The 54484-nt window shown below is 69.8% G+C and carries 60 protein-coding genes and 1 riboswitch (2 of these 61 running past the window's edge); of the genes, 30 read left to right on the forward strand and 30 right to left on the reverse strand.

What is annotated here, in order from left to right:
• From CCK91_RS15735 to CCK91_RS15755, 5 genes are all read right to left on the reverse strand, one after another.
• Positions 1 to 381, reverse strand: partial view of a GntR family transcriptional regulator gene (locus CCK91_RS15735; RefSeq protein WP_242664576.1) — the 5' portion only. It extends 333 nt beyond the left edge of the window; 381 of the gene's 714 nt are visible here — the first part of the coding sequence; it begins with the start codon at positions 379 to 381; its stop codon lies off the left edge, out of view.
• Between the two features lie 102 nt (positions 382 to 483).
• Positions 484 to 1287, reverse strand: coding sequence for a triose-phosphate isomerase family protein (locus CCK91_RS15740; RefSeq protein WP_086474827.1), 804 nt, complete (start codon positions 1285 to 1287; stop codon positions 484 to 486).
• The gene (locus tag CCK91_RS15745; protein ID WP_071258616.1) at positions 1287 to 1748 is read right to left on the reverse strand and encodes a ribose-5-phosphate isomerase; all 462 of its coding nucleotides are present in this window, start codon (positions 1746 to 1748) and stop codon (positions 1287 to 1289) included. The genes CCK91_RS15740 and CCK91_RS15745 overlap by 1 nt, the downstream gene beginning before the upstream one ends.
• Before the next feature lie 147 nt (positions 1749 to 1895).
• Positions 1896 to 3626 (reverse strand): dihydroxyacetone kinase family protein, encoded by a 1731-nt coding sequence (locus CCK91_RS15750; RefSeq protein ID WP_086475104.1) that lies wholly within the window; start codon positions 3624 to 3626, stop codon positions 1896 to 1898.
• 320 nt (positions 3627 to 3946) lie between these two features.
• Positions 3947 to 4696, reverse strand: a complete 750-nt coding sequence (locus tag CCK91_RS15755) for a GNAT family N-acetyltransferase (RefSeq protein WP_086474828.1) — start codon at positions 4694 to 4696, stop codon at positions 3947 to 3949.
• A 110-nt stretch (positions 4697 to 4806) separates the two neighbouring features.
• On the opposite strand from CCK91_RS15755, the gene CCK91_RS15760 reads away from it, so the two are divergent.
• Together CCK91_RS15760 and CCK91_RS15765 are read left to right on the forward strand one after the other, a co-directional pair.
• Complete coding sequence (locus tag CCK91_RS15760; RefSeq protein WP_064295688.1) at positions 4807 to 5598, forward strand: response regulator transcription factor; 792 nt, start codon at positions 4807 to 4809, stop codon at positions 5596 to 5598.
• Between the two features lie 80 nt (positions 5599 to 5678).
• On the forward strand, positions 5679 to 7229 hold the full coding sequence (locus tag CCK91_RS15765; protein ID WP_207568248.1) for a sensor histidine kinase: 1551 nt from the start codon (positions 5679 to 5681) through the stop codon (positions 7227 to 7229).
• Positions 7230 to 7472: 243 nt separating this feature from the next.
• On the opposite strand, the gene CCK91_RS15775 is transcribed toward CCK91_RS15765, so the two are convergent.
• From CCK91_RS15775 to CCK91_RS15785, 3 genes are all read right to left on the reverse strand, one after another.
• Positions 7473 to 8111, reverse strand: coding sequence for a GntR family transcriptional regulator (locus tag CCK91_RS15775; protein WP_086474831.1), 639 nt, complete (start codon positions 8109 to 8111; stop codon positions 7473 to 7475).
• Positions 8108 to 9079: a DMT family transporter gene (locus CCK91_RS15780; protein ID WP_086474832.1), complete on the reverse strand. Its 972-nt coding sequence runs from the start codon at positions 9077 to 9079 to the stop codon at positions 8108 to 8110. Before CCK91_RS15780 ends, CCK91_RS15775 begins: the two co-directional genes overlap by 4 nt.
• 115 nt (positions 9080 to 9194) lie before the next feature.
• Complete coding sequence (locus tag CCK91_RS15785) at positions 9195 to 9644, reverse strand: hypothetical protein (RefSeq protein WP_086474833.1); 450 nt, start codon at positions 9642 to 9644, stop codon at positions 9195 to 9197.
• Positions 9645 to 9884: 240 nt separating this feature from the next.
• Between CCK91_RS15785 and CCK91_RS15790 the strand changes: the two genes are divergently transcribed.
• The 3 genes from CCK91_RS15790 to CCK91_RS15800 all read left to right on the forward strand — a co-directional run bounded on the left by CCK91_RS15790 (position 9885) and on the right by CCK91_RS15800 (position 13995).
• Positions 9885 to 11861, forward strand: coding sequence for a carboxypeptidase regulatory-like domain-containing protein (locus CCK91_RS15790; RefSeq protein ID WP_086474834.1), 1977 nt, complete (start codon positions 9885 to 9887; stop codon positions 11859 to 11861).
• A 104-nt stretch (positions 11862 to 11965) separates the two neighbouring features.
• A complete protein-coding gene (locus CCK91_RS15795; protein ID WP_086474835.1) occupies positions 11966 to 13243 on the forward strand; it encodes a CDP-alcohol phosphatidyltransferase family protein in 1278 nt (425 codons plus the stop codon).
• A gap of 68 nt (positions 13244 to 13311) precedes the next feature.
• The gene (locus tag CCK91_RS15800; RefSeq protein ID WP_086474836.1) at positions 13312 to 13995 is read left to right on the forward strand and encodes an HAD family hydrolase; all 684 of its coding nucleotides are present in this window, start codon (positions 13312 to 13314) and stop codon (positions 13993 to 13995) included.
• A 24-nt stretch (positions 13996 to 14019) separates the two neighbouring features.
• Here the strand turns inward: CCK91_RS15800 and CCK91_RS15805 are convergent, their stop codons facing one another.
• Positions 14020 to 14529: a DUF1622 domain-containing protein gene (locus tag CCK91_RS15805; RefSeq protein WP_086474837.1), complete on the reverse strand. Its 510-nt coding sequence runs from the start codon at positions 14527 to 14529 to the stop codon at positions 14020 to 14022.
• A 60-nt stretch (positions 14530 to 14589) separates the two neighbouring features.
• Positions 14590 to 14690: riboswitch (TPP riboswitch) on the forward strand.
• On the opposite strand from CCK91_RS15805, the gene thiM reads away from it, so the two are divergent.
• From thiM to CCK91_RS15820, 4 genes are all read left to right on the forward strand, one after another.
• Positions 14682 to 15533, forward strand: a complete 852-nt coding sequence (thiM, locus tag CCK91_RS15810; protein ID WP_086474838.1) for a hydroxyethylthiazole kinase — start codon at positions 14682 to 14684, stop codon at positions 15531 to 15533. It overlaps the preceding riboswitch by 9 nt.
• On the forward strand, positions 15530 to 16240 hold the full coding sequence (thiE, locus tag CCK91_RS20145; RefSeq protein ID WP_369821909.1) for a thiamine phosphate synthase: 711 nt from the start codon (positions 15530 to 15532) through the stop codon (positions 16238 to 16240). Before thiM ends, thiE begins: the two co-directional genes overlap by 4 nt.
• Positions 16237 to 17805, forward strand: coding sequence for a bifunctional hydroxymethylpyrimidine kinase/phosphomethylpyrimidine kinase (locus CCK91_RS15815; RefSeq protein WP_369821910.1), 1569 nt, complete (start codon positions 16237 to 16239; stop codon positions 17803 to 17805). Before thiE ends, CCK91_RS15815 begins: the two co-directional genes overlap by 4 nt.
• A 47-nt stretch (positions 17806 to 17852) precedes the next feature.
• Entirely contained in the window at positions 17853 to 18149 is a 297-nt protein-coding gene (locus CCK91_RS15820) for a pyrimidine/purine nucleoside phosphorylase (RefSeq protein ID WP_086475105.1), read from the forward strand.
• Between the two features lie 124 nt (positions 18150 to 18273).
• On the opposite strand, the gene CCK91_RS15825 is transcribed toward CCK91_RS15820, so the two are convergent.
• The 4 genes from CCK91_RS15825 to CCK91_RS15845 all read right to left on the reverse strand — a co-directional run bounded on the left by CCK91_RS15825 (position 18274) and on the right by CCK91_RS15845 (position 21890).
• Entirely contained in the window at positions 18274 to 18894 is a 621-nt protein-coding gene (locus CCK91_RS15825) for a hypothetical protein (protein WP_133060019.1), read from the reverse strand.
• Positions 18895 to 19585: 691 nt separating this feature from the next.
• Positions 19586 to 19987, reverse strand: coding sequence for a hypothetical protein (locus tag CCK91_RS15835; protein WP_086474841.1), 402 nt, complete (start codon positions 19985 to 19987; stop codon positions 19586 to 19588).
• Positions 19988 to 20038: 51 nt separating this feature from the next.
• Positions 20039 to 20743 carry an ABC transporter ATP-binding protein gene (locus tag CCK91_RS15840; protein WP_086474842.1) on the reverse strand — a complete coding sequence of 235 codons (705 nt, stop codon included), beginning with the start codon at positions 20741 to 20743 and terminating at the stop codon, positions 20039 to 20041.
• A 61-nt stretch (positions 20744 to 20804) separates the two neighbouring features.
• A complete protein-coding gene (locus CCK91_RS15845) occupies positions 20805 to 21890 on the reverse strand; it encodes an ABC transporter permease (protein ID WP_086474843.1) in 1086 nt (361 codons plus the stop codon).
• A gap of 176 nt (positions 21891 to 22066) precedes the next feature.
• Between CCK91_RS15845 and CCK91_RS15850 the strand changes: the two genes are divergently transcribed.
• Together CCK91_RS15850 and CCK91_RS15855 are read left to right on the forward strand one after the other, a co-directional pair.
• On the forward strand, positions 22067 to 23332 hold the full coding sequence (locus CCK91_RS15850) for a sensor histidine kinase (protein WP_086474844.1): 1266 nt from the start codon (positions 22067 to 22069) through the stop codon (positions 23330 to 23332).
• Positions 23325 to 23981: a response regulator gene (locus CCK91_RS15855; protein WP_086474845.1), complete on the forward strand. Its 657-nt coding sequence runs from the start codon at positions 23325 to 23327 to the stop codon at positions 23979 to 23981. Before CCK91_RS15850 ends, CCK91_RS15855 begins: the two co-directional genes overlap by 8 nt.
• Before the next feature lie 184 nt (positions 23982 to 24165).
• On the opposite strand, the gene CCK91_RS15860 is transcribed toward CCK91_RS15855, so the two are convergent.
• The 4 genes from CCK91_RS15860 to CCK91_RS15875 all read right to left on the reverse strand — a co-directional run bounded on the left by CCK91_RS15860 (position 24166) and on the right by CCK91_RS15875 (position 28950).
• Positions 24166 to 25536, reverse strand: a complete 1371-nt coding sequence (locus tag CCK91_RS15860; protein ID WP_086474846.1) for a cryptochrome/photolyase family protein — start codon at positions 25534 to 25536, stop codon at positions 24166 to 24168.
• Between the two features lie 834 nt (positions 25537 to 26370).
• Positions 26371 to 26931 (reverse strand): methylated-DNA--[protein]-cysteine S-methyltransferase, encoded by a 561-nt coding sequence (locus CCK91_RS15865; RefSeq protein ID WP_086474847.1) that lies wholly within the window; start codon positions 26929 to 26931, stop codon positions 26371 to 26373.
• On the reverse strand, positions 26928 to 28430 hold the full coding sequence (locus CCK91_RS15870) for a DNA-3-methyladenine glycosylase 2 (protein ID WP_242664577.1): 1503 nt from the start codon (positions 28428 to 28430) through the stop codon (positions 26928 to 26930). The genes CCK91_RS15865 and CCK91_RS15870 overlap by 4 nt, the downstream gene beginning before the upstream one ends.
• An 88-nt stretch (positions 28431 to 28518) precedes the next feature.
• On the reverse strand, positions 28519 to 28950 hold the full coding sequence (locus tag CCK91_RS15875; RefSeq protein ID WP_064294625.1) for a MarR family winged helix-turn-helix transcriptional regulator: 432 nt from the start codon (positions 28948 to 28950) through the stop codon (positions 28519 to 28521).
• A 399-nt stretch (positions 28951 to 29349) separates the two neighbouring features.
• Between CCK91_RS15875 and CCK91_RS15880 the strand changes: the two genes are divergently transcribed.
• On the forward strand, positions 29350 to 33000 hold the full coding sequence (locus CCK91_RS15880) for an SdrD B-like domain-containing protein (RefSeq protein ID WP_086474849.1): 3651 nt from the start codon (positions 29350 to 29352) through the stop codon (positions 32998 to 33000).
• A 61-nt stretch (positions 33001 to 33061) separates the two neighbouring features.
• Here CCK91_RS15880 and CCK91_RS15885 read toward each other — a convergent pair whose 3' ends face one another.
• From CCK91_RS15885 to CCK91_RS15895, 3 genes are read right to left on the reverse strand one after another with little or no spacing between them, the layout of a single operon-like run.
• Positions 33062 to 33430 (reverse strand): hypothetical protein, encoded by a 369-nt coding sequence (locus CCK91_RS15885; protein ID WP_086474850.1) that lies wholly within the window; start codon positions 33428 to 33430, stop codon positions 33062 to 33064.
• Positions 33423 to 34040 (reverse strand): Asp23/Gls24 family envelope stress response protein, encoded by a 618-nt coding sequence (locus CCK91_RS15890; RefSeq protein WP_133060020.1) that lies wholly within the window; start codon positions 34038 to 34040, stop codon positions 33423 to 33425. The genes CCK91_RS15885 and CCK91_RS15890 overlap by 8 nt, the downstream gene beginning before the upstream one ends.
• Complete coding sequence (locus CCK91_RS15895) at positions 34037 to 34612, reverse strand: RNA polymerase sigma factor (RefSeq protein WP_242664578.1); 576 nt, start codon at positions 34610 to 34612, stop codon at positions 34037 to 34039. Before CCK91_RS15895 ends, CCK91_RS15890 begins: the two co-directional genes overlap by 4 nt.
• A gap of 179 nt (positions 34613 to 34791) precedes the next feature.
• Between CCK91_RS15895 and CCK91_RS15900 the strand changes: the two genes are divergently transcribed.
• The 4 genes from CCK91_RS15900 to CCK91_RS15915 all read left to right on the forward strand — a co-directional run bounded on the left by CCK91_RS15900 (position 34792) and on the right by CCK91_RS15915 (position 38546).
• A complete protein-coding gene (locus tag CCK91_RS15900; protein WP_086474853.1) occupies positions 34792 to 36066 on the forward strand; it encodes an AI-2E family transporter in 1275 nt (424 codons plus the stop codon).
• Positions 36066 to 37073, forward strand: coding sequence for a DMT family transporter (locus tag CCK91_RS15905; protein WP_086474854.1), 1008 nt, complete (start codon positions 36066 to 36068; stop codon positions 37071 to 37073). Before CCK91_RS15900 ends, CCK91_RS15905 begins: the two co-directional genes overlap by 1 nt.
• Positions 37074 to 37479: 406 nt before the next feature.
• Positions 37480 to 37800: a hypothetical protein gene (locus tag CCK91_RS15910; protein ID WP_133060021.1), complete on the forward strand. Its 321-nt coding sequence runs from the start codon at positions 37480 to 37482 to the stop codon at positions 37798 to 37800.
• Complete coding sequence (locus tag CCK91_RS15915; protein WP_086474856.1) at positions 37797 to 38546, forward strand: hypothetical protein; 750 nt, start codon at positions 37797 to 37799, stop codon at positions 38544 to 38546. The genes CCK91_RS15910 and CCK91_RS15915 overlap by 4 nt, the downstream gene beginning before the upstream one ends.
• A gap of 22 nt (positions 38547 to 38568) precedes the next feature.
• On the opposite strand, the gene CCK91_RS15920 is transcribed toward CCK91_RS15915, so the two are convergent.
• Both CCK91_RS15920 and upp read right to left on the reverse strand, forming a co-directional pair.
• Positions 38569 to 39276: a winged helix-turn-helix domain-containing protein gene (locus CCK91_RS15920; protein ID WP_079706629.1), complete on the reverse strand. Its 708-nt coding sequence runs from the start codon at positions 39274 to 39276 to the stop codon at positions 38569 to 38571.
• Between the two features lie 502 nt (positions 39277 to 39778).
• Positions 39779 to 40411, reverse strand: a complete 633-nt coding sequence (upp, locus tag CCK91_RS15925) for a uracil phosphoribosyltransferase (RefSeq protein WP_086474857.1) — start codon at positions 40409 to 40411, stop codon at positions 39779 to 39781.
• Positions 40412 to 40462: 51 nt separating this feature from the next.
• Here upp and tadA point away from each other — a divergent pair, with 51 nt between their 5' ends.
• The 3 genes from tadA to proC all read left to right on the forward strand — a co-directional run bounded on the left by tadA (position 40463) and on the right by proC (position 43128).
• A complete protein-coding gene (gene tadA, locus CCK91_RS15930; RefSeq protein ID WP_229940004.1) occupies positions 40463 to 40939 on the forward strand; it encodes a tRNA adenosine(34) deaminase TadA in 477 nt (158 codons plus the stop codon).
• Positions 40940 to 41049: 110 nt separating this feature from the next.
• Positions 41050 to 42237 (forward strand): MarP family serine protease, encoded by a 1188-nt coding sequence (locus CCK91_RS15935; RefSeq protein ID WP_085513994.1) that lies wholly within the window; start codon positions 41050 to 41052, stop codon positions 42235 to 42237.
• 48 nt (positions 42238 to 42285) lie between these two features.
• Positions 42286 to 43128: a pyrroline-5-carboxylate reductase gene (proC, locus tag CCK91_RS15940; protein WP_086474858.1), complete on the forward strand. Its 843-nt coding sequence runs from the start codon at positions 42286 to 42288 to the stop codon at positions 43126 to 43128.
• A gap of 16 nt (positions 43129 to 43144) precedes the next feature.
• Here the strand turns inward: proC and CCK91_RS15945 are convergent, their stop codons facing one another.
• Positions 43145 to 43648, reverse strand: coding sequence for a GNAT family N-acetyltransferase (locus CCK91_RS15945; protein WP_086474859.1), 504 nt, complete (start codon positions 43646 to 43648; stop codon positions 43145 to 43147).
• The gene (locus tag CCK91_RS15950) at positions 43645 to 44244 is read right to left on the reverse strand and encodes a TetR/AcrR family transcriptional regulator (protein ID WP_086474860.1); all 600 of its coding nucleotides are present in this window, start codon (positions 44242 to 44244) and stop codon (positions 43645 to 43647) included. The genes CCK91_RS15945 and CCK91_RS15950 overlap by 4 nt, the downstream gene beginning before the upstream one ends.
• Positions 44245 to 44307: 63 nt before the next feature.
• On the opposite strand from CCK91_RS15950, the gene CCK91_RS15955 reads away from it, so the two are divergent.
• Complete coding sequence (locus tag CCK91_RS15955; RefSeq protein WP_086474861.1) at positions 44308 to 44766, forward strand: GNAT family N-acetyltransferase; 459 nt, start codon at positions 44308 to 44310, stop codon at positions 44764 to 44766.
• Between the two features lie 7 nt (positions 44767 to 44773).
• Here the strand turns inward: CCK91_RS15955 and CCK91_RS15960 are convergent, their stop codons facing one another.
• Together CCK91_RS15960 and CCK91_RS15965 are read right to left on the reverse strand one after the other, a co-directional pair.
• On the reverse strand, positions 44774 to 45445 hold the full coding sequence (locus tag CCK91_RS15960; RefSeq protein WP_056013885.1) for a potassium channel family protein: 672 nt from the start codon (positions 45443 to 45445) through the stop codon (positions 44774 to 44776).
• Positions 45438 to 46880: a TrkH family potassium uptake protein gene (locus CCK91_RS15965; protein WP_079003294.1), complete on the reverse strand. Its 1443-nt coding sequence runs from the start codon at positions 46878 to 46880 to the stop codon at positions 45438 to 45440. The genes CCK91_RS15960 and CCK91_RS15965 overlap by 8 nt, the downstream gene beginning before the upstream one ends.
• A 72-nt stretch (positions 46881 to 46952) precedes the next feature.
• Between CCK91_RS15965 and CCK91_RS15970 the strand changes: the two genes are divergently transcribed.
• From CCK91_RS15970 to CCK91_RS15985, 4 genes are all read left to right on the forward strand, one after another.
• Positions 46953 to 47357, forward strand: coding sequence for an ArsR/SmtB family transcription factor (locus CCK91_RS15970; protein WP_064294613.1), 405 nt, complete (start codon positions 46953 to 46955; stop codon positions 47355 to 47357).
• A gap of 125 nt (positions 47358 to 47482) precedes the next feature.
• Positions 47483 to 47677 (forward strand): helix-turn-helix domain-containing protein, encoded by a 195-nt coding sequence (locus tag CCK91_RS15975; protein ID WP_079706638.1) that lies wholly within the window; start codon positions 47483 to 47485, stop codon positions 47675 to 47677.
• A 139-nt stretch (positions 47678 to 47816) separates the two neighbouring features.
• On the forward strand, positions 47817 to 47915 hold the full coding sequence (locus CCK91_RS15980; protein WP_003792170.1) for a 30S ribosomal protein bS22: 99 nt from the start codon (positions 47817 to 47819) through the stop codon (positions 47913 to 47915).
• 246 nt (positions 47916 to 48161) lie between these two features.
• The gene (locus CCK91_RS15985) at positions 48162 to 48470 is read left to right on the forward strand and encodes a hypothetical protein (RefSeq protein ID WP_086474862.1); all 309 of its coding nucleotides are present in this window, start codon (positions 48162 to 48164) and stop codon (positions 48468 to 48470) included.
• Between the two features lie 42 nt (positions 48471 to 48512).
• Here CCK91_RS15985 and CCK91_RS15990 read toward each other — a convergent pair whose 3' ends face one another.
• Positions 48513 to 48812 (reverse strand): helix-turn-helix domain-containing protein, encoded by a 300-nt coding sequence (locus CCK91_RS15990; protein WP_064294610.1) that lies wholly within the window; start codon positions 48810 to 48812, stop codon positions 48513 to 48515.
• Between the two features lie 192 nt (positions 48813 to 49004).
• On the opposite strand from CCK91_RS15990, the gene CCK91_RS15995 reads away from it, so the two are divergent.
• Together CCK91_RS15995 and CCK91_RS16000 are read left to right on the forward strand one after the other, a co-directional pair.
• Entirely contained in the window at positions 49005 to 49265 is a 261-nt protein-coding gene (locus CCK91_RS15995; RefSeq protein ID WP_064294609.1) for a glutaredoxin family protein, read from the forward strand.
• Between the two features lie 40 nt (positions 49266 to 49305).
• Positions 49306 to 49614, forward strand: a complete 309-nt coding sequence (locus CCK91_RS16000; RefSeq protein ID WP_085514006.1) for a Dabb family protein — start codon at positions 49306 to 49308, stop codon at positions 49612 to 49614.
• An 18-nt stretch (positions 49615 to 49632) separates the two neighbouring features.
• Here the strand turns inward: CCK91_RS16000 and CCK91_RS16005 are convergent, their stop codons facing one another.
• The 3 genes from CCK91_RS16005 to aspS all read right to left on the reverse strand — a co-directional run bounded on the left by CCK91_RS16005 (position 49633) and on the right by aspS (position 52310).
• Positions 49633 to 50409, reverse strand: coding sequence for a putative protein N(5)-glutamine methyltransferase (locus tag CCK91_RS16005; RefSeq protein WP_086474863.1), 777 nt, complete (start codon positions 50407 to 50409; stop codon positions 49633 to 49635).
• An 89-nt stretch (positions 50410 to 50498) separates the two neighbouring features.
• Positions 50499 to 50951, reverse strand: coding sequence for a flavodoxin domain-containing protein (locus tag CCK91_RS16010; protein ID WP_086474864.1), 453 nt, complete (start codon positions 50949 to 50951; stop codon positions 50499 to 50501).
• A gap of 18 nt (positions 50952 to 50969) precedes the next feature.
• Positions 50970 to 52310, reverse strand: coding sequence for an aspartate--tRNA(Asn) ligase (gene aspS, locus CCK91_RS16015; RefSeq protein WP_086474865.1), 1341 nt, complete (start codon positions 52308 to 52310; stop codon positions 50970 to 50972).
• An 85-nt stretch (positions 52311 to 52395) separates the two neighbouring features.
• Here aspS and CCK91_RS16020 point away from each other — a divergent pair, with 85 nt between their 5' ends.
• The 4 genes in view from CCK91_RS16020 to resB are tightly spaced (each overlapping or abutting the next) and all read left to right on the forward strand, a layout consistent with a single transcriptional unit that may run on beyond the window.
• Complete coding sequence (locus tag CCK91_RS16020) at positions 52396 to 53031, forward strand: histidine phosphatase family protein (RefSeq protein ID WP_086474866.1); 636 nt, start codon at positions 52396 to 52398, stop codon at positions 53029 to 53031.
• Positions 53031 to 53639 (forward strand): TlpA family protein disulfide reductase, encoded by a 609-nt coding sequence (locus CCK91_RS16025; protein WP_086474867.1) that lies wholly within the window; start codon positions 53031 to 53033, stop codon positions 53637 to 53639. Before CCK91_RS16020 ends, CCK91_RS16025 begins: the two co-directional genes overlap by 1 nt.
• Positions 53636 to 54382: a cytochrome c biogenesis CcdA family protein gene (locus tag CCK91_RS16030; protein ID WP_079706647.1), complete on the forward strand. Its 747-nt coding sequence runs from the start codon at positions 53636 to 53638 to the stop codon at positions 54380 to 54382. The genes CCK91_RS16025 and CCK91_RS16030 overlap by 4 nt, the downstream gene beginning before the upstream one ends.
• A protein-coding gene (resB, locus tag CCK91_RS16035; protein WP_079003290.1) for a cytochrome c biogenesis protein ResB crosses the window boundary here: on the forward strand, positions 54366 to 54484 show its start. 1546 nt of this gene lie beyond the right edge of the window; 119 of the gene's 1665 nt are visible here — the first part of the coding sequence; it begins with the start codon at positions 54366 to 54368; the stop codon falls past the right edge of the window. Before CCK91_RS16030 ends, resB begins: the two co-directional genes overlap by 17 nt.

Genomic DNA, 54484 nt, shown 5'->3' on the forward strand with positions numbered 1-54484 from the left:
GACGTGCTGCTCAAGGGCGACCTCGAGGGCCGGAACGAGCTCGTCGGCATGGGCGGCGGCCAGCGCGGTGGCACCGCTCTCGAGCACGATGCGGGCGTCGAACAGCGACTCGAGCTGGTCGTCGGCGAGCGGCGGTGCCACCCGGTAGCCCTTGTGGGTGACCCGGGTGACGAGCCCGGTGCGCTCGAGCTGGACGAGTGCCTCGCGGACCGGCGTCGGCGAGACGTCGAGATCGCGGGCGATGGCGTCGATCGACAGGCGGGCACCCGGTTCGATGCCGGAGCTCAAGAGCATGTCGAGCACCAGCTCGTAGACGCGGTCGCGGAGACCGCGGCGCTCGAGCGAGGAGGAGGCGCCGAGTGGGAAGACGGCATCAACCACGGCAGCCTCCGAAGGGTGTGCTCGAGGCGTCGTCACGGAGGGGAACCTCCGGTCGAGCGGCCGCGATGATCGTCGAGGACCAGTTTACGGGGCCTCCAGGCGTCATCGCGGCAGGTCGGAGCCCGCGCGGTCGAGGCCGTCCACCTCGTCGAGCACCAGCGAGAGGGCAGCCGGATCGTGGGCGAAGCGGCCGAGGAAGACCCCGTCGACCGCGTCGCCGATCGTCGTGAGTAGGCCGGGTCCGGCGCTCCCGCCGTAGATGACGGCCGACGAGGTGTCGACCAGACCCCTTGTGGCGAGGACGTCGAGGTGGCCGCGCAGCCGGAGGCACACCGCGCGGATGTGGGCTGGACTCGCGGCTTCGGTGGCGCCGATGGCCCAGTGCGGTTCGTAGGCGACGATGATGCGGCCCACGATCCCGGCACCGACCGCCCCTGCCAGGGCGTCGTCGAGCTGTGCGACGCACTCCGCGGCCGCCACCTCGGCGTATCCGTGCTCGGCCTCCCCGATGCACAGCACCGGCGCGAGCCTGTTGCGGAGCGCGGCGGTCGTCTTCGCGCGGACGACGTCGGGCGTCTCGCCGAACAGTCGGCGTCGCTCGGCGTGCCCGACCTCGACGACCTCGCAGCCGACCTCGCGGAGCTCGGCGCCGCTCACCTCGCCGGTGAACGCCCCGGCGTCCTCGGTCGCGAGGTCCTGAGCCCCCACGGCTGCGACGCCGCGGAGTCGCTCCACCGCGCCGATCACCGAGAGGTATCCGGGGATGACGAACAGCTCCGCAGCGCCGGATCGGAGTGCGTGGTGCTCGGCCGACACCCCCGCGACGACCGAGCACCAGTCGAGCGTCTGCGCGTGCCCGAAGTACATCTTCAGGCTCACGCCGACGAGTCTGGGACGTCCTGACATCAGGACGCTTCGTACGCGCTGATCTCCTGCACCTTGTCGTTCGACGCGCTCGAGGCGTCGAACTCGTAGGTGAGCCACTCGCGCACGTTGCGGCGGGCGAGTTCGATGCCGACGACCCGCTGGCCCATGCAGAGCACCTGGGCGTCGTTCGAGAGCACCCCGCGTTCGACGGAGAAGCCGTCATGCGCGGTGACGGCTCGGATGCCCTGGACCTTGTTCGCCGCGATCGCGACGCCGAGGCCCGTGCCGCAGATGAGCAGTGCGCGGTCGGCCTCGCCGCGGGCGACGATCTCGGCAGCGGTCACCGCGACGGTCGGGTAGTTGGTGTGGCCGTCGGCGTCGACCCCGACGTCGACCACTGAGGCGACCAGGTCGCTCGCCTCGAGGTCGCGCTTGAGGATCTCCTTGTAGTCGTAGCCGGCGTCATCGGAGCCGATGACGATTCGCCAGGTGCGGGTCATGGTGTGCCTTTCGTGGTTGGCCCTTCGACAAGCTCAGGGACCGGGGTGTCGCTTCAGGGACGGAGATGTCGCTTCAGGGAGCGGGGTGTCTGTTCAGGGAGCGGGGTGTCTGTTCAGGGAGCGGAGTGTCTGTCGGTGGAGCGGGCGTCAGCGCTCGGCGAGCAGGGTGCCGACACGCTCGACGATGAGGGCGAGGGAGACGGCTCCGGGGTCCTCGACGCCGACGGCCTTCGAGCCGTGCGAGCGGGCTCGGCCCATGCCGGGCATGAGACCGGCCGTGTCGTGTGCCGCGGTGGTGGCCGCTGCCGCCGCCGTGGTCCAGGCGGTCGAGAGGTCGTCGCCGGCGGTGACGCGCTCGGCGAGCGTGTCGGCGAACGGGACGAGGGCGTCGACGAGCGTCTTGTCGCCGACGGAGGCCTTGCCATAGCGCATGACGGCGTCCTTCGCTGCGGTCACGCCCTCGCTCACGGCGGTGGCGGTCGGGCGCTCGGCGTCGCCGAGGCGCTCGCCGAGGGTGCGGAGCATGACGCCCCACAGGGCGCCCGAGGTGCCACCGGCGCGGTCCGACCAGGCGTCGCCCGAGCGGTCGAGGACGGTCGCCACGCCGGCCCCGGCCTCGCGCAGGCGCTCGGCCTCGGCGGCGGCGGCGGTCGCCCCGCGGTCCATGCCGATGCCGTGGTCGCCGTCGCCGACGATGGCGTCGAGGCGTCCCAGCTCGTCCGCGTGTTCCGCAAGCAGCTCGTGGATCGCGGAGATCGCGGCGGCAACCACGGCCGCCGACTCCTGCGACTCGGGCGAGGCGTCCGGGACCACGAAGGCGACGTCCTCGGTGTCGTCGGCAGCGACAGTCTCGAGTGCGCCGGAGTCGACGGCGCCCGTGCGGAACGCGGGCGTGTCCGCAGCAGCACTCCACAGTCGCTCCAGCTCCTCGTCCACCCAGAGCAGGGTGAGTGAGACGCCGGCCATGTCGAAGCTCGTGCAGAACTCACCGACCTGCGGGTCGACGAGGGTGATCCCGGCGTCCTCCAGCAGGGAGGCGATGCGGTCGTAGACGACGAACAGCTCCTCCGACTTCACGGAGCCGAGGCCGTTGAGGATCGGGACGACGCGTGCGCCGTTCGGCGTGATGCCCTCCGGGATCTCGGCCTCGTTCAGGAGGTGGTGCACGAACAACTCCGCCAATCCGTCCGCGGAGGGGATGTCGGTCTCGTCGATACCGGGCTCGCCGTGGATGCCGAGCCCGACGGCCATCCGTCCCTCCGGTACGGAGAACAACGGTTCGTCGGCACCGGGCAGCGTGCACCCGGAGAACGCGACGCCCATCGAACGGGTCCGGGCGTTGGCGAGGATCGCCACGCGCTCGACGTCGTCGATGGAGTACCCACCAGCGGCAGCGCCGCCCGCGACCTTGAAGACGGTGAGGTCGCCCGCGATCCCGCGCCGCTTCTCGAGTTCGGTGGGCGGGGCGCTGAAGATGTCGTCGGTCACGGTGACGGTGCGGCAGTCGATGCCGTCGGCGCGCACGGCGTCCTGGGCGGCGGTGAAGTGCAAGACGTCGCCGGCGTAGTTGCCGTAGCTGAGGAGGACACCCCGTCCCTGTTCGCTCGCGCGGACGACGCTCTCCACCTGGTGTGCCGACGGTGAGGCGAAGAGGTTGCCCATGGCCGCACCGTGGGCGAGTCCCGGTCCGACGAGGCCGGCGAAAGCGGGGTAGTGCCCGGATCCGCCACCGATCACGAGGGCGACCTCCGGTTCCGCGGACTTCGTGGAGCGCGACACCCCGCCGGAGACCTTGCGTACCCAGCGTCCGTTGGCTCGGACGAAGCCGTCCACCATCTCATCCGCGAAGTCGGCCGGTCGGTTCCAGAGCCTGGTCATCTGCATCTCCTCGTCATCGAGTCCGTCGATCCGGCGCAAGCCGGCACATCGCGATAATCCTATAGGATATTGGAACCGACCGGAACCCTGGCAGTGCCCCAACTCAGGACCGCTGCGGCGTGTCGCCGTCTGACCGGGGGCCAGAGCCACGACGCGCCGCGCCGATCCTGAGTTGGGGGAAGCGACAGGCAGGTGGGGAAGGCGCCGGGTGGAGGAGCAGGACGGGAGCGAAGCAGGGACGTCCGTCCAGGCGGCTGAACCTGCCGAGGTGCGTGTGGGGGAGACACGGCCCCGGCAGGTTCGGCCGCCCGGACGGGCGATCAGCTCCGGCCGGTGCTGCCCGCCGTCCGCTCGGCGCGACGTGCGGCGAGGAGCGAGGGCGTGATCGCGAAGGTGATGCTCGACGACCGCCGCGGTGCGGTCGCCCGAAGGAAGCCGAGCCGCTCGGCGAGGGCGATGGACCTGGTGTTCTCCGGCTCGATGACGGCCGTCACCGTCTTCGCCCCGACCTCGCGGAAGGCCAGGTCGATCATCGCCGCCGAAGCCTCGCTCGCGAGACCACGTCCGCCGACGGCGGGGTCGAGGACCCATCCGATCTCGACCGAGCGCTCGGCGGGCTGGACGTCGCGGAGGTGCAGCGAGACGTCTCCGACGAGCCGCCCGTCGTGCTCGACGGCCAGGGCGAGGAAGTCGCCCGACTGCCAGAGGCGGCTGTGCCGGACGCGGTGACGCAGGTGCTCGCGGGACGCCTCCCGATCGCGGACGGGCCACGGCAGGTGCTCGACGACCTCGGGCGTGGACTGGATGCGGTACCAGGCCTCGGCGTCCTCCAACCGGTGGCGACGCAGGACGAGCCGGTCGGTGCGGATCGGGTGCGCGTCGACCGGAACCTCGATCCGCGGCCCGCGGAGGAACCGAGGACGTGAGACACCTGCCGGCAACAAGGGACGCAGAGCATGGACCGCGGCGGCGAGCCCGCTCCGGACCCGGTCCGCAGGCTCGGCCGTCGCTCCGGCCGTCCGACGACGGCTGGGGGCGAACGACGTGCCCAGGGGCTCTGCTCGGGTCATGTCCTCCACGGTAGGCACCGCGCCCATGGGCTCGGCCTGAAAAGATATGAGGCCTCTATGAATCGCCCGTCGCTCCCGCGCCTCGCAGCTCGACGACGGATAATCGACCCATGCCCTCCGACCTGCCCACGCAGATCGTCGACTCGGGGCGCCGCCGGGCGGTCCTCGCCAAGCTACCGCGGATGTACCGGGCCGACGGTTCACCCATCCGCGTCCTCCTCGTCGACGACGAAGCGGTCCTGACCGACCTCGTGAGCCTGGCCCTCGGCTATGAGGGGTGGGTCGTGGACGTCGCCACCAACGGTCGCGAGGCCGTCCAGCGCTACCGCACGGAACGTCCGGACGTCGTGGTCCTCGACATCATGCTGCCCGACATGGACGGGCTGAGCGTCCTCCGTCAGCTCCGCAGCTTCTCGCAGGGGGAGCCGGAATCGGGCACCCCGACGCTGTTCCTCACCGCACGCGACTCGGTGGACGACCGCATCATGGGACTCACCGCCGGCGGCGACGACTACATGACGAAGCCGTTCTCGCTGGAGGAACTCGTCGCCCGCCTCCGGGGTCTCCTCCGCCGCACCGCGCACGTCGTGTCCGACGACGACTCCCGCATCACGATCGGCGGGCTCTTCCTCGACGAGCGCAGCTACGAGGTCAGCCGCGACGGCGAGCCGGTGGCGCTCACGACGACGGAGTTCGAGCTGCTCCGCTACTTCATGCGCAACCCGAAGCGCGTGCTGAGTCGCGCCCAGATCCTCGACCGCGTGTGGAACTACGACTTCGCCGGCAAGGCCAGCATCGTCGACCTCTACGTCTCCTACCTCCGCAAGAAGATCGACGCCGACCGGGCGCCGATGATCCACACCGTCCGCGGTGTCGGGTACGTGCTGCGGCCGGTCGAATGAGCACCGCATCGGTTCCGACCGCTGGCGCGCCGACGCCCCGGGTGGACCGGCGGCACCCGTGGACGCTCCAGCGACGGCTGGTGACGGGCATCGCTGCGGTCATCGCAGCGGTCCTCGCGGTGTCGGGCATCCTGACGATCGTCACGGTCGAAGGGTCGGTCACCGCCGTCGTCGACACCCAGCTCACCGGGTCGATGGAGGCCTTCGAGCACTCCGTGGTGAAGTTCCATGATCAGCAGGCCGGTGGGGGAGCCGTGGTCGACCCCGATGCCACGCGCGGCGAGCCCGGCTACGTCAAGCCGTTCGTGGACTACGTCGGCCATGGTCCCGGCACGCTCATCGCGCTCGTCGCGGACGGTGGGGTCGTCGACTCCGCGCGCTTCACCCAGTCCAACGCCACAGCGCTCGACGTGCGGACGAAAGCGCTCATCGAGGAGGCCGTCGCGGCCGACAGCTCCGAGCGACAGAACATCGAGTTGGGGTCGCTCGGCGGATACCGACTCGAGTTCCTCGACCACGGCGACGGCGAGACCCTCGTGGCCGGCGTCTCGCTCGCCACCCCGCGAGCAGCCGTCCAGCAGGAGGCGATCGTCATCGCGATCCTCGCCGTGCTCGCGCTCGCGGTCACCATCATCGGGGCGATCATCGTGGTCCGCCTCGGGCTCCGACCGTTGTCGCGCGTGGCCGCCGCCGCCGAGGAGGTGTCCACGCTGCAACTCGAGCGTGGCGACACCGGGATCGACGTGCGGGTCGATCAGGCCGACACCGATCCCCGGACGGAGATCGGCAAGGTCGGCGAGGCGCTCAACGGCCTCATCGACCACGTCGACCGCGCACTCGCCGTCCGTGCCGCGACCGACAAGCGCATGCGTCGGTTCGTCACCGATGCGAGCCACGAACTCCGGACGCCACTCGCCGCGATCCAGGGCTACGCCGAGCTCACCCGCCAGGACAGCGAGAGCCTCCCGCCCATGACGGAGCATGCGCTCGCCCGCATCGAGTCGGAGGCGACCCGGATGAGCTCGCTCGTCAGCGAGTTGCTCCTGCTGGCGCGTCTCGACGAGGGGCAGGACCTGCACCTCGACGACGTCGACCTGAGCGACCTCGTGGCCGCCGCCGTGAGTGACGCGGCCGTCTCGGCACCGGCGCACCACTGGTCGGTCGACGTGCCGGAGCGCGCGATCATCGTGCGCGGCGACCGGGAGCGCCTGCACCAGCTCGTCGTGAACCTGCTGTCGAACGCCGCCGTGCACACCCCGGCCGGCACCTCCGTGGTCACCCGCATCAGCGCACCGAAGAGTCGCGACGAGCCGCAGCGCGCCTCGCTGACGATCGCCGACGACGGACCCGGCATCGACGAGGCCTTCCTCCCCGAACTCTTCAACCGGTTCGCCCGGGCCGACTCGTCGCGCTCGCGTGCCGCCGGCAGCACGGGCCTCGGCCTGGCGATCGCGCTGTCCATCGCCGAGGGCCACGAGGGCTCGATCGAGGTCGCCTCGTCGTCCGCCGGCACGACGTTCACGGTGACGCTGCCGTGGGCGGGCCCGTCCGAGGAGCACCCAGCGGTCCGGCCGGCGGCCGCCGCCGCCGCAGCGATGCGACCGGAGGCGGTCACCTCGACGCGAGGCTGACGGCCCGTCCTGTCGTCGAGTTGCACCCGGTGACCGAGCCGCACCCGGTCGCCGAGCGCCACCCGGTCGCCGAGCGCCACCCGGTCAACGAGCGCCACCCGGTCACCGAGCTTGTCGAGGTGCCCTTCGACAGGCTCAGGGACCGGACGGGGTGGCTCAGGGACCGGAAGGGGTGGCTCAGGGACCTGTCGGGGCGCCCTTCGACAGACTCAGGGACCGGAAGGGGTGGCTCAGGGGCCGAGCTCAGGGGGCCGACCGGCGGAGCGCGATGAGCTGCTCCGCCGAGTGCGCGAGGTGGGCGCGGAGCTCCGCCTCGCCGTGGTCGCCGATGAGGGCGTCGACGAGTCGGTCGTGCTGGTCGATGAGTTCCTCGGGCGGGAGGACGCTCCGGAGCTGCACCATGAACAGGCTGAGCTCGGCGAGGAGTGCAGCGTGCGCCTCGCTCAGTCGAGGGCTCCGGGCCGCGGCGACGATCGCGTGGTGCAGCTCGGCGTGCGCGACTTCGATGGCGCGGTGATCGGCGGGTCGGTCGACGCAGATGCGTCGGAGACTGTCGTTCGCCGCGATGATCGAGGCCGGTGGGCGCGATGACGGCTCCGCACGCGTTCGCAGCAGCCGGACCGCCTCTGCCTCGATCGCCGTCCGGTACTCCATCAGGGCGAGCACGTCCGCATCGCTGAACGACCGCACCCGTGCACCGCGGTAGGCCTCGAACGTGACGAGGCGCTCCGCCGCGAGCGCCTGGAGCGCCGCTCGGACGGTGTGCCGGTTGACGCCGAACCGGGCGGTGAGGGCGGTCTCCCGCAACGGCTCGTCCGCGCCGAGCCGTCCGTCGAGGATGTCGTCGCGCAGCGCGTCCGCGACGGCGTCGACCGCGGTCATCGGGGGACCTCGCGACGGTCGATGCGCTTCGGTACGACGAGGATCGCGAGTCCGGTCACGAGCAGCGCGGCACCGACGACGGTGGACGGCCCGAAGGACTCTCCGAGGAGCAGGATGCCGAGGAGCGTCGCCGTCAGCGGCTCGAAGAGCGTGAGCGTCGCGACCCGAGACGCGGGCAGCCCGCCGAGCGCGTAGCCGAACAGCAGGTACCCCGCCACCGTGTTCACGAGCGCGAGCCACGCGACCGCGAGTGCGCCGGGTGCGGTGAGGATCCATGCGGTCTCAGTGGTGAGGAGGATCGGCACCGAGACGAGCGCCGCTGCGCCGAAGAGCGCCGCCATGGTGCCGAGCGGTGTCCACCCGTGCTCGATGAGTGCCTTGCTGCAGAGCGTGTACAGGGCGTAGGAGGCTCCGGCGCCGACGGAGGCGAGCAGCCCGTCCGCCGAGACGGTGCCGATCCCGCCACCCGTCACCCCGGACAGGACGGCGACACCGGCTGCGGCGACGATCGTGGCCAGGAACCAGCGGGCGCTCGGGCGTCTGCGATGGATCGCCCATTCGAGGAGGCCGGTGATCGCGGGTGCGGAGCCGAGTGCCGTGAGGGTCCCGATCGCGACACCGTTACGTTCCACTCCGAGGAAGAAGAACGGCTGGTACGCGGTGACACCGATCGTGCCCACGACGACGGCGACGACCAGCGCGGGCCTCCCGAGTTTCGCTGCGTGGGTCCGAGGTGGCGTGGACCTCGGGCGGCGGGCGAAGGCCACCCACACGAGGACGAGGAGCGCTCCGCCGAAGACGATGCGTGCGGCGCCGAACGCGACCGAGCCCACCTCGATCGGCAGGAGCGCGTGAGCCGTCCCCGTCGTCCCGAAGCACACGGCGGCGAGGATCGCGGCGGCGACGGGCAGGCGCCCGGCGGCGGTGTTGTCGGCAGTCGACGGGGTGTCCGTCGGCGAACGGGTCATGGGGACAGCTTGCCGCAGGATTGTGTAACAATCAACGGCTGATCGGGATGTCCGGGAGACAAGCCACGACGCCCGCCCGCTCGAGGAGCGGACGGGCGTCGGGTGGGAGACCGGGTCAGCCGGCGTAGCCGCTGCTGATCACCGACACTCCGAGCAGCAGGGCTGCACCGGCGGCGACGATCAGGGCGAGCGCCAGCATGGTGCCGGAGATGATGACGGCGGTGAGGGCGAAGCCCTTCGACTTCGGCTTGCGGGCGAGCGCGATGATGCCGAGCACGAGCGAGGCGATCGGCAGGAGCACGAACGACGGGGCGACGACCGCGGCGATCGACAGGGCGAACGCGATGATCGACAGCGTCTGGGTCGAGCTCTCGCGGTCGGCGGTCGTCGCAGCAGGCACGGGGGCAAGGGGCACGGGGGTCGTCGGCTGAGTCGGCGCGACCTCCTGCACGGGCGTGGCCTGGGTGAGCGGTTCGGGGCCGAACGCTTCGGTCGGGGCGTCTGCCAGGGTCACGTCCTCGGCGGGCGAGATCGTGGTGGACTCGGTGGTGGCTGAGGCGGACATGAGCTGGTTCCTTCCTCCGCGGTGTGCGGAGCTGATCGGTTGATGGTTCCAGCCTCCTCGGATCGCCGCCGGGGCGCGTCGCCCGCGCGCCCGATCTCCTATCCACCTGCGGGACGATCCACTGCGCCTCGCGCATGGGTCTGAGGTGCCGTAGCCCCGCCATACCACGCTGCGCGGTGACCCTCGCAAACCGGACAGCGGGATTCCGGAGACGTCCGGCGTCCGTTTATCCTGACGCCCATGACCCGCCGCATCGGAGCCGCTGTGCTCGCCCTGCTCGGAGCCTCCGCGCTCGCCCTCACCGCAGCCGTCCCGGCAGCCTCCGCCGCGACCACCTCGAGTTGGGCGACGTGGTCCGAGCTCTCCGGCGGATCGGGGTCGTACCAGGGCACGATGACCCTTGCTGGGCAACCCGAGCTCACCGCGGCGTTGACGAGCGACTCGGTCGGCGGAGGCAGCATCGGCGTCATCCCCGGCACCACGACTTGGCTGGCCGCGTCCACCCCCGTCGGTGCGAAGTACGGCAGCAGCCGCGGTCAGGCCTACCTGAACCTCCGGCCGAAGGCGAACAACGCGGCGTCGCCCTCGACCACGACCTACTCCTTCGCGACGCCGACACCGCCGTCCGGCTGGACCTTCGTCCTCGGTGACATCGACGCCGACCAGGTCACCGTGACGGCGATCGGCCCCGACGGCTCCGCGCTCACCCCCGACGAGCTCGGGTTCAACGGTGGCTTCAACTACTGCGCACCAGGTCTCGTCGGCAAGCCGTCCTGCACCGGTTCCGCAACGGACGTCCCCACCTGGGACCCGGCGACGCAGGTGCTGCGCGGCAACGACGCCGCAGCGGACACCGCCGGCGCGGCGGGCTGGTTCGAGCCCTCCGTCCCGATCTCCAGTCTCACGTTCACCTTCCAGCAGCGTCTCGGCGCGCCTGTCTACCAGGCGTGGTTCGCGTCGATCGCGCGTGACGTGACCGGCACGGTGACCGACCAGACCACGGGCCCGTTGGACGGCGTCGGCGTCCGGCTCATCGACCGCGACGGCCGGGTGGTGGCCTCGACCACGACCGCCGGAGGCGGCGCCTACGCCTTCGCCGGCTACTTCGCGACCGACGGCTACACGGTGCAACTCGTCCCGCCGACCGGCAAGATCGCCGTTGGTCCCGCACGAGCTGCCGCGGACCTCACAGACGCCGACGATGTCGCGGACTTCACCGTCCGTGACATCGTGCCCGTCGCCGTGTCCGGGACCGCGCTCGACACCGACGGCGTCCCGATCGTCGGTGCCACCGTCACGATCGTCGGTGTCGGCAGCGTCACCACCGACACCGACGGGAACTACCTCTTCGACACCGTGCCGGTCGGCGACCACACGGTGCTCCTCACGCCGCCCGATGGTTACGCGGTGCAGAACGCGCCGGCGCCGTTCACCGTCTCGGCGGGCAACGAGACAGTCATCACCGAGCAGGACTTCGTGCTCGTCGCGAACCCCAGTCTCGGCGGGGTGATCACGTCCGGTGGGGTCGGTGTGGCCGGCGTCACCGTGAGCGTCGACGGTCCGAACGGTGTCGAGAGCGCCGTCACGGCCGCCGACGGTTCCTACCGCTTCCCGCTCCTGCCCGCGGGGCCGTACGAGGTCTCGATCGTCGCGCCGGAGGGGTACGTCGTCTCCGGAGCGGCCACCCGGGAGGAGGAGCTCGCCGGAACCGATCTCGACGCGGTCGACTTCGAGCTCGCTCGGCTCGGCACCGTCATCGGCGACGTCCGGACGGACAGCGACGCCCCGGTGCCCGCAGCGACGGTCACGGTGACGACGCCGGGCGGCCCGGTCGCCCTGATCACGACGGCCGAGGGCTCCTACGGGCTCGCCGACCTGGCGCCGGGCAGCTACGAGGTCACGCTGACCGTCCCGGCCGGGTACTCGGTGCCCGCGGGTGGCGCCACGACCGCCACCGTCGTCGTCGGCACGGACGGTGCGGTCCAGACGGTGCCCACCTTCGTGCTCGTCGCCGACGCCGTCGTCCCCGTGCCGTCGACGAACCCGAGCGACCCCGCGGTTCCGAGCAACGCGGGTCGTCTGCCCTCGACCGGTGCGGACGCGATGCCGTGGATCGTCGCGGCCGGAGCGCTCTTCGTGCTCGGTGCCGCAGGTGTCGTCACCGCGGCCGTCCTGCGTCGTCGACGCGCGAATCGGGACGAGCTGTCCGGCGAATGACCGTTTGAACGACCCCTCGGGGATAGGAGGGTGCGGCTCGTCCGTAGACTTGGGCGAGCCGCGCCCCGCCCTGGAGTGCGGGTCGCACTGCTGAACGGGGATCCGTGGACATCATCGGGTGGGTGAACGACGCCGCGACGGCGCTGCCCGATCCGGTGATCTGGCTCATCGGACTCCTGTTCACGACCGCCGAGTCCGGCCTCTGGCTCGGCCTCGTCGTCCCCGGTGAACCGGTGGTGCTCCTCCTCGCGGCCATGCTCGACTCCGCCCCCGGTGCCCTCGTGCTGTTCCTCGCGGTCGCCCTCGGCGGGTCGCTCGGGGACCAGCTCGGCTACCTCGTCGGTCGTCGTTCCGGTGGTCGCCTCCGTGACTCGGCCATCGTCCGGCGTCTCGGCGTCGATGGCTGGGACCGCGCGGTCGAGGCGCTCGAGCGACGCGGGGCCCAGGCCGTCTTCCTCACGAGGCTCGTCCCCGTGCTCCGGTGCCTGACACCGACCGCCGCAGGGGTCGCCCGCGTGCCCTACCGGTCGTTCCTCGCGGCATCGCTGCTGGGTTCCCTCCTCTGGTCCGCCGTCTACGTCGGGGTCGGCTCCCTCGTCCGCGCCACGCTCGACACGGTCCGCCAGTACCTGGGCGCCACCGGCTGGGTGCTGCTGTTCGCGCTCGTCGTGGTGGTCACGGTGGTCGCGATCGCCCGATTCCGCCGAGGTACCGCGATCCCCGGCGACGAGGCGATGATCCCGGTGACCCTGCACGAGAAGACGCCCCTCGCGCGCCTCCGGACGCAGCTGTTCTCCGACGACGACTGGAAGAACCTGCCGAACGCGATCACGGCGGGACGTATCGTCCTGCTCCCGGTCTTCGCCGCCCTCGTGATCACCGGCTCCTACTGGGCTGCGCTCGTCGTCGGCGCGGTCGTGTTCCTGAGCGACGTCGCCGACGGGCAGATCGCGCGCCGCATGGGCACGGTCTCCGCGCTCGGCACCTGGCTCGACGGGGTCGCCGACCGCCTGACCGTGGTCGTGGTCGCCGCGTCGTTCGCCATCGCCCAGATCATCCCGTGGCAGGTGTTCGTGGTCATGATCGTCCCCGACCTCCTGCTCGCGTTCGTCGCCGTCGTCGCGTTCCGAGGGACGCCCGAGGTGCCGGTGAGCATCGCCGGCAAGATCCGGACGGTGTTCCTCTTCGTCGGCTTCTTCGCGCTGCTCACGGGCCTCGCGCTCGGAGGCGGGGATCCGACGTCGGCGCTCTATCGGGTCTTCGGCGGGGTCGGCTTCGTGGCGATCCTCCTCGGACTCCTCGGCCACTTCGTCGCGGCGACCCAGTATGCGCGACGCATGGTCGTCACCTGGCAGCGACAGGGCGTCCGCGCGGCCCGCTGACCGCCGCGGCAGGTCGCCGCCGGATGGCGCACGGCGTCAGCGCAGGCGGCGTCGTTTAGGCTCGGAGCATGCCAGTCGACTATCCGGACCTCGTCATCTTCGACTGCGACGGCACGCTCGTCGACACGGAACGCATCTCCGTCCGGGTGAACCTGCAGCTGCTCAACGAGGTCGGCGGTGACTACACCGAGGCCGAGGTGCGGGAGCTCTTCGTCGGCGCCTCGCTCGAGACGTACGCGACGCTCGTCGAGCAGCGGCTCGGGAAGCCGCTCGAGGCCGACTGGATCCAGCGCTGGAGCGACATGTTCCGCGGCATCTGCGAGCGCGAGCTCGAGGCGGTCGACGGTGTCGTCGACGCCCTCGACGGCATCGCTGCGACCGGGGTGCAGCTGTGCGTCGCCTCGAACGGGATGCTGCACGACGTCGTCCGCAACCTCGGGCAGGTGGGCATCCACGACCGCTTCGACGGGCGCATCTTCAGCGCGACCGACGTCGCCGTCGGCAAGCCCGCCCCCGACCTCTTCCTGCACGCCGCCGCCGACTTCGACACGGCCCCCGAGCGGTGCGCGGTCGTCGAGGACAGCGTCGTCGGCGTCCTGGCTGCCCGCGCGGCCGGCATGACGGTCTACGCCTACGCCGGTGGCATGACGCCCGCCGAGCGGCTCGTCGGCGACGGCACCCACGTGTTCGACGACATGCGCCTGCTGCCCGACCTCATCCGCGACACCTGGGCGACCTCCGCCGCACGCTAGACGAACTGCACGAGCCGCAACGCGCTAGCTGCGACTGCGGAGCTCGGGGAAGGCGTCCTCATCGTCGGGGACGGCCTGCGACGCGACGGTCGGTGCCGCCGTCGGATTGGGCGATGCCGACACGTCCTGCTCCTCGGCGCGACGCCGGGTGCGTTCGCCGCCGCGCTTGACGGCACGGTCGAAGAGCTGTGGGCCGGTCGTCGCCAGGCGCCTCCAGGGGAGGGTGCCCTCGATCTCGATCTGCAGGGAGAAGCTCAGCAGGGTGCGGATGACGACGATGATCGCCAGGACGAGTGCGTCGGTCAGCGAGGGCGTCGACGTGACCGTCTTCACGAGGTCGGCGGCCACGAGGATCTCCAGCCCGAGCAGGATGACCGAGCCGATCGTCTCCCGCAGCATCCGGAAGGCCCGAGCGCCGTCGCGCGTGCTCCACCACAGGCGGGCCGAGAGGGTGACGGCGATCACGAAGCCCACGACCATCGCCCCGACACCGGCGACCTCGAAGACGATGGTGACCAGCTCGAAGAAGTCCATCCCTTCATCATCCTCGCCCGCCCGCTGGACCGGAAGCCGGGCCGACCCGCTAGGGTGGTCGCGAGTGACACGGGGTGCCGATCCCACGACGATCGGCTGAGAACACACCCGTCGAACCTGATCTCGTTAGTCCGAGCGAAGGGATGTCGCGAATGAGCATTCGCACACCGCAGCAGTCTGCCCACCCGTCCACCGACGAGCCGTCCGTCGGCGAATTCGCGAGCGCGTCCGGGGACCTCCTCGACCGCCTGCGCGAGCGCACACCGCTCGTCCAATCGATCACGAACGCCGTGGTGACCAACTTCACCGCGAACGTCCTGCTCGCCATCGGCGCCGCCCCGGCGATGACCGACATCCCCACCGAGGCCGGGCCGTTCGCCCGCATCGCCTCCGGGGTCCTCCTCAATCTCGGGACGCCGCAGGCGGAGCAGCGCGAGGCGATGGTCGAGGCCGCCTCCGCCGCGAACGACGCCGGCACACCGTGGGTGCTCGACCCCGTCGCCGTCGGCTTCCTGCCGGTGCGGACGGCGCTCGCCGCCGAACTCCTCGCTCTCCGGCCGACGATCGTCCGCGGCAACGCCAGCGAGATCATCGCGCTCGCCGGACTGGGCGCCGGCGGTCGCGGGGTCGACAGCACCGACGCGGTGGACAGCGCGATCGAGGCGGCCACTGCGATCGCACGCACCTCGGGTGCCGTCGTCGCCGTCTCCGGCCCGACGGACGTCATCACCGACGGTGAGCGCATCGTCCGCTGCTCGAACGGCCACGCCTGGCTCACCCTCGTGACGGGCGGTGGCTGTGCCCTCGGTGCCGTGCTCGCCGCCTTCGCGTCACTCGACGACGACCGGCTGCTGACGACGGTCGCGGCGACCACCGCGTACACGGTCGCCGCGCAGCTGGCGGCCGCGGAGAGCCGTGGCCCCGGCTCCTTCGCTCCCGCCTTCCTCGACCACCTGCACCTCCTCGATGCCGACACCGTCCGCAGCCTGGCGGTGATCGCGTGAGCGCCTCGACCACCGCGGACCGGGTCCTCGTGGCCCGTTCGCACGACGAGCTCGTGCGCCGCGGTATCGCCACCTACCTCGTCACGGATGCTTCGGCCAGCGGGGATCGCGGTGTCCTCGACGTCGTGCGCCGAGCTGTCGACGGCGGGGTGACCGCAGTCCAGCTGCGGGAGAAGACCGCATCGGCGCGAGAGTTGTTCGACCTGACCGTGCGTGCGGCGGAGGTCGTCGCCGGGCGGGCGCTGCTCCTCGTCGACGACCGGGTGGACGTGTTCCTCGCCGCCCGTTCCGCCGGTGCCGTCGTCCACGGCGTCCATGTGGGTCAGAGCGATCTCCCGGTCGACGCCGTGCGTCGCATCCTGGGACAGGCCGCCGTCGTGGGGCTGACGGCGAACACCCCGGCGCACCTCGACGCGGTCGCGGCCCTGCCAGCTGGGACGGTCGACTACCTGGGCGTCGGCGTCATCCGCCCGACGACGACCAAGCCGGACCACCCGGCGCCGCTCGGCATGGAGGGGTTCGCCGCGATCGCCGCCGCGACCCCCTTCCCGTGCGTCGCGATCGGCGGTGTCTCTCTGGAGGACACGGTCGAGCTGCACGCCGCCGGTGCCGCCGGGCTCGCCGTGGTCTCGGCCATCTGCGCCGCCGACGATCCGGCCGAGGCCGCCCGAGCGTTCCGCAGCGCCTGGACCGAGGTCTCCGCATGAGCGCCGTGGAACAGACGACGACGCCGGCGTCGTCGAACTCGAACCGGGTGCACGGTCGACGACCCGTCACCATGCGGGACACACCCCGGGTGCTGAGCATCGCCGGCACCGACCCGACCGGCGGGGCCGGGATCCAGGCCGACCTCAAGAGCATCGCCGCGAACGGCGGATACGGCATGGCGGTCGTCACCGCGCTCGTCGCGCAGAACACCCGGGGTGTCCGATCCGTGCACACCCCGCCCGTCGGGTTCCTCCGCGAGCAGTTGGACGCGGTCGCGGACGACGTGGTGATCGACGCGGTCAAGATCGGGATGCTGGGCGATGTCGCGATCATCGACACCGTGTCGACCTGGCTGCAGGAGACCGAGACCGGACCCGTCGTCCTCGACCCGGTGATGGTCGCGACGAGCGGCGACCGCCTCCTCCACCGCGACGCTGAGGCTGCCATGCGCGCGCTCCTGCCGCACGTCGACCTCGTGACCCCGAATCTGCCGGAGCTCGCCGTCCTCGCGGACGAGCCGGTGGCGACGAGCTGGGCCGACGCACTCGCCCAGGCGGAACGGGTCTCGGTGCAAGCGGGCGTGATCGTGCTCGTGAAGGGTGGGCACCTGACGGGGACGACCGCGTGCCCGGATGCGCTCGTCGACGCCACCGGTGGTCTGGGCGACGACCGATCACTCGTCGAGTTCGACGGTCTTCGAGTCGACACACGGAACACCCACGGGACCGGGTGCTCCCTGTCGAGCGCGATGGCGACCCTCGTCGTCCGTTCGGGGTCCTGGACCGAGGCGCTCGGCGAGGCGAAGTCGTGGCTCACGTCGAGCCTCCGGCACGCGGACGCGCTCGAGGTCGGCTCGGGCAACGGCCCGATCAGCCACTTCGCCGAGCTCTGGGCGTCGGCCGGGATGACCTCGGGTCGCCAGGACGGCGCCGGCATCCTCACGGGCTGGTGGGAGGACATCGCCGAGCTGCGGGACCGGATCGACCACCTGCCGTTCGTGACGAGGCTCGCGGACGGCACCCTCGATCCGGCCCGGTTCGCGTGGTACCTGCTGCAGGACGCGATCTACCTGCGGGACTACTCGCGGGTCCTCGCGAGAGCGAGTGCCTTGGCGCCGACGGCCGAGGAACAGGTGTTCTGGGCGACCGGCGCGGCGGGCTCCATCGAGGCCGAGATGGAGCTGCACCGCACCTGGCTCAGCACGTATGCCGTCAGCGGTATGGATGCGGAACCGTCGGCGACGACCACGGCGTACCTCGACCACCTGCACGCGGCGACGGTCGACGGCGACTACGGGCGGGTGGTCGCCGCTGTGTTGCCCTGCTACTGGATCTATCAGGATCTCGGTGAGCGACTGGTCGGCGCATCACACGCGGAGCACCCGTTCGCGGCGTGGCTCGACACGTACGCCGACCCCGCGTTCGCGACGGCGAACGCCCGGGCGATCGAGATCGTCGCCGGGGCGGCAGCTCGCGCGGACGAGACCGGCCGCGACACGATGCGACGGGCGTTCCTGGCCTCGGCCGCGCACGAGGAGGCGTTCTTCGCCGAGCCGATACGATGAAGGCCGGATCCGCCGCCGCGATCCCGGACCACGACGAGAGGCCCCTGATGCTGACGAGCAATGAGTACTTCGACGGCAACGTGAAGTCGATCGGCTTCACCACGAACGAGCCCGGTGCGGAGTCGGCCAGCGTCGGCGTGATGGAGCCGGGGCAGTACACCTTCACCACGGGCAAGGCCGAGGAGATGTCCGTGATCTCCGGCAAGCTCCGCGTGCTGCTGCCGAACACGAGTGCCTGGCAGGACTTCGGGCCCGACGCGCAGTTCAGTGTCCCGGGGAGCAGCAGCTTCCAGGTCGAGGTCGAGGTCACCACCGCGTACCTCTGCCGCTACCTCAACATCTGAGCGCTGTTCGACCGGTCACCGAGCTAGAAGACGCCGAGGGTAGTGGACAGAGCGATGTGAGGCGACCTGCAGAACTGAGAGGGGGACCGACGCGATGAGTCGGTCCCCCTCGTTAAGAATTGGTCTAGCCAGTGATCGTGTCGGTGGGAGAGCCGCTAACGCAAAGGCCCCCAGTCGTGAGTACTGATCCGCCCGCAATCGTAGAGATTGGCAGGCCCTCGATCACCTGGGTATCGATGAACCTGGTTTCGAACCACCTCTCGGCTCCCCAGGAGGGCAGGCCACTGAAGTCGAAGCTCTCGAAATCGATGCTCGAGTAAACGGCGACCGACCAGACGTGGCTTACGGGAAGTCCGAATTTGGCCTGGATGTCGTAGCCGGTGTAGACGCTGCGGTAGCCCTCTTTGCCGCTCAGATAGACCCATGAACTGCCGCAGTTTCCGACGACGCGATCCCGTGTCGAGGCGCCGCTCTCCTCTGCAATCGGGACTGCATGTGTGAAGTCTCCGTCCGGCGTGCCCGCGTCCATGGCCCACTGCTGCCCGTCCGAGTCTGTGCGGACCGCGTAGCCGTAGGCGACGGCGTTGTCGGCCGTGAGTTTGATGGCCTCCATCGGAGAGGAAACAGCGCTGGTGCCATCGTCCTGCACGTCTGATGCCAGGGCGGATGAGCTCGCTCCGCCAAGACTCAGTCCAAGCATGGCGACACCGACAAGCATGTTCCGGAACGATCGGACAGATTTCATGAAGCCTCCTTTGGGTTGCTGCCATCTACCCGTCCAGAGTGGCATCTCATGCGCTCAAATACTAGTTCTCTGTGTGAGAAACCTGTGATACGGGGAATGTGAAGTCGGAGGGGCCCTGAGGTGCGTTCGCGAGAGGGCTGGGGCCCGCCTGGAGCCCGATCGTCGAGAGGGCGTAGGAGATGACATCCAAAATGGAACCCCGAGAGGGCGTCGGAACCGAGTAGATATCCGCGGCGAGTACAGCGCCCGAATCTACGCGGAGCAGCTCCACATCCCAGCTCTCCATCTTGTCATCTCTGGCGATCAACACCGCCCTGACGTGAGAGGCAAGAGCACGTTCCTCGCCCCGAAGCGCAGCAATGGGCTTTGACATTTTAGTCCCTCCAGTCTCGTATACAGGACTATAGCCTCCGCCTGCTCCGGATGAGATTCGCCGGCCTGATGCCCGTCCATCCGTCCTCGGCGTGTGACGCCCATCCGCGGACATCAAGCACGCGGGGTCTGTTGCCTTGTCAACTCCGGATGTCCCGGCAAGCCAGCGGGCCGCCATGGCTCGCTCCGCGAGCCTTTCCCTCGATGGAGAAGTGGTCCGGCATTTGAGGGAGAGGATGCAGATGTTGGTTTGGTTCGAAAGGGACCGGTTGGAGTGCGCCCTTCGACAGGCTCAGGGACCGGTTGGAGCGTCCCCGGCTCAGGACCGGTCGACGACCTCGAGCGTGAGGACGACGGTCGAATCGTCGGAGCTGTTCGTCAGCGTCACCGTCGTGCTCCCGACCTCGAGCGGCTGCAGACCGGGGTTGAACGACGCGCCGCCGCGGGATCCGCCCGGCACGTACTCCGCGATCGACGGATCCTCGACCTCCGCGGACCAGACGGTCGGATCGACGGCGACGAGGTCCACCACATTGTCGAGGCCGACCGTGACGGTGCGGCCGTCCTGATCGACGAGCTGCACGATGACGGGTGCGATCACGCCGGCCTCGCTCGCGGAGCTCTGACCGGAGGGCGAGTCCGCGCCACCGGTGCAGGCACTCGTGCCGAGCACGGCGCCGACGATCGCGATCACGGTCAGCCCACGGGTGGCACGGCGCATGGCGGTCCTCTCTCGACGTGACCTCACCCTACCGCCGGGCGACGGTGAGCCTCAGGACCGCAAGGCCAGCGCGTCGGCGGCGGCGCTGAGTCGACCGTCCTCCATGACGAGCACCTGGTCCATGCGGTCGAGGTGGCTCCGATCGTGGGTGACCAGCAGCGTCGCGGCGCCCGAGGTCGCGGTGAGTTCGAGGATGAGCTCGATGATCGCGGACCCGCGCTCGTGGTCGAGCGCACTGGTCGGCTCATCCACGACGAGCGCATCGGGCTCGTTCATGAGGGCGCGCGCGATGTTGACCCGCTGCCGCTGACCACCCGAGAGCTGATGCGGCCGCTTGCCGGCCTGGTCGGCGAGACCGACCGCGGCGAGCAGCATCGCGGCCCGTTCGCGGGTGCGCGTCCGGTCGGCCCGCGATGCGCGGCCGCCGAGCGTCCCGAGAACGCACAGCTGCTCGAGGGCCGTGAGCGATGGCAGCAGGTTGGCCTGCTGGAACACGATGCCGAGCCTCGTACGGCGGAAGTCGGTGGCCGCACGGCGGTCGAGGGAGGTGACGTCGACCCCGGCCACCTCCACGAGGCCGCTGTCGGGCCGGATCAGGCCGGCCGCGACGGCGAGCACACTCGACTTCCCGGAGCCCGACGGCCCGGTGAGCGCGGTGACGGTCCCGGCCGGGACGGTGAGGGTCGCGCGGTCGACGGCGGTGACGCGGTGGTCGCCGTCGGGGAAGGTGAGGGTGACGTCGGTGAGCGAGATCATGCGGTGACTCCGATGGTGACGAGGGTGGGTGCGAGGAAGGACGCAGGGAGGGTGGGCGCGTTCACCGGTTGCCGCCGAGCGCGGTCAACGGGTCGGCCGAGAGGATCGACCGCAGGGCGAACGCGGCGCCGATCAGGCCGAGGGCGATCATGATCACCCCGGGCACGAGCGTCGTCAGTGGGCTGAGCACGAAGGGCAGCGCCGTGCCAGCCGCGGAACCGAGTGCGGCGGTGATGCCGATGCCGAGTCCGACGCCGAGGACGAGGAGGACGAGCGCCTGGCCGAGCGCATCGAGCGACAGCCGACGGGTCGTCGCGCCCAGCGCTTTGAGGATCGCCACGTCGCCCGCGCGCTGCATGGTCCACACCGTGAAGAAGGCTCCGATGACGAGCGCGGAGATCCCGAACAGCATGGCGACCATGAGGAGGAGCGATCCGATCTCCGAGCGGAACGAGCCGATTGCGAGCAGGGACGACAGGACGTCCTTCGACACCGTGCCGGTGGCCTGCTCCGCTCCCGCCACCGCATCGGCGCTCGGGTTCCCGGTGATGGCGAGCGCGGTCGCTCCGTCGCCGGTGGACCCTTGCGCGGCCTGCAGCGACCGCCACTCCGACAGGCTCGTCCAGACGACCGGCGTGTGGCTGTACCACTGGTCGTCGACGACCGAACCGACCTCGAGTTCGCTGCCACCGATCGAGACGGTGTCGCCTCGGGAGACGTGGAGGGCCTCCGCGGCGGTCCGACTCAGGCGGGCGGTCCCGTCGGCGGGCACCTCGGCTGCGCGACCCGCGACGGCGTCACCACTGATCCCGAACAGTGCCACGGAGGTGCGCGCATCGTCCGCGGTCAGCCGCGTCTGGCTGATGCCGAGCTCCTGGACACCGTCCACTCCGGGGACCGCAGCCCACGTGGTGGCCGCGTCCGCGTCGATCGCGGAGTCCGCGAACGTCGCCTGCTCGCCGTCGGCCGGGGCCGCGAGGACGATGCTCGACGCATCCAGCCCGGTGATCGCCGAGATGTTCTGGTTCGCCAGTCCAGCGGTGAGGCCGCTGAGGAATCCGACGAGCAGGGTGATGAGGGCGACGACCGCCCCGATCAGCACGAAGCGACCGGTGGCGAAGCGCATGTCGCGCCAGGCGACGAACATGGGGACTCCTTGTCAGCCGCCCGACGGCGTCTCCGTGGTGCGGCAGGATTCCAGCCTCGTCGCCTCGCCGACGCCGGGCATCGTCGAACGGGACGGTCCTCCGGCGCGGTCAGGTGGAGGCGACGTTCCACCTTTCTGATGATTCGCGAGGACGATCCCCGCCGTACGCTGGGCGGATGAAGCACTCGGCACTCAGCCCCGTGTTCACCGGCCTGCAGCTCGGCCTCCACGGCCTCGTCACCGCACTCATCGTGCTCGTGATCGCGCGATCCGTCTCGGTCGGTGGCCAAACGGCCCTCGCGGCGATCGTCCTCGCCGTCGTCATACTGCTCACCTACGCCGCTGGCGCGATCCTCGGCGTCCGGTTCCGCCGAGCGGTGGCCGCCAGCGGAGGGACCGACCGCGCCACCGTGTCGGCGGGCGTCCGTCGAGGTCGGCTGTCCGTCCTCGCCTGGTTGGTGGTGCTCAGCGTCGAGTGGGTGGTCCTCGTCCTGCTCAGCCCGGATGCCGCCTACCTCGTCTTCCCGTTGTTCTTCCTCTATCTGCACCTCCTCCCCAGGGCCGTCGCGGTGCCCGCCGTCGTGATCGCCACCATCGCCGCGGTCGTGGCGATCGGCCTGCACGCCGGCTTCAGCGTCGGGGGAGTGGTCGGGCCGCTCGTCGGTGCGGCCGTGGCCGTCGCGATCGGACTCGGCTACGAGGCGCTGGCCCGGGAAGCGGCCGAGCGGGAGCGGCTCATCGCCGAGCTCGTCGAAGCACGCGAGGAGCTCGCCGAGCGGGGTCGGCAGGCGGGCAAGCTGGCGGAGCGCGAGCGCCTCGCCGCGGACCTCCACGACACGGTCGCCCAGGCCCTGTCGAGCATCCAACTGCTCCTGCACGCGGCCGAACGCTCCGCGGTCGAGCAGCCGGGCACGGAGCAGCTGCGCTCGCACATCGGGCTGGCGCGGGAAGCCGCAGCGACGGCCCTCGCCGAGACGCGCAGTCTCATCGACGAGCTGAGCCCGCCGGCGTTGGTCGGCGCGACGATCGCGGACGCGCTCGGACGGCTCGCCGAGACGACGACCGCCGAAAGCGGCACGCCGGTCTCCACGACGGTCACCGGCGATGCGTTCGTCCTCGGCACGCCGGTGACGACCGCGCTCCTCCGGGCCGCGCAGAGCAGTCTCGCGAACGTCGTCCGGCATGCCGCAGCGAGCCGGGCGGACGTCACGCTCACCTACCTCGACGAGGAGGTCATCCTCGACATCGACGACGACGGGACGGGGTTCGATCCGGCGAGGGTCGCCGAGCGCACTGCGGGCGGTTCGTTCGGCATGATGTCCATGCGCCGTCGCATCACCGAGTTGGGTGGCGACGTCGAGGTGCGGAGCGCGCCGGGCGCCGGCACGACCATCACCGTGCGGTTCGCGGCACCAGGAGCTGAGGGGGACGTCCATGCGTGACGATGCGACGGATGCCGGGGAGCCGCAGGTCATCCGGGTCGTGGTGGCGGACGACCACCCGATCGTCCGAGCCGGACTCCTCGCGGTGCTCGCGCCGATCGCCGACATCGAGGTGGTCGGGACCGCGTCGACCGCAGCCGAGGCCGTGGCCGCCGCACCCGGCGCGGACCTCGTCCTCATGGACCTGAGCTTCGGCGACGGTCCGACGGGGATCGACGCGACGAAGGAGATCGTGGCATTGCCGGGCGGTCCGTCGGTCCTCGTGCTGACGAACTACGACTCCGACGCCGACATCCTCGGCGCGATCGAAGCCGGAGCCGCGGGGTATCTGTTGAAGGACGCCGCCCCGGAGGACCTCATCGACGGCATCCGCTCAGCGGCCGGCGGGAACTCGGTGCTCGGGCCGGCCGTGGCGACCCGGCTGGTCGCTCGGGTGAGTGCACCGCAACAGGCGCTGAGCGCGCGCGAGATCGAGGTGCTCGCGCGGGCGGCCGAGGGGCTCACCAACCTGGAGATCGCCGGGCGACTCCACGTGGGGGAGACGACGGTGAAGTCGCACCTCGCGCACATCTACACGAAGCTCGACGTCTCGAACCGCTCGGCGGCGATCGCCGCGGCCCAGCGTGCCGGTCTCTTCCGCACCCGCTGAGCGCCCTTCGACAGGCTCAGGGACCGGTTCACCCGGTCACTGAGCCCCACCCCGGTCCCCGAGCGCCCACGCCGGTCCCTGAGCTTGTCGAAGGGGCGACTGTCTCAGGGGCCAATCCACCCGGTCACTGAGCCGAATCCCGGTCCCTGAGCCTGTCGAAGGGTCGAAGAACGACGGCCCGGAGCTACGCCCCCTTGACCTGCTCGTACGCCGCGAGCGCAGCCTGCCTCGTCTCGCCGAGGTCGACGATCGGCTCGGGGTAGTCGGGCGTCCCGAACTCGGGCACCCATCGCTTGATGTACGCGTCGTCGGCGTCGAAGCGTTCACGCTGCCGCTCCGGGTTGAAGATCCGGAAGTAGGGCGAGGCGTCGAAGCCGCTGCCGGCCACCCACTGCCAGTTGAACGGATTGGACGCCGGGTCGGCGTCGACGAGCGTGTCCCAGAACCAGTCCTCGCCGAGCTTCCAGTGGATGAGCAGGTTCTTGGTGAGAAACGACGCCGTCACCATCCGGATCCGGTTGTGCATGGTGCCCGTCGCCCACAACTCCCGCATGCCGGCGTCGACGAGCGGGATCCCGGTCTTCCCGGCGGTCCAGGCGTCGAAGGCGTCCTGGTCGACGTCCGGCCAGGGGAACCGGTCGAAGGCCTGACGCCAGTTGCGCGTCGCAAGGTCCGGGAAGGCGAAGAGGCAGTGGTATGCGAACTCGCGCCAGCCGAGCTCCTTGAGGAAGGTCGCGCCGTCGTCGCCGAGGTGCCGCCGGCCGTCGCGGGCGGCGTGCCAGATCTGCGGCGAGCTGATCTCGCCGAAGCGGAGGTGCGGGGAGAGCCCGGAGGTCGACGGCTGGGCCGGGAAGTCGCGGTCCTCCGCGTAGCCCGTGACGCCGTCGTCGAGGAACTCGGCGAGCCGCGCGTCGGCGCCGGCCTCGCCGGGCGTCCACTGCTCGCGGAGTCCGGCCGCCCAGTCCGGCTTCGTCGGGAGCAGGTTCCAGGAGCCGAGCTCGTTGCCCGAGGGCGGTTCGGCCATGGCGGTCAGTGCGGTCGGCGCGGGGAGGGGGTGTCTCGGCGGGTTCGCCGCGTGGCGCTGCAGCGACGCCTTCCAGAACGGGGTGAACACCGAATACGGCTGCCCCTGTCCGGTGACGACCTCCCATGGCTCGGCGAGGAGGTTCGCGGCGAAGCTGCGTGCGTCGAGCCCGGCGTCCTTCAGCTCCGATTTGATCCCGGCGTCGATCTCCCGTTCGGCCGCGCCGTAACGACGGTTCCACAGGACGGCGCCGGCACCGATCGAGTGGGCGAGCTCGGGCACGATGGTCGCCGCGCTTCCGGACCGCAGGAGCAGCGTGCCGCCGAGACCGCGGATGTCGTCGCCGAGCGCCTCGAGGCTGTGGTGCAACCACCAGCGGGACGCGCCGCCGAGCGGCCGCAGCTCTTCGCTGTCGTCGAGGACGAACAGGAAGAGGATCGGTGAACCGAGCTCGACCGCCGCGTGCAGCGCGGGGTTGTCCGCCAGGCGGAGGTCGTCACGGAACCATACGATCGTCGGGGCAGCAGCCATCCAGTCAGCCTACGCGGACGATCCGTTCGGTCCGCAGGGTTGACCGGACCCGCCCGTCCCGGTCATTGAACTCTTCCGGTCACTGGGCCCCTCTTCCGGTCACTGAGCCCCTCTTCCGGTCCCTGAGCCCCTCTTCCGGGCACTGAGCCCCTCTTCCGGTCACTGAGCCCCTCTTCCGGTCCCTGAGCCCCTCTTCCGGTCACTGAGCTTGTCGAAGTGCCCCGGTGTGACGCCGCCCTTCGACAGGCTCAGGGACCGTGGGCGGGTTCTCCCCGTCTGGACGGGTGCCCTCGTGTTCCGCTGTCTTCTTCTCCGGTCACTGAGCTTGTCGAAGTGCCCACGGGGAGGCGCCGCCCTTCGACAGGCTCAGGGACCGTGGGCGGGTTCTCCCGGTCTGGACGGGTGCCCTCGTGGTCCGGTGTTTCCTCTTCCGGTCACTGAGCCCCTCTTCCGGTCACTGAGCTTGTCGAAGTGCCCACGGGGAGGCGCCGCCCTTCGACAGGCTCAGGGACCGTGGGCGGGTTCTCCCGGTCTGGACGGGTGCCCTCGTGTTCCGCTGTCTCCTTCTCCGGTCACTGAGCCCCTCTTCCGGTCACTGAGCTTGTCGAAGTGCCCACGGGGAGGCGCCGCCCTTCGACAGGCTCAGGGACCGTGGGCGGGTTCTCCCGGTCTGGACGGGTGCCCTCGTGGTCCGGTGTTTCCTCTTCCGGTCACTGAGCCCCTCTTCCGGTCACTGAGCTTGTCGAAGTGCCCACGGGGAGGCGCCGCCCTTCGACAGGCTCAGGGACCGTGGATGGGTGCTCGGGGACCGGTGGTCCCTCTTCCCGTGCCCGCTCAGCTCAGCGCGGCCTCGCGGTCGAGCAACGACCGCTTGACGTCGAGTCCCCAGGCGAACCCGCCGAGCGTCCCGTCGGTTCGGAGGACGCGGTGACACGGGACGAACAGGGCGGGGGCGTTCGTCGCGCAGGCGCTCGCCGCAGCGCGGACCGCCGACGGCCGACCGCTCGCCGCGGCGAACTCCGTGTACGTCACCGGGTGTCCGGCAGCGATCGTCCGCAGCACCGTCCAGGCGTGCGTACGGAACGGGCCGCCGAACTGGGCGACGGGTACGAGGTCGATCGCCGCCAGGTCGCCGTCGTAGTACGCGCGGACGGCGTCCATCGCCGCGATCGTCCCCGCCACGGTCTCGCCGGGGCGGTCGGCGGGCCGGATCCGTTCGAGCATGACGCCGATGTCGTCGGACCACCCTGAGGAGAGGACCGCCCCGTCCTCCCGCGCGAGGATCGTGAAGGGGCCGTCCGGGGTGTCGACGGTCTGGCTGGTCGCGGTGAGCTGCGCGCCGGATGCCTGGCCGTCACCGCGGCGGGCGCTCGTGCTGGAGATGATGGTGGTCATGCTGCTGGACCTTTCTCGAGGGCTGAGGGTGCGGCGGTCGGTGCCGGCGTGGAGGCCGCCTTCCACAGGTGGAGGCAGAGGTAGGAGCGCCACGGGGCGAAGGCCTCGGCCTCCGCGGTGAGGGTGCGGGCGTCGGAAGGCAAGCCGAGCCGGCCGGCACCGGTGCGGACGGCGACGTCACCGGGCAGGAAGGCGTCGGGGTTGCCGAGCACCCGCATGCTGACGTAGTCGGCGGTCCAGGGGCCGATCCCCTTCATGGCGAGCAGACGGGCTCGGAGCTCGTCGCGGTCGTCGCCGAAGCCGATCGTGAGTTCACCGGACACGAGTGCCCGCGCGACGCCGAGCAGGCTGTCGATCCGCGCTCGGGGCCCGACGAGTGCGGCCTCCCCGCCGTTCGCGATCTGCGTCGCCGTCGGGAAGAGCCGGTGCAGCCCGTGTCGTTCGGGGACCGTCGTGCTCACCTCGTCCGCGAGACGGCGGAGCTGGGTGCGCGCCGCGGCCACAGTGATCTGCTGGCCGACCATCGCCCGGACCAGCATCTCCTCCGGGTCGACCGCCCCGGGGAGTCGGATGCCGGGGGTGGCCGCGACCGACGCGGCGAGACGCGGGTCGGTCGCGAGGACGGCGTCGGCGGACGTCGGGTCGGCGTCGAGGTCGAAGAGCCGTCGGACCCGCGAGACGAGCACCGGCAGGTCGGCGAGGTCCGTCACCTCGGCGGTGAGCCGGAGGTCGTCACCGACTTGCCGGACCTCGAACCACGCCGTGCCGCCGGGGAGGGCGAGGAGCCGGGCGTAGTGGTCTGGGCCCGCGAGCTCGACCCCGTCCACCGCCCGTGGCGCGAGCCACGCGAAGACGCCCGCTGCGTCGAACGGGCGGCGGAACGGCAGGGACAGGGTGATCGAGCCGGGGGCGTGTTCGCCGACCGTCCGGTGTTTCGCGCGCAGCTCACCGGGGGTGAGCTCGAACACCTCCCGCATCGTGTCGTTGAACTGCCGAATGCTCGAGAACCCGGCGGCGAAGGCGATGTCACCGAAGGGGAGGTCGGTGCCGGTCAGCAGCTGTCGTGCGCCCTGCGCCCGATGCGCCCGGGCGAGGGCGAGCGGACCGGCGCCCAACTCGGCGCTGAGGATCCGTGTCAGATGGCGGCTCGAGTACCCGAGGCGCGAGGCGAGTCCGGGGACGCCCTCGCGTTCGACGACACCGTCGGCGATGAGGCGCATGGTGCGCGCGGCGACGTCGTTGCCGAGGTTCCAGGCCGGGGTTCCGGGGACCGCCTCGGGCAGGCACCGCTTGCAGGCGCGGAAACCGGCCTCGTGCGCTGCCGCGCTCGTCGCGTAGAAGGTGACGTTCTCCGGCTTCGGGGTCCGAGCCGGGCAGGACGGCCGGCAGTAGATCCCCGTGGAGCTCACGGCCGTGATGAACTGCCCGTCGAAGCGCGGGTCGCGGGCTTGGATCGCGCGGTAGCGTTCGGCGAAGTCCATGCTCCGGGTGTCGTCCATGATCCGAGTCTGACATGCGCCACCGGGTCGGACGAGCGGAAATCGGACACGGCAGTGGGGCCGTGCGCGCCGGATCAGTCGGCGCGGGTCACGCTCCGCGGAGCTTGTCGCTGAGCGCCGCGAGGGTCGCCATCTCCTGCGGGCTGAGCGAGGTGGTCACGCGTTCGGCGATCGTCGCGCCGTGGGCGATGGCGACCGCGCGGTAGACCTCGTAGCCCGCGTCGGTCATGCGGACAAGGGTGCCGCGGCCGTCGTCCGGGTCGGGACATTTGCCGACCAGTCCGCGCGCGACGAGCCGATCGACCAGGCGACTGATGCTCGGCTGGGAGAGCAGCACGCTCGAGTTGAGGTCGCGCAGACGGATGCGACGATCGGGCTCCCGCGACATCGTGTGCAGGACGTCGTACTCGTTGAGTGAGATGCCGTGGCTCGGGAAGTCGTGCGAGATGTGGCGCATGACGTCGACCTGCGCGCGGAACAGTGACTCCCACGCGGCGATCGCGAGTCGCCTCTCGTCCATACCCGCTCCCGCTGCCGTCCGACGATCCACCACCTGAATCTATCCTGGACGGCCGTCGAGCGGTGCGTCGAGGTGGGGTGGTTGCGCTCCGTATCGTCTCCGGACATGACGAGAGCCGGTCGCAGAGGCTACGACCGGCTCTCTTTCCCTTGCACCAAGAGTGTCCTGCAATCACATTCCGTCAGCTGCCACAGCAAAACAACTAACGTTCCAAAACCATATAACGGATCGGTAACGAGCGGTAGTTATCAGAACGTTATTTTTGCTGGGAGTTGTCCGAGTGCGCTACCAGAGCGAAGCGCAGCGGCTTCGGGTCGACAGGATCACACTTCCCTACGTGTGTTTGTTATGTTATTCTCTGAAATACCACCCGATCAAACGTTACCGAAACGAGAACCCATGTCCATCCTGCACCGGCCCCGACGCCGGAACGCCGCCGCCTCGGCAGGAGCCGTCGTTGCGCTCGCCGCCCTGCTGACCGGCACGGTCGCTGCACCGGCGGCGGCGACCGACCTCCCGACCGACGAACCGACGGAAACCGCGCCTGTCGATGAGCCCACCGAGAACGGCCAGCTCGACACGGAGGAGCCGTCATCCGATAGCGACTCCGACAAGACGGCGACGCCACCGACGACGCCGCCGACCGAACCCGCCGCCGCTCCCAACGCCGTGGCCCCGAACGCCGACCTCGCACTGCAGATTGCGCTCGCCAGCGTCGCCACCGGCACCGCCCCGTTCGACGCGGACGACGCCCCCGGCCAAGACAGCAGTGCGACGAACGACATTGTCCGCACGCACGACACGGTCACCTACCGCGTCGAGGTCCAACTCGACGGTGCCGCTGCGGGCGACCTCGTGACCGTCAGACAAGCCCTCCCCGACGGCCTGCGTTGGCCGTCCATCGCCGGACTCCCGGCATACTGCGGTGCCGGATCGACCGTCAGCGAGGACCAGCGCGTCCTCGACTGCGTCGTGGCCGGTGTCCTGCCCAACTCGGTCACGTCCTACGACCTCGTGGCGACGGCCGAGAGCATGCCGCACGGCTCGGTCCTCGAAGCCGCGCCAGGCGCGATCCGCGCGAGCGCGTCAGACGCATCCTCCGGCGCCCCCGCCGAGGACTCCGCCGACGTCCCGTCGATCACCGCGAGCAGCGGCCCGCGCGTGAACCTCGGTGTGCGTCCCTCGGTGATCAGCAACACCTCCCAGCAGGGCGGGGTCCCCGGGTTCCTCGTCTACTACGACGCCTATCTCGACCTCGCCGGATACAACGCCGCGGGCGGCCTCGGCGCGCGCGGACAGTCGAACGTCGTCGACGACGTCACCTTCGTCATCGACCTCGACGACGTGAGCCCGAACTCCCGGCTCTCCGACAACACGGCCTGCTCCGCCGGTGCCCGGGAAGTTCGGATCTTCCCGAAGGCCGGCGGTGGCGGCGACGACGCCGTCACGGACTCGGGTACCTGGTCGTGCCGTGTGGATCCGAACGATCCGCGTCGCATCACCATGACCGTCTCCGGCGCCGACCTCAGCGCGGACCACATCCCGACGAAGACCGCCAACGGCGGGTCCATCCCGCTCCGCGGCTACCTCGCGCTCGGCAAGTTCGGCATCTTCACCCCGCGCGACGACGTGCCCGCGGATGGTTCCATCACGACGCGGATCGCACTCCGCGACCTCATCGCCACCGGGACCGACGCCGCTGGGGGTCTCATCTCCAACGTGCAGGAACCGCTCGACGACAACTCGGCGACCGCATCCCTCATCCGTCGTCCGGACGGGAACCACGGCACGCGCTACGTGGATGAGAGGACGACCTCCCTGGTCCCGGTCCCCGGTCAGTTCCTCCCCGGCACGGGCGACGGCGTCGTGGTCCCCGGCCAGCAATACCGCGCGCTGACGATGTTCGACAACCGCGGTGGAACCGAGTTCACCGGCCAGGTGTTCTGTCAGGTCTTCGACACGAAGACGCAGCATGCGGCCGTCGGTCTCGACGGTGTGCCCGCCCGCTCGCACGGTACGACGGACATCGTCATCGAATACGGCACCCGACCGACCGTGGACGCGAGCGCCGACGACGCCACCCGATGGGGTCAGATGACCGACACGACCTGCGCCGACGGCGACGACACCTGGACGACCGATCCCTCGACGATCGCCGTCGAGGACATCACGAAGATCCGCTACCGGAGCGCGAACGGCGTCATCGCCATCGGCGCGACGGTGATGGCCTCCGTGACCCTCGCCATGAACGACGGCGTGCCGGCTGGCACGATCCTCGCCGAGACCTACTCGCTGTACAGCCCGGAGCAGTACCCGGACGACCGTGAGACCAGCAAATGGTATGCGAAGGACGGCTGGTACCACGGCAAGTACGACCCTGCAAACGCGACGAACGCGGACTACTCCCGCGGCGACCGTCTGACCGCCGCCAACGCGGTCATCGCCATCGGCAAGCGGGCGATCGAGCCGTCCGTTGACCCTGGTTCCCCCGCCCAACTCCTCGCAGGTGACCGGGTGCGCTTCGAGGTGACGCCGCAGATCACGAGCGTGCCCGGACAGGGCGACGCCGCACGCGACGTCGTCGTGGTCGACCGACTGCCCGCCGGACTCGTCTACGACCCGACCGAGGTGTCGCATGTGCCCGACTCGGTCGAGGTCGCTGAGGACGGCACCACCTTGCTCACCTGGAGACTCGGGCAGATCGAGCGCGGCGCTGAGCCCGTCATCCGCTACTGGGCGACCTCCGACGCGACGGTCGTCGGCGACCTGGTCAACCAGGTGGTCGTCGCTAGCCCCGACGACCCGGGTTCACTCGACGAGGTCCCAGCGGACGCCACGACGCAGGACGCGCACTACGGACGCCAGACGGTGTCGTTGCGCGCCCCCGGAGGCCTCCGTATCCAGAAGAGCGTCGAACAGCGCGTCATCGAGTCCGGCGACCGGATCGACTACCGCCTCGCCTACGCCAACATGAACGCCACCGTTGCTCAGGAGGACGTCGCCCTGGTGGACGTGCTCCCGTTCGTCGGCGACAGCCGTGGGTCGACCGCGGCGGGCGTGCTGGCCGACGAGATCGAGGCCGCCGACGGGGACCGAGTGCTCTACACCTCCGCCGACCCGGCCGCGGTGCAGGCGGCGTCCTCCATCGACGGCGCCGACACCTCTCGGGAGCTTCCGGGCGGCTTCGAGTGGTGCACCGCCGACGACTTCGGTGCAGATGCCTGCCCCGATTCGCTCGCCGACGTCACGGCCTTCCGCGTGGAGGTCGCCGAACTCGACGCCCTCGAGCGTCATGAGATCGCTGTCGAGCTCACGACCGATGGGACGGTCTCCGGCGCTGAGTACCGGAACGACGCGACGGTGCGTTCCGCCTCGCAGATGCTCGGAGCGCGCTCTCCGCTCGTGGTGACGACCGTCGTCTCCTCGTCCATCGGCGAGCGCCTCTGGTGGGACCGTGACGGCGACGGACTCGACGACGACGGCACCGACGGACAGCCCGGCGACGGCGTGGCCGGCGTGCCACTCCTGCTGACCGGCGTCGACAAGCATGGTGTCGAGGTCTCCGAGGAGACCGAGACGGACGCCGACGGCCGGTACCGCTTCAGTGGCCTCGTGTCGGGTGCCTACACGATCAGCGTCGACCTGCCCGAAGGTGCGGAGATCACCGGCTTCCGGGTCGGCGATGACGGCCTCGTGAACTCGGCTCTCGACCCGGAGTCGTCCACCATGGACGACATCATCGTGGTCGACCCGACGCCGACCGGCGCGGACGCGGTCGACCTCACCTGGAACGGCGGCATCGTCGAAGCCGAACTGCCGGTCGCTCCACCGGTGACCGATCCCGAGGAACCGACGCCGACGCCGTCCGAGGCGCCGCAGGCGACCCCGGAACGTCCGTCCGGAACGCAGGGTCCGCTGGCCACGACCGGCGTGCTCTGGCTCGACCAGGCGATGATCGCCGCGATGCTCCTGCTCGTGATCGGCGGGGCGGCACTCCTCGTCGTGCGTGCGCGTCGCGCCCGCAGTGACGCCGAGGAGTCGAGCGGCTGAGTCGAGGGGCCGCATCAGATCGAGCGCGCACGATCCCGGATCGGGACCGTGCGCGCTCGTGTCAGTCCTGGGAGCCGCTCGGGACGACGTCGATCACGCGGACGGTGATGGACGGCGCGCCCTCGCCGGCGGACGAGGGGAGCTGCTCCACGATGGCGCGGTGGACCGCCTGCGCGACGGCAGGGGATGCCGCCTCCGCTGCCACGGAGATGTTGGTGTGGACGGTCAGGACGCCTCGGACGCGCTTGACGCTCACCCGTGCCTGCTGTTCGGGCGAGCCGAGCAGTGCACCGACGCCCTCCTTCGCGGCCCGGAGCAGCGTGGGTTCGACGGCGGTCAACCCGTCGACGCCCGGTATCGACAGGATCACGTCGTCGAGCGAGCTCGCGAGCGCTCCGAGGTCGTCGTCCGTCTCCGTCAGGTCATGCATCGTCCCCCACCTCTCCGATCTCGTCGGCCTCGAAGTGCAGGTCGTCGACGACGATGTCGAGTCCTTCCACGACGAGGTCCGTGTGCTGCTGGAGGCTTGCGGCGACCTCCTCGCGGAACAACGAGACCGTCTCGGCGACCGACTTGCCCCAACCGATGCTCACGGTGACGTGGAGCATGATCGGTTCGCCGACCACGGTGACGTCGCCCTCGAGCACGCAGCGACCCACGAGCACGCCGGGGGTGCGGTCGCCGGCACCGCGGACCAGCCCGCGGACCGTGCCCTCGGTGATGACGAGCGCCGCATCGTCGTCGGAGGCGGCGAACGGGATGTCGCGTCCGGCCTTCGCCTCACGGCCGATGTTCTCCATGATCCCGCGGATCCAGTCCTGGTCCAGTGCGGTGACCGCCGCCTCGTCCGCCTCCAGTAATGGCGTGGCGAGCGAGCGGACCCGTCGCAGTGACCGGAGGATCCGCTGGCATTCGGGCGAGTCGTCGATCGACGGGTCGGCCGGCAGCATGTCGCGTTCGAGGTAGTCCGTGAGGGCGTCGATGCCGTGCGCGCAACCGCTCGGTTCGCCCGGTCCGGAGCCCGGAATCTCGGTGTTCATCGCCACCCCTCCATGTCCTTGACCAGTGTCGCCCGAGCCCGTGCGAGACTCCCGCGGACGCTGGCGACGCTCTGCCCCAGCTGTTCGGCGATCTCCTCGTACGAGTATCCGCCGATCTCGCGGAGCACCCACGCCTGGTGCTGTCCGTGCGGCAGTCTGTCGAGTGCTGCTGACAGTGCTCCCAGCTGCGACGACGCTTCGGCCCTCCGCTCGGGTCCGTCACGTTCGGGAGCCTCCACCATGACGTCGTCCGTGGATTCGGTGTCCTTGCGCTGTCGCATGAGGTCGATCGCCCGGCGGCTGACGATCCGCATCAGCCAGCTCTTCACCATCGCGCCGTCCTCGAGCGTGTCGATCCGCTTCCAAGCCGAGATCAGCGCCTCCTGGACGACGTCGTCGCCGTCCGCCGAGGAGCGCGTGAGTCGCACGGCATAGGCCTTCATCATCCGGCCGTAGCGCGTGATGAGCACCTGGAACGCGCGGGTGTCACCGTCGACGCACCGTTCGACGAGGGTCCGGTCGGTCGCCTGCTCGAGGAGGCCACCCGACGTGCGCACTGGATCGACACCCACCGCCTGCCACCTCTCTGTGCCGGCCGAGACAACTTCCGGCGGTTTCGTCACACCCGACCGTGACATCTGCGAGCCGGGCTCCGTCTCACTACTGTAGGCACAGAGCGGCGATCCATGTGAACGCCCCCAGCATCACGATCGCAGCATCACGATCGCATCACCACCGAGGAGACCGCACGATGAAGACCCCCAAACTCCGGTTGCCCGGGTTCTCCTCCACCCCGGAGGAGCGCGAGGCCAGGCGCGCCAAGCACCAGGAGGCCAAGCAGGAACGCGCGGCGAAGGCCGCAGCCTCCTCACCGCCGTCGGCCGCCGTGGTCGCGGCCCTCCAGCCCTCGGCTCCGAGTGTGCGCATCAACGCGTTCCGCATCGGCCTCGTCGGCGGTATCGGCGTGCTCGTCGCGCTCGTGATCGGGAGCATCGTGTCGCAGCTCAGCACCACGCTGATCTACGTCGGCGTCGCGCTGTTCATCGCGCTCGGCCTGGACCCGCTCGTGTCGTGGCTCGAGCAGAAGCTGCCGCGCGGCCTCGCCATCGCCGTCGTGTTCCTCGCTGTGATCGGCGCGTTCGTCGGGATCATCTTCGCCATCGTGCCGCTGCTCGTGACCCAGATCTCGAACTTCGTGAGCGACTATCCGCGGATCTCGCAGCAGTTCCTGAACAGCGACTTCGTCGCGTGGGTGCAGAACACGATCGGGAACACCCTCGACATCGACTCGGCGCTCAACGACGCGTTCTCCTTCCTGAAGGACCCCAACAACCTGCTCAACATCGGTGGCGGCATCGTCGCGGTCGGTGCGGGCGTCGCCTCGGGTATCACCGGCTCGATCATCGTCCTCATCCTGACCCTGTACTTCCTCGCGTCGCTGCGCTCGATGAAGGCCGTCACGTACCGCTTCCTCCCCGCCTACCGCCGCGAGGGCTTCGCGCAGGTGCTCGAGGAGATCACGCAGGCCGTCGGGCGCTACGTCGTCGGACAGGTCGGGCTCGCGCTCGTCAACGGTGTGTTGAGCTTCATCTTCCTCAGCATCATCGGAGCGCCCTTCCCGCCGCTGCTCGCCCTACTGGCCTTCATCGGCTCGATGATCCCGCTCGTCGGAACGCTGAGCGCCTCGATCGTGAACAGCGCGCTCTGCCTCTTCGTCTCGCCGGTCACAGCACTCATCGCGATCATCTACTACCTGATCTACATGCAGATCGAGGCGTACGTCCTGAGCCCGCGCATCATGAACAAGGCGGTCGCCGTCCCCGGCGCCCTCGTCGTCATCGCGGCCTTCGGTGGCGGTGCCCTCGGCGGCATCCTCGGCGCCCTCGTCGCGATCCCGGTCGCCGCGTCGATCATCATCATCGTGCAGAAGGTCGTCTTCCCGAGCCAGGACTCCAAGGTGGTACCGGAGAACAAACTCGGTGACGCCGAGACGGCGGCCGTCGGCACGAGTGCGGCGGCGAAGTGATGGCGGCCACGTCGTTCCCGGTCCTGGCGGCCGGTGCCCTCCTGCTGTCGGGTACGGCAGGCGTCGTCGCGCAGTCGGCTCGGACGGCCGTCGACCTGGACATCCCCACGATCAGCGTCACGCCGTACCAGGCGATCGGCATCCCGATCGCCCTCGTCGGCGCCTTCTTCCTGGCGGTGGGGACCCAGCTCCAGTCCCGGGGCGTCGGGAAGGTCGAGGCGGCATCGTCGGCGTTCGGGCTGAAGCAGCTCCCGCAGCTGCTCGGTCGCCCGTCCTGGCTCATCGGCACGCTGCTGCTCGGCCTGGCCATCGTCTTCCAGCTCGTCGCGCTGGCCTTCGCTCCGCTCATCGTCGTGCAGCCGCTCGGGGCGATCGCCCTCGTGATCACGGCGTTGTTGAACGCCAGGGTCACCCGGGTCAAGATCACCAAGGAGCAGACCCGCGCGATGGTGCTCTGCGTCGCCGGTATCGGCCTCTTCGTGATCGTCGCAGCACTCTACGCGGTCGAGGAGCCGATCCGTCAGCCGCAGCTCATCATCATCCTCATCATGCTGACCGTGGTGACCCTCGCCCTCGCGGGCGCCTATGCCCTGTGGCGCCGGAAGCTGCACACGGTGTTCTACGTCGTCGCGGCAGGCGTCCTGTACGGCTTCGTCGTGACCCTCGCGAAGGTCGTCATCAACCGGGTCATCACCCAGAACTTCGAGGGCCTCACCGTCGTCGGCATCATCGCGCTGCTCGTCGCAGCCGGAGTGGGCGGGTTCTTCGTCCAGAAGGCCCACCAGAGCGGACAGCCGGACCTGGTGGTCGCAGGCCTCACGGTCGTCGACCCACTCGTCGCCGTCGGCATCGGCATCGTCGTGCTCGGCGAGGCGGCCAGCGCTCCCTGGTTCGCGCTCGTGCTCTTCGTCGTCGCCGGTGCGATCGCCGTCTTCGGCGTGTGGAAGCTCGCGATGCGCCCGGTCCCGGCACCGGGCGAGAAGCCGAAGAAGCCCCGCGTCATCTGACGCTGGACGTCCGACGGGCCCGGCGAGTGGAACACCCACTCACCGGGCCCGTCAGTGTTCTCCTCCCAGTGACAGAGTGTCTATTGACATTGAACGTCAATCTTCGGACTATATATGTATGAAACTGACGGCCGAACAAGCCGCCCGCGAGCTCGGCATCAGTGCGCGGCAGGTCCGCCGAGCCGCTGCCAGCGGGCGCATTGAGGCCGCACGTCACGGCTCTGCTCATGCGGTCTCCGCGAAGCACGTTCGTATGGCCGCGAGGACGTCCCACCATGGTCGTGACTGGTCCGACACGACCTGCTCCGCGGCATTGGATCTCCTGTCGAGTCGAATGACGTCGGAGGTCGAGGGGTCCACGCGAAGTCGGCTGAAGGGTCGGATCCGGCAGATGGAGGCCGGTGCATTGGCTGGCCAGATCCTCCGCGGACGGGCTGAGCTTCGGAGGGCGACGAGTGACGACATCAAGCGGCAGTTCACGCCCAGGCTCGTCCTCGAGCTTGGATTGTCCTTCTCCGGAGGGACGGGTGTCCTCGTCGCTGAGAACATCGGCGTAGCGGCGCGGAGCGCTCGACTGGGAAGGGACGACGAGGGCGACATCGTCGCCATCGAGGGGATCGCGCGACACCGTGAGGTCCTGGAAGCGCTTGCGCTCATCGCCTACGGGGATACGCGTGAGAGCGAAGCGGCGTCACGATGGATCCACGCCAAACAGGTGTCGGTGTGACCCGCCCGCTGATCACGATCGCCGGCCGGATGGGTTCCTGGGAGGAGCCGCCGTGGCCGGTGGCATGCGACTTGGCACGCGCTCTCCCCGCCGGTTCATGGACGCTGATCGGTGGCCTGATGGTGAAGCTTCACGCGGAGCTCGCCTCCTTGCCTCCTTCTCGATCGACGGTGGACGTTGACTCCGCGTTGCACCTCGAAACGAATCGGGTCACGTTCGGTCAGGTCGCTGGAACGTTAGAGGGCTCCGGCTACGTGCTTGACCCGACGACGCGTTTCGCCTACCGGTTCACGAGGGGCTCGGACCGTGTCGATGTGATGTGCGCCGACCGCTTCGCGATCTGGCGGAGCCCCAAGTTCAACGGTCGTCCGCTCTTCGGCGTTCCTGGAGGTACACGGGCATTGCAGCAGACGATGGACGTCGACTTGGAGACATCGACGGGGTCTGTTCGAATCAGCCTTCCATCGCTCCGTGGCGCATTGGTCTTGAAGGGTGCGGCGTTCCTCGAGGATTCTCGCGAACGAGATCGCCACGCGGAGGACGGCGTCATGCTGCTGGCGTGTCTGTCTGATGTGACGGAGGTGTTGGTGGGGCTCAGTCAGCGAAGTCGTCGCAGAATCCGTGCACTTCTCAACGCTCTCGACGGCCGCGAGAGCCCTTGGGTCGCGCACGATCCGGTCGTCCAATCGCTCGCGCGTGAGTCTTGGGAAGACCTCGCTTCGAAGCTCGGGCTCCCCGCGCACTGATCGAGCACTCGACCAGTGCGGCCTAGAACAGGTCGGGCGACGGGGTGCTGGCGTAGCGGATGGAAACGTCCGCGTGGCGGTCGAAGCGGTAGCCGACGCCGCGCACGGTGCGGACGATGTCCTCGTAGCGGCCGAGCTTGGCGCGGAGGCGACGCACGTGGACGTCGATGGTCCGCTCGTTCGGGACCTCTTCGTCGTCGCCGGCGCGCCACAGCGAGGAGATGAGCTCGGCGCGCTCGATCGTGCGCCCTTCGCGGAGGACGAGGTACTGGAGGAGCTCGAACTCCTTGTACGTGAGCGGCGCAGCTTCGTTGTCGAGGACGAGGCGCTTCCGGGAGATGTCGACCACGACACCGGCGTGGGCGCGGTCCTGCTCCTCCTCGTCGACCTCGTCGCGGTGGGCCGCGAGAGCCGAGGGGTCCTGCAGGGCGAGCCGGACGACGTCGAGGTCGCGTCCGCCGGCACCGCGAGGGGCGAGGGCGACGGCCGCGTGCGTCTCGGCTTCCGGAGCGAACTGGGCCGTCAGGGCCTTGATGGCCTCGACGATCTCACCGAGGCTCGTGCCGGCGGCGGCCGCCTTCGCCTCGTCGAGGCCGACGTAGAGGACGAAGCCTCGGGCTTCGGGACCGGCCGGAACGGCGCGGACGTGCGGGGTCGCGGCCCGTGGTGCGTCCTCGACGGCGGTGAGCTGGCGGGTGGGGCGGGTGGTCTGAACGGCTGCAAGAGACATGAGTGCGAAGTCCTCGGGAGTGATGATGCTACGACGGATCGTGCGCGGTGCGCTCGGGGTGATCCCGCCTGCCGGTGGGCAGTTGCGGTCCCGCGATCCGGGAAGTGGCGCGTCGGCCGGGTACGGACGGGGTACGTCCGGGAGTCGGCTCACCTGGTGGGGGAGCGGCGGACTCGGAGGTGCTGGGAGCAGTGGAGCGGATCCGTGTGGATCGCTACCGGTGCTGGAGGAGTCGGATCAGCGACACATTCGACAGCACATGACAGCGCGGCCGGGCATCATCATGCCGGCGTTCCCAGGGGCCTCGAAGGAGGTCGGGGTGGGCGCGTTGGTCGTCATAGTCCGCAATACAACAGGAATCCCCCGGATCCTGTCAAGTGCGAGTGGAAGATGACGTTGTGTTACTCGGGGATTGCCAGCTGGCGGCACAACTGAAATGAGGCGGATCGTCGTCCATCGCGGGGATGGACGACGATCCGCCTCATGTCGGCGGGAGCAGGGGTCAGACGACGCCGTAGAGGCGGTCGCCGGCGTCGCCGAGCCCGGGGACGATGTACCCGTTCTCGTCGAGCTTCTCGTCGAGGGCGCCCAGGACGATGGTGACGTCCTTGCCGACCGTCTCGGCCTCGAGGCGCTCGAGGCCTTCGGGGGCAGCGAGCAGGCAGATGGCGGTGACGTGCATCGCGCCGCGCTGGAAGAGGAAGTCGATGGCCGCCGCGAGCGAGCCACCGGTCGCGAGCATCGGGTCGAGCACGAAGCACTGGCGGTCGGACAGGTCGTCGGGGAGGCGCTCCGCGTACGTGGTGGGTTCGAGGGTCTCCTCGTTGCGCACCATGCCGAGGAAGCCGACCTCGGCGGTGGGGAGCAGCTTCACCATGCCCTCGAGCATGCCGAGGCCGGCCCGCAGGATCGGGACCACGAGCGGACGCGGCTCGCTGATCTTGACGCCGACCGTCTCGGTGACGGGCGTCTGGATCGTGATCTCCTCGACCGTGACGCCGCGCGTCGCCTCGTAGGCGAGCAGCGTGACGAGCTCCTCGGTGAGGGCACGGAACACCGGTGACGGTGTCGTCTTGTCGCGGAGCACCGTGAGCTTGTGGGTGATGAGGGGGTGGTCGGCTACGTGCACTCGCATACGATCAATCTAGTCGCTCGCGCGGCGACCAGGATTTCGGGGAGATGACGGATGCACGCACCGGCCGAGTTCGCCGCGTGGATGGACCTCGCCATCGCCGAGGCCGAGGCGGCCCTGGCCAGCGACGACGTCCCGGTGGGTGCGGTGCTCGTCGCCCCGGACGGCACGGTCGTCTCCGTCGGGCGCAACGAACGCGAGCTGCACACCGATCCGACCGCCCACGCCGAGGTGGTCGCCATCCGCGCCGCCGCGGCCGCGCTGGCCGACTGGCACCTCACGGAGCTGACGCTCGTCGTCACGCTCGAACCCTGCGTCATGTGCGCCGGCGCGATCCTCGCCGCCCGGATCCCGCGGGTCGTCTTCGGGGCCTGGGACGAGAAGGCCGGCGCGGTCGGTTCCGTCTACGACGTCCTGCGCGACCGGCGCCTGCAGCACCGTGTCGAGGTCTACGCGGGGGTCGAGGCCGAGCGCTGCTCGGCGCTCCTCACCGACTTCTTCCGGGGTGCGGGCGGCGTCGGAGCCCCCTGAGGGCGTACACGGCCCGGAGATCCCAGCACCTCGCCAGGCTCGGTGACCGGATGCGGCTGCTCCCAGCACTTCCGGAGCCCGTTGTCGGCGGGTGATGGCAGGATCGCAGGATGCAACCCGGCGTGATCCTCGACATCATCCTCGTCGTCGTCCTGATCGGCTTCCTGATCCGCGGGTGGCGTGCGGGGCTCCTCGGGAGCCTCGGCGGGCTCGTCGGGCTGGCGGCCGGTGGGGTCGGCGCCTTCTTCGCGATCCCGCTCGTCGCCTCGTGGGTGCCGGACGCGGCGTGGCGTGGCTGGGCGGCGGTCGCGGCGGCGGTGGTCGTCCTCGCCGTCGGGTACACGATCGGTGCGTTCATCGGTGGGGCCATCGGCTCCGTCGTCCGCAAGACCCCCCTGCGCGGTCTGGAACGCCTGCTCGGTGCCGCCCTCAACCTCGTCGTCACCGCGCTCGTCCTCGTGACCGCGGCCCTCGGTGTCGGATCCCTCGGTATCCCGCTGCTCGCCCAGGCGGTCGGGTCGTCCGCGGTGATCGGCACGATCGACCGCGTCACGCCCGTGCAGGTGAAGAGCACGCTCGCGCAGCTCCGCTCCACGGTGGTCGACGGTGGGGCCCAACGCGTCATCGAGGCCTTCGGTGGAACCGCGGACGTGCCCGCCGCCCCGCAGCTCGACACCTCGACGCCGGCGCTGCAGACGGCCTCCGCGTCCGTAGTCCGCATCAGCGGCACCGCCGAGTCCTGCTCGCGGAGCCTCACCGGAAGCGGCTTCGTCTTCGCCGACGACCTGGTCATGACGAACGCGCACGTCCTCGCCGGCGTGACGAACCCGGTCGTCGAGGTCCCGGGGGCCATGCCCAGGGAAGGACGAATCGTCTACTTCGATCCGGTCGACGACCTCGCCGTCATCCGCGTCGACGACCTCGGCGCCCGATCGCTGCCGCTCGCACCGAATCCGGCGCCCGGTTCGAACGCCGTCGTCGCCGGGTATCCGTTCGGTGGCCCGTACACGGCCGGTGGCGCGCAGGTCATCGTGGTGGGGCCGAGCCTCGTCGCCGACATCAGCGGGAACAACCCGACGAGCCGTCAGGTCGTGACGCTGTCCGGGACGGTGCAGCCGGGCAACTCCGGTGGCCCGCTCCTCACCGAGTCCGGTGAGGTTGCGGGCGTGATCTTCGCCCGCGACGCGAACTCCGCTCCGGTCGGGTACGCGCTCGCGATGGACGAGGTCCTGCCGGTCGTCGCGCTCGCCGGGTCACTGCAGTCCGCGGTCCCGTCGGGCGCCTGCCTCGCAGACTGACGCGGCCGGGCACGTGCCGCCGAGCATGCAGGTGCCTAGACTCGCAGGGTGAGTGAAACGATCAGCCTGCCCAGCATCGCCATCCTCGGAGCCGGTTCGATGGGAGGGGCCGTCCTGCGCGGTCTCGTCCAGCCGGGTGTCGAGGTCGACGGTGGCATCACGGTGACGAACCGGACGATCGCCAAAGCGGAGGCGCTGGCCGAGCTGCGCGGCGTCACCTCGATCGCCCTCGAGCAGGACGCAGACGGCAACCGTCGGGCGGCAGCCGCGGCGAAGATCGTCCTGATCGGCGTGAAGCCCTACCTGGTCGCCGACCTCCTCGCCGAGATCGCCGACACGTTGCAGCCGGGCACGATCGTCGTGAGCCTCGCGGCCGGTATCCGCGGTGCTGCGTTCGAGGCCGCCCTGCCGGAGTCGGTCTCCGTGTTGCGTTCCATGCCGAACACCCCGTCCTATGTGGGGCTCGGCGTCACCGGGCTCGCGCCGGGTACTCGGTCGAGCGAGGATGACCTCGCCGTCGTCACCGCGCTCTTCGAGACCGTCGGCCAGGTGGTCGTCATCCCCGAATCGAAGATCGACGCCCTCAGTGCCATCTCCGGCTCCGGTCCCGCGTACGTCTACTACCTCATCGAGGAACTGACCCGTACGGCGATCGGCCTCGGGTTCACCCCCGAGCAGGCGTCCGTGATGGTCGACGGAACCTTCCGCGGCGCGACGGAACTCCTCGCGACGACGGGGGAGAGCGCCGAGCAGCTGCGGATCAACGTCACGAGCCCCAAGGGGACGACGGAACGGGCGCTCGCCGTGCTCGCCGAGGCCGGCTTCAGCGAGACGTTCGACCGTGCTGCGGCAGCCGCCATCGCACGCGCCGAGGAGCTGTCGGCGTCCTGACCCGACGGCGACCGGCTCAGTCGAAGGACCGCACGAAGCAGTCGAGGCCGGGTCTGCCGTCCCAGGAAGCGACCGCGACGAAGCCGGACCGCCGGTAGAGCCCGATCGCGGCCGAGCGCCAGTGCCACACCGAGAGACGCACCGCGTCGTCGCCCCGCTGCCGCGAGACGGTCGTCGCGGCCTCGAGCAGGGTTGCGGCCACGCCCCTGCGACGAGCGTCGGGGGCGACCCAGAGCCGCTTGAGCTCCGGCGACGGGCCGTCCGTCAGGACGACGCAGCCGAGCACCCGGTCGTCCTCGACGGCCAGGAGGATCTCGTCGGAGGCGAAGGCGGTGCTCGGGTCGGTGATCTCGGTCCGGTAGCGGTCGGGGAGGGTGATCGTCGGAGTGGGCTCGTCCGGACGCGGCGCTCGGCCGACGAGTTTCTCGTACTCGGTCCGGCGGTGGTACTCCTCGAGGAGCTCGGCGAACCGTTCCCGGTGATGAGCCGGAGCATCCGCCCACCGTTCCACGACGATCATGCATGGCTCGTCTCGTCGAGTCCGAGGACGAGCAGCAGCCGGTCCAGCGCGGCGAGCTGGGCCGCGGCGTCGTAGTGGTCGTCGTCGGCCGTGCTCAGGGTGCTGACGCCCTCGATGAATCCGACGACGACGGTGGCCGTCGCGGCGACCTCGGCCTCGGTGAGCTCGGGGCGGATCTCGGCCACGAGGCGCCGGGTGCGCGCGACGAACACGCCATGACCCGCACGGTGCCGTTCGGCCAGCACCTCGTCGTCGAGCGCCGCCGCGAGGTAGCCGAGCCAGACGCGGGCCTCCTGGCGCGTCTCGTCCGTGAGGGACAGGGCCTGCCGGAGGACTGCGTTCAGAGCGTCACGCGGGGTCTCGGCTGCGGCTTCGAGCGCCTCGGTCCGCTCCGCCGTCCGCTCGTGGAGCAGGTCGCGAGCGTGCAGGAGGAGCGCGCGCTTGTCGGGGAAGCGATGCAGGACGAGGCCCGTCGTGCACCCGGCTTGCTCCGCGACCGCGCGGAGGGTCAACCCGTGCGGCCCTCGTTCACCCAGCACCTCCCAGACCGCGTGCGAGATCCGTGCCTGGGCATCGGGGTCCTTCGTCCTGGCCATGTCGTCACCACCTCGGAACCGATGTTACCGTAATGCTTGTTACGGAATGACTGGAGGATGCGCATGACGATCACGATCAGCCGGGTGGCCTGGGACGATGAGGCGGGAACCGTCCTGCGGGCCGCCCAACGCCGCGAACTCGACGCACGCTACGGGAGCGACGATCACGAACCCGGCACGCCGCCGACCGCAGCCGACATCACGCTCTTCCTGGTCGCCACCGACGTCGACGGCGTCCCGCTCGGCTGCGGCGGTCTGCGGATGCTCGGCGAGGACCGCGCGGAGATCAAGCGCATGTTCGTCGTGCAGCATGCCCGGGGGACCGGCGTCGCCACCGCGCTCCTGCGGGCACTGGAGGACGAAGCGCGTTCACGTGGTCTCAGCGAACTCCTCTTGGAGACGGGCACGGAGCAGCCGGACGCGATGCGCTTCTACGAGCGCGAGGGATACCACCCGATCGACGCGTTCGGGCCGTACGTCGACGAGCCGCAGTCGCGCTGCTACGCGCGCAGCCTCACCTGAAGCGGCGTCAGCCCTCGAGCGAGGCGAAGCGTTCGATGTCGGCCGACGTGCCGGAGACGATGATGAGGTCGTGGTTCGACACGACGGTGTCGGCGGTGGCGTAGGTGAAGGGCTTCCCCGGTGACTTCACCCCGACGACCGTAATCCGATACTTCGTCCGGACGCCCGACTCCGTCAGGTTCAGCCCGCGGATGGGCTTCGGCGGGTACATCTTGACGAGCGCGAAGTCGTCGTCGAACTGGATGAAGTCGAGCATGCGCCCCGACACGAGGTGGGCGACGCGTTCGCCGGCCTCGCGCTCGGGGTAGATGACGTGGCTCGCCCCCACCCGGGCGAGGATCTTGCCGTGCGACTGCGAGACCGCCTTGGCCCAGATCTGCGGGATCTTGAGGTCGACGAGGTTGGCGGTGATGAGCACGCTCGCCTCGATCGAGGAGCCGACCGCGACGACCGCGACCGAGAAGTCCTGCGCGCCGATCTGCCGCAGTGCCTCGATGTTCTTCGCGTCGGCCTGCACGGTGTGCGTGACCCGGTCGGACCACTTCTGCACGAGATCGGAGTTGTCGTCGATCGCGAGCACCTCGCGGTCGAGTCGGTCGAGTTCGCCGGCGCAGGCCGCACCGAACCGACCGAGTCCGATGACGAGGACCGGGGCGTCGTGCTTGATGCGGTCAACCAACGATGGGCCTCTCTTCGGGTCGTTTGAACAGCTGGCCGCTCTGACTCGCGGCCACGGCTGCAGCGAGTGTCACTGTACCAACGCGGCCCAGGAACATGGTGACGGCGAGGACGTACACCCCGGCGTCGGGCAGGTCCGCGACGAGTCCGGTGCTCAGCCCGACGGTCGCGAAGGCGGAGATGACGTCGAACAGCACGTGGTCGAGCGGGGCCTTGGTCATCTGCAGGATGACGATCGTCGACAGGGCGACGATCGTCGCACCCCAGAGGACGACGCTCACCGCGACGCGGAGCACGTCCTGCGGGATCCGGCGGCGGAAGACCTCCACGCCCTCGCGGCCCCGGGCCTCCGCGAACGCCGCCAGGAACAGGACGGCGAGCGTCGTGACCTTGATCCCGCCGGCGGTCGAGGCGGAACCACCGCCGATGAACATGAGCATGTCGGCGACGAGCAGGGTCGAGCCGTTGAGGTCGCCGATGTCCACGGTGGAGAAGCCGCCCGACCGCGTCATGGCCGACAGGAAGAACCCCTGGAAGATCGTGTCCCAGAGGTTCCACTTGTTCCAGGTCTCGGGGTTGTTGAACTCGAGCAGGATGAACGCGAGCGCCCCGGCGAAGAACAGGATGATCGTCGTGACGAGCGTGAGCTTGACGTGCAGCGACCATCGGCTCGGCCGACGGAAGTTCCGGCTCAGTGCGTAGATGACCGGGAAGCCGATGCTGCCGAGGAAGACCCCGAGCATGAGGATGCTGAGGAACCAGTAATCGTTCTCGAAGGCCGCGAGGCCCTCGGCGTTCGGCGTGAAGCCGGTGTTGGTGAAGGCCATGGCCGCGTAGTAGACGCTGTTCCAGGCGGCGTCCCAGGGGTTGATGCCGTCGAGCAGCATGCGCGGGAAGAGCAGGACCGCCAGAGCCGCCTCGATCACGAGGGCGCTGACGGCGACGGTGACGAGCAGGTTGCCGATCTCCCCGAGGCGGACCGCCTGACCCTCGGCCACGGGACCGTGGTGCGACCGCAGGGGGTTCGTGTCGCTCGCCGCCATGAGCTTCTGGCGGAGCCCGAGTCGTCGGGCGATCACGAACCCGAGGATCGAGGCCAGAGTCAAGACGCCGAGGGCGCCGATCTGGACGCCGATGAACACGAGCACGTGACCGAACAGCGACCAGTGCGTGGCCATGTCGACGGTCGAGAGCCCGGTGACGCAGATGACGGAGACGGCGGTGAAGAGGGCGTCGGCGATCGGGGTCACCTGGCGGTCGGCGCTCGCGATGGGGAGCGAGAACAGCATCGTGAAGACGAAGATCAGGAAGCTGAACACGAGGATGGCGAACCGGGAGGTCGACTTCGCGGCGAAGTCGCTGACGGCTTCCCTGACCCTCGCGAGGCCGTGGCGCACGATGATCTCGGGACGACGCCCCATGGCATTGCCGCTCATCTGACCCCTCAACACCTCAGGACTGCGCCGGAGGCAATGGTACTCCGTGCGCTCCATCACTATCGTTGGACCATGGCCGACATTTTCGACGTGATCGCTGACACCACCAGGCGGGACATCCTCGCGCTGCTGCTCGAACGGCACGGTGGCACCGGGACGAGCGTCTCCGAGATCGTCGCGCAGCTCGGCCTCAGCCAACCGACGGTGTCGAAACACCTCAAGGTCCTGCGCGAAGCAGAGCTCGTGGAGGTACGCGAGGAGGGCCAGCACCGCTACTACAGCCTGGACTCGGCGCCGCTCGAGGATGTGGAGGACTGGCTCATCCCGTTCCTCAGCGTCGACTATCAGGACGACGGTGTCGATTTCGCGGCGCTGTCGCTGCCGGACCAGGCCAAGGCGGTCGCGGGATCGGTCGGCAAGGTCGCTGCGGACGTGACCCACGCCGTGCAGTCGGTCACGAAGAAGCTGCGCCCGTAGCCCGGCCCCATATCGTTCACACAGGGGATGTACAGGACGGCCGTCGGCCATCTAGAGTTGCCCTGCGGCGTTCCGGTCCTCGGAGCGCCGTTCAAGCGGGTTTCCAGAGGCGCAGGAGGGGTTCGATGACGCAGGACACTGCCGACGTCCGCTTCCTCACCGTGGCCGAAGTCGCCGAGATGATGCGGGTGTCCAAGATGACCGTGTATCGCCTGGTGCATTCGGGGGAACTCCCGGCCATCCGGTTCGGGAAGTCGTTCCGGGTGCCGGAGACCGCCGTCGACGCCGTCCGGCAGCGCCCGGTCGCCGACGTCGGCTGAGGCGTTTCCCGCTCCTAGCAGCCTGCAGGCGTACGGCGTGTGAACGACGCGCGCTGCAATCGGCTAGACTGGCAACAAGACTTGTTCTCTTCGGTCGCGATCCCTGCGGCCAAGCCCCCCAATTCTGTGAGGTAAATCCGTGGGTTCTGTTATCAAGAAGCGCCGCAAGCGTATGGCGAAGAAGAAGCACCGCAAGCTGCTTCGCAAGACCCGTCACCAGCGCCGCAACAAGAAGTAGCCGGCTGCTCCGTTCGGAGCGCCTGACGACTCTTCGTCCACCGGAAGCGCCTGCCCATTGGGGTACGGCGCTTTCTGGCGTTGTCGAGGTGATCGTCTCGTTCGCCGGTCGTGGCGTGTGGGCTCCGTGGGTCGAGCGGCGTCGAGGTTCCTCCACAGGCGAGGCCGTACGGGACTGATCCACAGCGCGTCGCGGCACGCGGTCCGTCGTCCCGAGATCGTCGGCGGTCCTTCGTAGGTTCGTCGCATGACCCGCGATCTCCCGCCAACCGTCCGCCGCAACCGACGCGAGCTCGCGTACCGGGTGCCGTTCGTCGTCGAACGAGACGACGCACCTCGCTATCGACTCCGGAACGTCGGTGACGAAGCCGTCCACTGGGTCGTGCTGCGCCTGATCGGGCCTGGATTCCTCGCTCCACTGGAACCGTGTCGCCTGACGCCGGGGAGCGCCCTGGAGTTCGAGGTGTTGGGCACCGAGCTGGCCCGCGCGACCAGTGTGCAGGTGTCCTGGTTCCGTCCCGGTGGTCACCAGTACCTCTGGCGGGTCACCTTCTGATGGACGCCAGCGGGTGGAGGGGAGTGGTCTCCGACGCGCGGGTCAGCGTTCCTGGTCGCGGCGAGCGGCCAGCAGATCGCGCGCCGTCAGCTTGTGCGCCCGCCCCGGGTACATGTCGGCGTTGAGGCCGGTGATGAACGGGGCCGGGTCGAGGTCGAGCGCGGTACTCAGTCGGACGAGCGTCTCCACGCTCGGGTGCACCTGCCCTCGCTCGATCTTGCCGATGTTCGTCCAGTGCATCCCGGCCAGCACGCCCAGGTCCTCGAGGGTCAGCTGTCGCTCGTTGCGGGCGGCCCGCAACCGCTCGCCGAGGATGGTCGCGGCTTCCGAATGTGTAGGCATCACTCAATGACAACGGACCTCGACCGGCGCATGCCAGAGTGTCTGAGTCCGGTGGATTCAACACATATGGTTCTCAACCCTGGGTTCAACGGCATCATCATCCCGGCATCGTGTCAGATGTCTCCGTGAAACACCACATGTGTCGGCTCCCCGGACGTGCTGCGACCTCGGGCACCCCGTACAGTTGAGGAGGTGTCCACTCTGCACGTCACGCTCATCGGCAAGCCCGGCTGTCACCTCTGCGACGACGCCCGTGCCGTGATCGACGAGGTGGTCGCAGGCCTCCCGTCCGACGGCCCGACGATCGAACGCGAGGAGCTCTCGATCCTCGATGATCCCGCGCTCCACGACCGCCACTGGGAGGAGATCCCCGTCGTCCTCATCGACGGCAGGGTCCACAACTACTGGCGGATCGACCCCGACCGCCTGCGGTCCGCGTTGCTCGCCGACTGATCCGCACGTCCATCCATCCACATCGACCCTTGGGGGCCCAGTGACCATCCGCCACATCGTCAGTTGGAAGCTGGCAGCAACGGACGACGCCGAGCGCGACGCGGCGTTCGCCACGATGCAGTCCGAACTCGAGGCACTCGCCGGGTTCATGCCGGACGACATCGAGCGCCTCCAGGTCGGACGCAACATCGCCTACCCCGAGAGCAACTGGGACGTCGTGCTGGTCGGTGACTACCCGAGCCTCGAAGCGCTGGAGCGGTACCAGGTCCACCCGGAGCACGTCCGCGTGGTGCAGATCGTCCGTCAGCTCGTCGTCGAGCGCTCCGCGGTCGACTTCCAGCTCGACTGAGCCCGGCGCCCGCAGGACTCAGGCCATGACACCGACGGCGACGGTGCCGTCGAGCTCGTCGTCGCGGACGATCGACGCCGTGAGGCCCGCTGCCCGCATGAGCGCGGCGGTCTCGGGGGCCTGACGTTCGCTCGTCTCGATCAGGACGGCGCCGGTCGGCGCAAGCCAGTCCGGGGCCAGCGCGATGATCCGACGCTGCACGTCGAGACCGTCGGCACCACCGTCGAGGGCGATCGCGGCCTCGTGCTCCCGAGCCTCCGGGGGCATCGTCGCCATCGACGCCGTCGGGACATAGGGGGCGTTCGCGAGCAAGAGGTCGACGCGCCCCGCGAGCGCCCCGGGGAGCCCGTCGAACAGGTCTCCGGGCAGGGCGTGCCCACCGAGCGGCCCGAGGTTGCGTCGTGCGCAGTCCACCGCCGCGAGGTCGATGTCCGACGCCCAGACGTCGATCGGGTCGGGCGCCTCGGTGAGGAGGGCACTCCCGACAGCCGCGGCGCCGCAGCAGAGCTCGACGACCACCGAACCGTTCCGGAGGCGCGGCAGGGCGGCGTCGACCAGGAGCTCGGTCCGTCTCCTCGGCACGAAGACCCCGTCCTCGACGACCACCCGGCGTCCTCGGAACGCGACCCAGCCGAGGACGTGTTCGAGCGGCCGGCCGGCGACCCGTGCCGCGACCATCCGTTCCAGTCGATCCGGATCGTCCGACTCGGCGAGGAGCAGCGCCGCCTCGTCCTCGGCGAAGACGCACCCCGCCGCACGAAGGCGCAGGACCACGGATTCGGCGGTCGCGTTCATCTGGCTCACCCCTCGCTCACGTGCGAGGGCGCCGCACGGCCGGTGCGAGTCAGGCTACCGTCGCGTTCGGGCACGCACCAGAGCGGTGGTCAGAGCTGTTCTGCGGCGGCGAGCACGCCGGGCAGCCAGGCGAGCGCGACGTCCTTCTTGCGCTCGAACCCGCCGTCGTCGTGCAGACCGAACTCGCCGAAGCGGGTCGCGCCGTGCTCGGTGAGGATGGCGTCGAGCAGCGAGCTGCCCTGGTTGTACGTGTCCTCGTAACTGCTGTCGCCCAGCCCGAAGATGGCGTACCGGAGCCCGTCGAGCTCCACGTCGGACTCCTCGAGCGCCTCGTAGAAGATCTGGCCGGTCTCACCGAGCAGGCCGTCGCCGTACGTCGAGGTGATGAAGATGTGGATCTCGTCGGTCGACAGCTCGGCGGGGTCGACGTCGCCGAGGTCGACGACGCGCCACTGGTGCTGTGAGCCGATGGCCTTGCCGATGTCGCCGGCGAGGCGTTCGGCGTTGCCGGATTCGGTCCCGTACAGGATGACGATCTGCATGGCGTCCTTCTTGCGGGGTTACGGGGCGAGGCGGGTCGGGCCGCGGAACAGGTAGGTGACCTCGCGGATGGAGGTCTCGTGCAGCATGAGCATGAGCACACGGGCGAGGCCCATGCCGAAGCCGCCATGCGCCGGGACGCCGTAGCGGAAGAAGTCGAGGTAGAACTCGAGCTCCTCGGGCTCCAGGCCCTTCTCCTTGGCCTGCTCGACGAGGACGTCGACGCGGTGTTCGCGCTGCGCGCCCGTGGAGATCTCGACGCCGTTGTAGATGAGGTCGTAGCTGTTGGTGAGCGAACCGTCCTCGGCGTTGCGCATGTGGTAGAACGGCCGGATGCTCGACGCGTAGTCGGTCAGGAACACGAAGTCGTGACCGAAGGTCTCCTTGACGTAGGCAGCGATCTGACGCTCGCCCTCGGGGTCCATGTCGTCGTCGGCGCGGGGGATCTCGTAGCCGCGCTCGGCGACGATGCGCTTGGCCTCGGCCAGCGGGATGCGCGGGAACGGACGGGACGGGACCTCGAGCTCGATGCCGAAGAGCTCGGCGATCTGCTCGCCGTGCTTCTCCTTGACCGCCGTGAAGCCGGCGACGAGGAGCTCCTCGTGCAGCTGCATGACGTCCTCGTGGGATTCGATCCAGCTGATCTCGGCGTCGACGCTCGTGAACTCGGTCGCGTGTCGGCTGGTGAACGAGGGGTCGGCGCGGAATGCCGGTCCGACCTCGAACACCTTGCCGAAGCCGGCGGACTGCGCCATCTGCTTGAAGAACTGCGGCGACTGCGCAAGGTACGCCTTGCCCTCGAAGTAGTCGACCTCGAAGAGCTCGGCGCGCGACTCGCTCGCGCTGGCCATGAGCTTCGGGGTGTGGATCTCGATGAAGTCGTTGTCGATCCAGTACTGACGCAGGGCGTGCTCGAACGTGGTCTGGATGCGGAAGATCAAGGCCTGCTTCGGCTGCCGCAGGTCGAGGAAGCGCCAGTCGAGCCGCTTGTCGAGCGAGGAGTCCGCAGCGATCGGCGTCTCGGGGTTGGCCGCGGTGACGACCTCGAGCGTCGCGACCTTGACCTCGATGCCGCCGAGCTTGACGCGCTCGTCGTGCTTGAGCTCGCCGGTGACGGTGATGAAGGAGCCGTGTGCGAGGGCGGAGATGGCCTCGGTGGTGGCGAAGCGCTCGGCGGAGCCCTCGACCTCCGGGTCGACCTCGCGGACAGCCGGGTTCACCAGCTGGACGGCGCCGCTCTCGTCGCGGAGGACGACGAACTGCACCTTCTTCTGGTCGCGGACGGTCTCGACCCATCCGGAGACGGTGACGGGACCGTCGGACAGGGCGGCCAGGTTCTTCACAACGACGCGTTCACTCACCCCGACAGCTTAGCCGTCGCTCGTGGCTCGGACCTGGACGGAGGTCACGGTGAATCCGCAGCTTGGGGAAACGTACACTTGAAGGGTGGTAGCCGACCAGATCCATCTCGTGCGTCACGGCGAGGTGCACAATCCTTCTCGTGTGCTCTACGGTCGACTCCCCGCATTCCGACTGTCGGAGCTCGGCGAGCGCATGGCGCAGGCCGCCGCGGACGACCTCGTGAGCCGTGATCGCACGGTGGGTGCGCTCTACGCGTCGCCGCTGCAGCGCACCCAGGAGTCCGCAGCGCCGGTCGCCGCCGCGTTCGGCCTCGCCGTCGTCTCCGAGCCGCGCGTGATCGAACCGTTCAACGAGTTCGAGGGCAAGCGCATGAGCCGCGCCCTGAAGAACCCGCTCAACTGGCCCAAGCTCCGGAACCCGTCCCGCCCGAGCTGGGGCGAGCCGTACGCGTCGATCGTCAACCGCATGACCGCGGCCGTCGAGGACGCTTGGCGCGCGACGCCGTCGGGCGACGTCGTCATCGTCAGTCACCAGCTGCCGATCTGGATGCTGCACAGCTCCGTCGTCGGGGCGCCGTATCGTCACGACCCGCGGAAGCGGCGGTGCGCCCTGTCGAGCATCACCACCTTCGAGCGGACCGAGCAGGGCTTCGTCGAGGTCGGCTACGTCGATCCGGCCGCCCGTCTGTCGTCCGGCGCGACCGATGTCGGGGCCGTCTGATGGCCCGCCGATCGAGGGCGTTCGCCGTCGCCGCCGTGCTGGCCGTCGGGGCACTCCTGCTCACGGCGTGCGGGAGCGACCCGCTCGCCGAGCAGTACCGCGAGGGCAGTAGCAAGGGGTACGTCGCGGGCGACGGCAGCGTGACCGAGGTCGCCCTCGACGACCGCGGTGAGTCGATCAGCTTCTCGGGCGTCGGCGAGGACGGCGAGCAGATCTCCTCCGCGGACCACGCGGGCCAGGTCCTCGTCGTGAACTTCTGGTATGCCGCCTGCGCCCCCTGCCGCGCGGAGGCGAAGGACCTGCAGGCGCTCAACGAGGCCTACACCGACCAGGGCGCCACCTTCATCGGCGTCAACGTCCGCGATACCGCCGACACCGCGAAGGCGTTCAACGGCACCTTCGGCATCACCTACCCCTCCATCCTCGACGTCGACAGCGGGGAGGCGAAGCTCGCCTTCACGGGCAGTGTCCCGCCGAACGCGGTGCCGACCACCATCGTCCTCGACGCCGAAGGTCGGGTCGCCGCACGCATCCTCGGGCAGCTGCAGGACCGCACCATCCTCGACACCCTCATCCGCGACACGATCGCCGAGAGCGCCCCAGAGTGAGCCCCGGCGAGCTCGTCTACGGCGGCCAGCTCCTCGTGGCGATCCCGATCGCCATCGCGGCCGGTCTGCTGTCCTTCCTCTCGCCGTGCGTCCTGCCGCTCGTCCCCGGCTACCTCGGATACGTCGGCGGCATGACGACGGTCGAGGAGGGGCGCTCCGGTGCGGGCCGCCGCCGCGTGCTGCTCGGCGTCAGTCTCTTCATCCTCGGCTTCACCGTCGTGTTCGTGGCGATCGCGGCGTTCGTCGGAACGATCGGCGCCTGGTTCGTCGAGTGGGAGGGCGTCATCACCCGCGTCCTCGGCGCGGTCGTCATCCTCATGGGGCTCATCTTCATCGGGCAGTTCTCGCGGCTGCAGCGCACGGTGCGCACCAGCTGGGCACCCGCCACCGGCCTCGCCGGCGCGCCGCTGCTCGGCTTCGTCTTCGCCATCGGCTGGACGCCCTGCCTCGGCCCGACCCTCACCGCGATCAGCGCGCTCTCGCTCTCGGGCGGCTCCGCCTGGCGCGGGGCGCTCCTCGGGCTGTTCTACTGCCTCGGTCTCGGCATCCCCTTCCTGCTCGTCGCGCTCGGACTCGGTTGGGTCACGGGGTCGTTGGCGTTCCTCAAACGGCACATCCGCACGATCAACATCATCGGCGGCGTGCTCCTCATCGTGATCGGTGTGTTGATGGTGTCTGGTCTCTGGTCCGCTTGGATGTACTCGTTGCAGGGGGTGATGAGCGGCCTTGTCACGCCCCTCTGATCACATCGATTCCGCCGCACCGGCTCCGGCCGACGGCATCAACCAGCCGAAACTCGGCTTCGTCGGCTGGCTCCGCTTCTTCTGGCGTCAGCTCACGAGCAT

This window comes from Plantibacter elymi (nom. nud.), assembly GCF_900177795.1.
Lineage (GTDB): Bacteria > Actinomycetota > Actinomycetes > Actinomycetales > Microbacteriaceae > Plantibacter > Plantibacter elymi.

Bases quoted from the DNA above. Each gene is read 5' to 3' on its own strand.
- CCK91_RS15860 (WP_086474846.1), bottom strand. From the start codon at position 25,536: ATGGCTGCTGCCCCGACGATCGTATGGTTCCGTGACGACCTCCGCCTG.
- thiM (WP_086474838.1), top strand. From the start codon at position 14,682: ATGAGCATTCGCACACCGCAGCAGTCTGCCCACCCGTCCACCGACGAG.
- CCK91_RS15885 (WP_086474850.1), bottom strand. From the start codon at position 33,430: ATGCATGACCTGACGGAGACGGACGACGACCTCGGAGCGCTCGCGAGC.
- CCK91_RS15835 (WP_086474841.1), bottom strand. From the start codon at position 19,987: ATGCGCCGTGCCACCCGTGGGCTGACCGTGATCGCGATCGTCGGCGCC.
- CCK91_RS15785 (WP_086474833.1), bottom strand. From the start codon at position 9,644: ATGTCCGCCTCAGCCACCACCGAGTCCACCACGATCTCGCCCGCCGAG.
- CCK91_RS15740 (WP_086474827.1), bottom strand. From the start codon at position 1,287: ATGTCAGGACGTCCCAGACTCGTCGGCGTGAGCCTGAAGATGTACTTC.
- CCK91_RS15965 (WP_079003294.1), bottom strand. From the start codon at position 46,880: ATGAGCGGCAATGCCATGGGGCGTCGTCCCGAGATCATCGTGCGCCAC.
- CCK91_RS15820 (WP_086475105.1), top strand. From the start codon at position 17,853: ATGCTGACGAGCAATGAGTACTTCGACGGCAACGTGAAGTCGATCGGC.
- CCK91_RS15890 (WP_133060020.1), bottom strand. From the start codon at position 34,040: ATGAACACCGAGATTCCGGGCTCCGGACCGGGCGAACCGAGCGGTTGC.
- CCK91_RS15780 (WP_086474832.1), bottom strand. From the start codon at position 9,079: ATGACCCGTTCGCCGACGGACACCCCGTCGACTGCCGACAACACCGCC.
- CCK91_RS15870 (WP_242664577.1), bottom strand. From the start codon at position 28,430: ATGGACGACACCCGGAGCATGGACTTCGCCGAACGCTACCGCGCGATC.
- CCK91_RS15825 (WP_133060019.1), bottom strand. From the start codon at position 18,894: ATGAAATCTGTCCGATCGTTCCGGAACATGCTTGTCGGTGTCGCCATG.
- CCK91_RS15805 (WP_086474837.1), bottom strand. From the start codon at position 14,529: ATGGACTTCTTCGAGCTGGTCACCATCGTCTTCGAGGTCGCCGGTGTC.
- CCK91_RS15845 (WP_086474843.1), bottom strand. From the start codon at position 21,890: ATGTTCGTCGCCTGGCGCGACATGCGCTTCGCCACCGGTCGCTTCGTG.
- CCK91_RS15850 (WP_086474844.1), top strand. From the start codon at position 22,067: ATGAAGCACTCGGCACTCAGCCCCGTGTTCACCGGCCTGCAGCTCGGC.
- CCK91_RS15875 (WP_064294625.1), bottom strand. From the start codon at position 28,950: ATGGACGAGAGGCGACTCGCGATCGCCGCGTGGGAGTCACTGTTCCGC.
- CCK91_RS15760 (WP_064295688.1), top strand. From the start codon at position 4,807: ATGCCCTCCGACCTGCCCACGCAGATCGTCGACTCGGGGCGCCGCCGG.
- CCK91_RS15790 (WP_086474834.1), top strand. From the start codon at position 9,885: ATGACCCGCCGCATCGGAGCCGCTGTGCTCGCCCTGCTCGGAGCCTCC.
- tadA (WP_229940004.1), top strand. From the start codon at position 40,463: ATGCACGCACCGGCCGAGTTCGCCGCGTGGATGGACCTCGCCATCGCC.
- CCK91_RS15840 (WP_086474842.1), bottom strand. From the start codon at position 20,743: ATGATCTCGCTCACCGACGTCACCCTCACCTTCCCCGACGGCGACCAC.
- CCK91_RS15920 (WP_079706629.1), bottom strand. From the start codon at position 39,276: ATGTCTCTTGCAGCCGTTCAGACCACCCGCCCCACCCGCCAGCTCACC.
- CCK91_RS15950 (WP_086474860.1), bottom strand. From the start codon at position 44,244: ATGGCCAGGACGAAGGACCCCGATGCCCAGGCACGGATCTCGCACGCG.
- CCK91_RS15900 (WP_086474853.1), top strand. From the start codon at position 34,792: ATGAAGACCCCCAAACTCCGGTTGCCCGGGTTCTCCTCCACCCCGGAG.
- CCK91_RS16010 (WP_086474864.1), bottom strand. From the start codon at position 50,951: ATGCAGATCGTCATCCTGTACGGGACCGAATCCGGCAACGCCGAACGC.
- CCK91_RS15975 (WP_079706638.1), top strand. From the start codon at position 47,483: ATGACGCAGGACACTGCCGACGTCCGCTTCCTCACCGTGGCCGAAGTC.
- CCK91_RS15905 (WP_086474854.1), top strand. From the start codon at position 36,066: ATGGCGGCCACGTCGTTCCCGGTCCTGGCGGCCGGTGCCCTCCTGCTG.
- CCK91_RS15755 (WP_086474828.1), bottom strand. From the start codon at position 4,696: ATGACCCGAGCAGAGCCCCTGGGCACGTCGTTCGCCCCCAGCCGTCGT.
- CCK91_RS15945 (WP_086474859.1), bottom strand. From the start codon at position 43,648: ATGATCGTCGTGGAACGGTGGGCGGATGCTCCGGCTCATCACCGGGAA.
- CCK91_RS15775 (WP_086474831.1), bottom strand. From the start codon at position 8,111: ATGACCGCGGTCGACGCCGTCGCGGACGCGCTGCGCGACGACATCCTC.
- CCK91_RS15855 (WP_086474845.1), top strand. From the start codon at position 23,325: ATGCGTGACGATGCGACGGATGCCGGGGAGCCGCAGGTCATCCGGGTC.
- CCK91_RS15750 (WP_086475104.1), bottom strand. From the start codon at position 3,626: ATGACCAGGCTCTGGAACCGACCGGCCGACTTCGCGGATGAGATGGTG.
- CCK91_RS15865 (WP_086474847.1), bottom strand. From the start codon at position 26,931: ATGACCACCATCATCTCCAGCACGAGCGCCCGCCGCGGTGACGGCCAG.
- CCK91_RS15800 (WP_086474836.1), top strand. From the start codon at position 13,312: ATGCCAGTCGACTATCCGGACCTCGTCATCTTCGACTGCGACGGCACG.
- CCK91_RS15880 (WP_086474849.1), top strand. From the start codon at position 29,350: ATGTCCATCCTGCACCGGCCCCGACGCCGGAACGCCGCCGCCTCGGCA.
- upp (WP_086474857.1), bottom strand. From the start codon at position 40,411: ATGCGAGTGCACGTAGCCGACCACCCCCTCATCACCCACAAGCTCACG.
- CCK91_RS15970 (WP_064294613.1), top strand. From the start codon at position 46,953: ATGGCCGACATTTTCGACGTGATCGCTGACACCACCAGGCGGGACATC.
- CCK91_RS15745 (WP_071258616.1), bottom strand. From the start codon at position 1,748: ATGACCCGCACCTGGCGAATCGTCATCGGCTCCGATGACGCCGGCTAC.
- CCK91_RS15955 (WP_086474861.1), top strand. From the start codon at position 44,308: ATGACGATCACGATCAGCCGGGTGGCCTGGGACGATGAGGCGGGAACC.
- CCK91_RS15990 (WP_064294610.1), bottom strand. From the start codon at position 48,812: ATGCCTACACATTCGGAAGCCGCGACCATCCTCGGCGAGCGGTTGCGG.
- CCK91_RS16005 (WP_086474863.1), bottom strand. From the start codon at position 50,409: ATGAACGCGACCGCCGAATCCGTGGTCCTGCGCCTTCGTGCGGCGGGG.
- CCK91_RS15815 (WP_369821910.1), top strand. From the start codon at position 16,237: ATGAGCGCCGTGGAACAGACGACGACGCCGGCGTCGTCGAACTCGAAC.
- CCK91_RS15935 (WP_085513994.1), top strand. From the start codon at position 41,050: ATGCAACCCGGCGTGATCCTCGACATCATCCTCGTCGTCGTCCTGATC.
- CCK91_RS16025 (WP_086474867.1), top strand. From the start codon at position 53,031: ATGGCCCGCCGATCGAGGGCGTTCGCCGTCGCCGCCGTGCTGGCCGTC.
- CCK91_RS15985 (WP_086474862.1), top strand. From the start codon at position 48,162: ATGACCCGCGATCTCCCGCCAACCGTCCGCCGCAACCGACGCGAGCTC.